At 71.7% G+C, this 55746-nt stretch carries 53 protein-coding genes and 2 tRNA genes (1 of these 55 only partly in view); 34 read left to right on the forward strand and 21 right to left on the reverse strand.

The window, feature by feature from the left end; all coding sequences use genetic code 11:
• Positions 1 to 327: 327 nt before the first annotated feature.
• The 5 genes from ACSQ2D_RS10360 to ACSQ2D_RS10380 form a co-directional block, all read right to left on the reverse strand.
• Positions 328 to 675 carry a YtxH domain-containing protein gene (locus tag ACSQ2D_RS10360; protein WP_435985867.1) on the reverse strand — a complete coding sequence of 116 codons (348 nt, stop codon included), beginning with the start codon at positions 673 to 675 and terminating at the stop codon, positions 328 to 330.
• Between the two features lie 153 nt (positions 676 to 828).
• Positions 829 to 1569, reverse strand: coding sequence for a GAF and ANTAR domain-containing protein (locus tag ACSQ2D_RS10365; RefSeq protein WP_435985868.1), 741 nt, complete (start codon positions 1567 to 1569; stop codon positions 829 to 831).
• A gap of 76 nt (positions 1570 to 1645) precedes the next feature.
• On the reverse strand, positions 1646 to 2374 hold the full coding sequence (locus tag ACSQ2D_RS10370; protein ID WP_435985869.1) for a glycosyltransferase: 729 nt from the start codon (positions 2372 to 2374) through the stop codon (positions 1646 to 1648).
• Positions 2371 to 3723 carry a PIG-L family deacetylase gene (locus ACSQ2D_RS10375; RefSeq protein ID WP_435985870.1) on the reverse strand — a complete coding sequence of 451 codons (1353 nt, stop codon included), beginning with the start codon at positions 3721 to 3723 and terminating at the stop codon, positions 2371 to 2373. The genes ACSQ2D_RS10370 and ACSQ2D_RS10375 overlap by 4 nt, the downstream gene beginning before the upstream one ends.
• A complete protein-coding gene (locus tag ACSQ2D_RS10380) occupies positions 3717 to 4802 on the reverse strand; it encodes an acyl-CoA dehydrogenase (protein ID WP_435985871.1) in 1086 nt (361 codons plus the stop codon). Before ACSQ2D_RS10380 ends, ACSQ2D_RS10375 begins: the two co-directional genes overlap by 7 nt.
• Positions 4803 to 5240: 438 nt before the next feature.
• On the opposite strand from ACSQ2D_RS10380, the gene ACSQ2D_RS10385 reads away from it, so the two are divergent.
• The 3 genes from ACSQ2D_RS10385 to ACSQ2D_RS10395 all read left to right on the forward strand — a co-directional run bounded on the left by ACSQ2D_RS10385 (position 5241) and on the right by ACSQ2D_RS10395 (position 7644).
• A complete protein-coding gene (locus ACSQ2D_RS10385) occupies positions 5241 to 5783 on the forward strand; it encodes a hypothetical protein (RefSeq protein ID WP_435985872.1) in 543 nt (180 codons plus the stop codon).
• A gap of 239 nt (positions 5784 to 6022) precedes the next feature.
• On the forward strand, positions 6023 to 6766 hold the full coding sequence (locus ACSQ2D_RS10390; RefSeq protein ID WP_435985873.1) for a histidine phosphatase family protein: 744 nt from the start codon (positions 6023 to 6025) through the stop codon (positions 6764 to 6766).
• Positions 6763 to 7644 carry an NAD(P)H-hydrate dehydratase gene (locus tag ACSQ2D_RS10395; RefSeq protein ID WP_435985874.1) on the forward strand — a complete coding sequence of 294 codons (882 nt, stop codon included), beginning with the start codon at positions 6763 to 6765 and terminating at the stop codon, positions 7642 to 7644. The genes ACSQ2D_RS10390 and ACSQ2D_RS10395 overlap by 4 nt, the downstream gene beginning before the upstream one ends.
• A gap of 80 nt (positions 7645 to 7724) precedes the next feature.
• Here the strand turns inward: ACSQ2D_RS10395 and ACSQ2D_RS10400 are convergent, their stop codons facing one another.
• Entirely contained in the window at positions 7725 to 8468 is a 744-nt protein-coding gene (locus ACSQ2D_RS10400) for a GAF and ANTAR domain-containing protein (RefSeq protein ID WP_435985875.1), read from the reverse strand.
• Between the two features lie 291 nt (positions 8469 to 8759).
• Here ACSQ2D_RS10400 and ACSQ2D_RS10405 point away from each other — a divergent pair, with 291 nt between their 5' ends.
• The 5 genes from ACSQ2D_RS10405 to ACSQ2D_RS10425 all read left to right on the forward strand — a co-directional run bounded on the left by ACSQ2D_RS10405 (position 8760) and on the right by ACSQ2D_RS10425 (position 13581).
• Positions 8760 to 9461: a GAF domain-containing protein gene (locus ACSQ2D_RS10405; RefSeq protein WP_435985876.1), complete on the forward strand. Its 702-nt coding sequence runs from the start codon at positions 8760 to 8762 to the stop codon at positions 9459 to 9461.
• A gap of 131 nt (positions 9462 to 9592) precedes the next feature.
• Positions 9593 to 12007: a molybdopterin oxidoreductase family protein gene (locus ACSQ2D_RS10410; RefSeq protein ID WP_435985877.1), complete on the forward strand. Its 2415-nt coding sequence runs from the start codon at positions 9593 to 9595 to the stop codon at positions 12005 to 12007.
• Positions 12004 to 12486: a hypothetical protein gene (locus ACSQ2D_RS10415; RefSeq protein ID WP_435985878.1), complete on the forward strand. Its 483-nt coding sequence runs from the start codon at positions 12004 to 12006 to the stop codon at positions 12484 to 12486. The genes ACSQ2D_RS10410 and ACSQ2D_RS10415 overlap by 4 nt, the downstream gene beginning before the upstream one ends.
• The gene (locus ACSQ2D_RS10420; protein WP_435985879.1) at positions 12483 to 13178 is read left to right on the forward strand and encodes a hypothetical protein; all 696 of its coding nucleotides are present in this window, start codon (positions 12483 to 12485) and stop codon (positions 13176 to 13178) included. The genes ACSQ2D_RS10415 and ACSQ2D_RS10420 overlap by 4 nt, the downstream gene beginning before the upstream one ends.
• A gap of 94 nt (positions 13179 to 13272) precedes the next feature.
• The gene (locus ACSQ2D_RS10425) at positions 13273 to 13581 is read left to right on the forward strand and encodes a hypothetical protein (RefSeq protein ID WP_435985880.1); all 309 of its coding nucleotides are present in this window, start codon (positions 13273 to 13275) and stop codon (positions 13579 to 13581) included.
• 216 nt (positions 13582 to 13797) lie between these two features.
• Here ACSQ2D_RS10425 and ACSQ2D_RS10430 read toward each other — a convergent pair whose 3' ends face one another.
• Positions 13798 to 14295 (reverse strand): hemerythrin domain-containing protein, encoded by a 498-nt coding sequence (locus ACSQ2D_RS10430; protein ID WP_435985881.1) that lies wholly within the window; start codon positions 14293 to 14295, stop codon positions 13798 to 13800.
• A gap of 314 nt (positions 14296 to 14609) precedes the next feature.
• Here ACSQ2D_RS10430 and ACSQ2D_RS10435 point away from each other — a divergent pair, with 314 nt between their 5' ends.
• The 7 genes from ACSQ2D_RS10435 to ACSQ2D_RS10465 all read left to right on the forward strand — a co-directional run bounded on the left by ACSQ2D_RS10435 (position 14610) and on the right by ACSQ2D_RS10465 (position 18915).
• Complete coding sequence (locus ACSQ2D_RS10435) at positions 14610 to 14906, forward strand: hypothetical protein (protein WP_435985882.1); 297 nt, start codon at positions 14610 to 14612, stop codon at positions 14904 to 14906.
• Between the two features lie 82 nt (positions 14907 to 14988).
• The gene (locus ACSQ2D_RS10440; RefSeq protein ID WP_435985883.1) at positions 14989 to 15660 is read left to right on the forward strand and encodes a DUF6766 family protein; all 672 of its coding nucleotides are present in this window, start codon (positions 14989 to 14991) and stop codon (positions 15658 to 15660) included.
• A gap of 184 nt (positions 15661 to 15844) precedes the next feature.
• Complete coding sequence (locus ACSQ2D_RS10445; protein WP_435985884.1) at positions 15845 to 16666, forward strand: hypothetical protein; 822 nt, start codon at positions 15845 to 15847, stop codon at positions 16664 to 16666.
• Positions 16666 to 17169 (forward strand): phage holin family protein, encoded by a 504-nt coding sequence (locus ACSQ2D_RS10450; RefSeq protein WP_435985885.1) that lies wholly within the window; start codon positions 16666 to 16668, stop codon positions 17167 to 17169. Before ACSQ2D_RS10445 ends, ACSQ2D_RS10450 begins: the two co-directional genes overlap by 1 nt.
• Before the next feature lie 17 nt (positions 17170 to 17186).
• Positions 17187 to 17804 carry a DUF3618 domain-containing protein gene (locus ACSQ2D_RS10455; RefSeq protein ID WP_435985886.1) on the forward strand — a complete coding sequence of 206 codons (618 nt, stop codon included), beginning with the start codon at positions 17187 to 17189 and terminating at the stop codon, positions 17802 to 17804.
• 177 nt (positions 17805 to 17981) lie between these two features.
• Positions 17982 to 18452: a DUF1801 domain-containing protein gene (locus ACSQ2D_RS10460; RefSeq protein WP_435985887.1), complete on the forward strand. Its 471-nt coding sequence runs from the start codon at positions 17982 to 17984 to the stop codon at positions 18450 to 18452.
• 112 nt (positions 18453 to 18564) lie between these two features.
• Complete coding sequence (locus ACSQ2D_RS10465; RefSeq protein ID WP_435985888.1) at positions 18565 to 18915, forward strand: hypothetical protein; 351 nt, start codon at positions 18565 to 18567, stop codon at positions 18913 to 18915.
• 43 nt (positions 18916 to 18958) lie between these two features.
• Here ACSQ2D_RS10465 and ACSQ2D_RS10470 read toward each other — a convergent pair whose 3' ends face one another.
• A complete protein-coding gene (locus ACSQ2D_RS10470; RefSeq protein ID WP_435985889.1) occupies positions 18959 to 20416 on the reverse strand; it encodes a DUF2252 domain-containing protein in 1458 nt (485 codons plus the stop codon).
• Positions 20417 to 20565: 149 nt separating this feature from the next.
• Here ACSQ2D_RS10470 and ACSQ2D_RS10475 point away from each other — a divergent pair, with 149 nt between their 5' ends.
• Positions 20566 to 21261 (forward strand): 4'-phosphopantetheinyl transferase family protein, encoded by a 696-nt coding sequence (locus tag ACSQ2D_RS10475; RefSeq protein ID WP_435985890.1) that lies wholly within the window; start codon positions 20566 to 20568, stop codon positions 21259 to 21261.
• A gap of 4 nt (positions 21262 to 21265) precedes the next feature.
• Here ACSQ2D_RS10475 and ACSQ2D_RS10480 read toward each other — a convergent pair whose 3' ends face one another.
• The gene (locus ACSQ2D_RS10480; RefSeq protein ID WP_435985891.1) at positions 21266 to 22627 is read right to left on the reverse strand and encodes a M1 family metallopeptidase; all 1362 of its coding nucleotides are present in this window, start codon (positions 22625 to 22627) and stop codon (positions 21266 to 21268) included.
• Positions 22624 to 26628 (reverse strand): Pls/PosA family non-ribosomal peptide synthetase, encoded by a 4005-nt coding sequence (locus ACSQ2D_RS10485; RefSeq protein WP_435985892.1) that lies wholly within the window; start codon positions 26626 to 26628, stop codon positions 22624 to 22626. Before ACSQ2D_RS10485 ends, ACSQ2D_RS10480 begins: the two co-directional genes overlap by 4 nt.
• Positions 26629 to 26829: 201 nt before the next feature.
• Between ACSQ2D_RS10485 and ACSQ2D_RS10490 the strand changes: the two genes are divergently transcribed.
• From ACSQ2D_RS10490 to ACSQ2D_RS10505, 4 genes are all read left to right on the forward strand, one after another.
• Positions 26830 to 27966: an aminopeptidase P family protein gene (locus tag ACSQ2D_RS10490; RefSeq protein WP_435985893.1), complete on the forward strand. Its 1137-nt coding sequence runs from the start codon at positions 26830 to 26832 to the stop codon at positions 27964 to 27966.
• A gap of 200 nt (positions 27967 to 28166) precedes the next feature.
• Positions 28167 to 29630 (forward strand): APC family permease, encoded by a 1464-nt coding sequence (locus ACSQ2D_RS10495; RefSeq protein ID WP_435985894.1) that lies wholly within the window; start codon positions 28167 to 28169, stop codon positions 29628 to 29630.
• Positions 29627 to 30070: a hypothetical protein gene (locus ACSQ2D_RS10500; protein ID WP_435985895.1), complete on the forward strand. Its 444-nt coding sequence runs from the start codon at positions 29627 to 29629 to the stop codon at positions 30068 to 30070. Before ACSQ2D_RS10495 ends, ACSQ2D_RS10500 begins: the two co-directional genes overlap by 4 nt.
• Before the next feature lie 6 nt (positions 30071 to 30076).
• Complete coding sequence (locus ACSQ2D_RS10505) at positions 30077 to 31414, forward strand: dipeptidase (RefSeq protein ID WP_435985896.1); 1338 nt, start codon at positions 30077 to 30079, stop codon at positions 31412 to 31414.
• Between the two features lie 23 nt (positions 31415 to 31437).
• Here the strand turns inward: ACSQ2D_RS10505 and ACSQ2D_RS10510 are convergent, their stop codons facing one another.
• Positions 31438 to 32991 (reverse strand): MFS transporter, encoded by a 1554-nt coding sequence (locus tag ACSQ2D_RS10510; protein WP_435985897.1) that lies wholly within the window; start codon positions 32989 to 32991, stop codon positions 31438 to 31440.
• 124 nt (positions 32992 to 33115) lie between these two features.
• Here ACSQ2D_RS10510 and ACSQ2D_RS10515 point away from each other — a divergent pair, with 124 nt between their 5' ends.
• On the forward strand, positions 33116 to 34504 hold the full coding sequence (locus tag ACSQ2D_RS10515) for a threonine/serine ThrE exporter family protein (RefSeq protein ID WP_435985898.1): 1389 nt from the start codon (positions 33116 to 33118) through the stop codon (positions 34502 to 34504).
• 25 nt (positions 34505 to 34529) lie between these two features.
• Here the strand turns inward: ACSQ2D_RS10515 and ACSQ2D_RS10520 are convergent, their stop codons facing one another.
• From ACSQ2D_RS10520 to ACSQ2D_RS10555, 8 genes are all read right to left on the reverse strand, one after another.
• Positions 34530 to 35825: a cation:proton antiporter gene (locus tag ACSQ2D_RS10520; RefSeq protein ID WP_435985899.1), complete on the reverse strand. Its 1296-nt coding sequence runs from the start codon at positions 35823 to 35825 to the stop codon at positions 34530 to 34532.
• Between the two features lie 17 nt (positions 35826 to 35842).
• Complete coding sequence (locus ACSQ2D_RS10525; RefSeq protein WP_435985900.1) at positions 35843 to 37204, reverse strand: M20/M25/M40 family metallo-hydrolase; 1362 nt, start codon at positions 37202 to 37204, stop codon at positions 35843 to 35845.
• A 42-nt stretch (positions 37205 to 37246) separates the two neighbouring features.
• On the reverse strand, positions 37247 to 38602 hold the full coding sequence (locus ACSQ2D_RS10530) for an anaerobic C4-dicarboxylate transporter family protein (protein WP_435985901.1): 1356 nt from the start codon (positions 38600 to 38602) through the stop codon (positions 37247 to 37249).
• 32 nt (positions 38603 to 38634) lie between these two features.
• Positions 38635 to 39057: a hypothetical protein gene (locus ACSQ2D_RS10535; protein ID WP_435985902.1), complete on the reverse strand. Its 423-nt coding sequence runs from the start codon at positions 39055 to 39057 to the stop codon at positions 38635 to 38637.
• 5 nt (positions 39058 to 39062) lie between these two features.
• Complete coding sequence (locus ACSQ2D_RS10540; RefSeq protein WP_435985903.1) at positions 39063 to 40199, reverse strand: M20/M25/M40 family metallo-hydrolase; 1137 nt, start codon at positions 40197 to 40199, stop codon at positions 39063 to 39065.
• The gene (locus ACSQ2D_RS10545; protein ID WP_435985904.1) at positions 40196 to 40576 is read right to left on the reverse strand and encodes an SHOCT domain-containing protein; all 381 of its coding nucleotides are present in this window, start codon (positions 40574 to 40576) and stop codon (positions 40196 to 40198) included. Before ACSQ2D_RS10545 ends, ACSQ2D_RS10540 begins: the two co-directional genes overlap by 4 nt.
• A gap of 127 nt (positions 40577 to 40703) precedes the next feature.
• Complete coding sequence (locus ACSQ2D_RS10550; protein ID WP_435985905.1) at positions 40704 to 40931, reverse strand: hypothetical protein; 228 nt, start codon at positions 40929 to 40931, stop codon at positions 40704 to 40706.
• A 115-nt stretch (positions 40932 to 41046) separates the two neighbouring features.
• Positions 41047 to 43665 carry a LuxR C-terminal-related transcriptional regulator gene (locus tag ACSQ2D_RS10555; protein ID WP_435985906.1) on the reverse strand — a complete coding sequence of 873 codons (2619 nt, stop codon included), beginning with the start codon at positions 43663 to 43665 and terminating at the stop codon, positions 41047 to 41049.
• A gap of 125 nt (positions 43666 to 43790) precedes the next feature.
• On the opposite strand from ACSQ2D_RS10555, the gene ACSQ2D_RS10560 reads away from it, so the two are divergent.
• From ACSQ2D_RS10560 to ACSQ2D_RS10570, 3 genes are all read left to right on the forward strand, one after another.
• Positions 43791 to 44018, forward strand: coding sequence for a hypothetical protein (locus ACSQ2D_RS10560; protein WP_435985907.1), 228 nt, complete (start codon positions 43791 to 43793; stop codon positions 44016 to 44018).
• A gap of 129 nt (positions 44019 to 44147) precedes the next feature.
• Positions 44148 to 44609, forward strand: coding sequence for a DUF6325 family protein (locus ACSQ2D_RS10565; RefSeq protein ID WP_435985908.1), 462 nt, complete (start codon positions 44148 to 44150; stop codon positions 44607 to 44609).
• A 78-nt stretch (positions 44610 to 44687) separates the two neighbouring features.
• Positions 44688 to 44978, forward strand: coding sequence for an SHOCT domain-containing protein (locus tag ACSQ2D_RS10570; protein WP_435985909.1), 291 nt, complete (start codon positions 44688 to 44690; stop codon positions 44976 to 44978).
• A gap of 182 nt (positions 44979 to 45160) precedes the next feature.
• Here the strand turns inward: ACSQ2D_RS10570 and ACSQ2D_RS10575 are convergent, their stop codons facing one another.
• On the reverse strand, positions 45161 to 45991 hold the full coding sequence (locus ACSQ2D_RS10575) for a class II glutamine amidotransferase (RefSeq protein ID WP_435985910.1): 831 nt from the start codon (positions 45989 to 45991) through the stop codon (positions 45161 to 45163).
• A gap of 171 nt (positions 45992 to 46162) precedes the next feature.
• Between ACSQ2D_RS10575 and ACSQ2D_RS10580 the strand changes: the two genes are divergently transcribed.
• The 3 genes from ACSQ2D_RS10580 to ligD all read left to right on the forward strand — a co-directional run bounded on the left by ACSQ2D_RS10580 (position 46163) and on the right by ligD (position 47806).
• Positions 46163 to 46489, forward strand: a complete 327-nt coding sequence (locus tag ACSQ2D_RS10580; protein ID WP_435985911.1) for a putative quinol monooxygenase — start codon at positions 46163 to 46165, stop codon at positions 46487 to 46489.
• Between the two features lie 107 nt (positions 46490 to 46596).
• A tRNA-Gly gene (locus tag ACSQ2D_RS10585) sits at positions 46597 to 46669 on the forward strand.
• A 156-nt stretch (positions 46670 to 46825) separates the two neighbouring features.
• Positions 46826 to 47806 (forward strand): non-homologous end-joining DNA ligase, encoded by a 981-nt coding sequence (gene ligD / locus ACSQ2D_RS10590; RefSeq protein WP_435985912.1) that lies wholly within the window; start codon positions 46826 to 46828, stop codon positions 47804 to 47806.
• A 13-nt stretch (positions 47807 to 47819) separates the two neighbouring features.
• Here the strand turns inward: ligD and ACSQ2D_RS10595 are convergent, their stop codons facing one another.
• Complete coding sequence (locus ACSQ2D_RS10595; protein ID WP_435985913.1) at positions 47820 to 50417, reverse strand: CHAT domain-containing protein; 2598 nt, start codon at positions 50415 to 50417, stop codon at positions 47820 to 47822.
• 261 nt (positions 50418 to 50678) lie between these two features.
• Here ACSQ2D_RS10595 and ACSQ2D_RS10600 point away from each other — a divergent pair, with 261 nt between their 5' ends.
• The 7 genes from ACSQ2D_RS10600 to ACSQ2D_RS10630 form a co-directional block, all read left to right on the forward strand.
• Positions 50679 to 51161, forward strand: a complete 483-nt coding sequence (locus ACSQ2D_RS10600) for a glutathione peroxidase (RefSeq protein ID WP_435985914.1) — start codon at positions 50679 to 50681, stop codon at positions 51159 to 51161.
• Between the two features lie 16 nt (positions 51162 to 51177).
• Positions 51178 to 52242: a chorismate-binding protein gene (locus tag ACSQ2D_RS10605; protein ID WP_435985915.1), complete on the forward strand. Its 1065-nt coding sequence runs from the start codon at positions 51178 to 51180 to the stop codon at positions 52240 to 52242.
• A 52-nt stretch (positions 52243 to 52294) separates the two neighbouring features.
• Positions 52295 to 53140: an aminotransferase class IV gene (locus ACSQ2D_RS10610; protein WP_435985916.1), complete on the forward strand. Its 846-nt coding sequence runs from the start codon at positions 52295 to 52297 to the stop codon at positions 53138 to 53140.
• Positions 53137 to 53616, forward strand: a complete 480-nt coding sequence (locus ACSQ2D_RS10615) for a TIGR02611 family protein (RefSeq protein WP_435985917.1) — start codon at positions 53137 to 53139, stop codon at positions 53614 to 53616. The genes ACSQ2D_RS10610 and ACSQ2D_RS10615 overlap by 4 nt, the downstream gene beginning before the upstream one ends.
• Positions 53617 to 53741: 125 nt before the next feature.
• Positions 53742 to 53815, forward strand: a tRNA-Val gene (locus tag ACSQ2D_RS10620).
• Positions 53816 to 53889: 74 nt separating this feature from the next.
• Complete coding sequence (locus tag ACSQ2D_RS10625) at positions 53890 to 55515, forward strand: SulP family inorganic anion transporter (protein ID WP_435985918.1); 1626 nt, start codon at positions 53890 to 53892, stop codon at positions 55513 to 55515.
• A gap of 90 nt (positions 55516 to 55605) precedes the next feature.
• Positions 55606 to 55746, forward strand: partial view of a hypothetical protein gene (locus ACSQ2D_RS10630; protein ID WP_435985919.1) — the start only. The gene runs 210 nt beyond the window's last position; 141 of the gene's 351 nt are visible here — the first part of the coding sequence; its start codon is at positions 55606 to 55608; the stop codon falls past the right edge of the window.

Raw genomic sequence — 55746 nt, forward strand, 5'->3', positions numbered from 1 at the left:
CCGATGGTTCACGCGCTGGCTGGCGTCCTGGCTCCAACGGAACGAGCCTGGCTCGAGCGAGGTCCGCCGCTTGCTGTTGTGGAGGGGCTTTGCGGGACGGCGACCACACTGGTCAGCCGCCGTCCCGCACCCTCCCCATCGCGTCTGCGCCCGGGTGTTCCAGGCGACGTCACTGCTCTGGTGGAGCGCTCACGCACTCAGCCTCGAGTATCACGTCGTCACCTACTACATCCACGCCTGTCGGGTTCTGTTACGCCGAAGCGCAGGGGCGACACGTCGCTCGCAGAGTCGGGGCCGGAGTCCGGCGCCCGACCGGGTGGCAGACGATCAGGGCAGCGGGCCCTTGGGCCCGTGGTCCTTCTGGAACTGCACGGCCTGCTCGACACGGTCCTCCGCGTTCTCCGGGCGCGAGTCCGCGGGGTCGGCGTCGGTGGAACCCGAAACCGCCGAGGTGACCTTGTCGGTCGCCGTCCGGGCGGCATCGGCCACCTTGTCCGCCACGACCGGCGCCTGCTCGCGCACGAGCTGGGCACCCTGGTGCGCCTTCGCCTGCACGCGGGGGTCGTCCTTCAGCTGTCCGATGGCGCGCATGAACTGCTCGTACGGCTCCCGACCGGCCCGCGAGCCGAGCAGGAATCCGACCGCGCCGGCGGTGACGATGAGCAGTCTCTTCATGAGGGGCCTCCGTGTCTCAGGGGTCGGCTGCCCTGGGCCGGGCGCCGACGATCTTCTTCAGCCATACCCACCACCGCCCCGTTCAGCATCAACGCCAGGACGGGTCGGCCCCGACCGTTCGCCACGGCGGTCGTCCGGCTTCGTGCGTGAAGGTCACACGTCGGGCAGGGCTCCGGTCGCGAGGAGGTCGGCCGCCACCTGCACGAGCTTGCGGTTGGTGTGCTGGCTCGCCTCGCGGAGCATCTGGAAGGCCTCGTCGCGCAGGATGCGGTGCCGCTCGACGAGGATGCCGATCGCGGCGCCGATGGTCCGGCTGTGCTCCAGGGCCGACTGCAGCTGGACGGAGCGGTCGTCGCTGCGGGCCGCCTCGACCGCGATGGCGGCGTGCTCGGCGACGAGAGTCGCCCGCGCGACCGACGCCTCGTCGAACGAGTGGGGCCGGGCGCTGTAGAGGGTGAGCACGCCGAGGGTGGCGCCGTGGAGGCGCAGCGGGACCGACAGCACCGCGCGGATGGGTGTGCGTGCGACGAGCTGCGTGGCGTATGCCGTGAACCTGCACTCGTGCGCGAGGTCGTCGCACCGCACGACGTCTCCGGCCTCGAAGGCGGCGAGACCGGGACTGTGCCCCGCCTCGGCCGCGACCTCGGCCACCGTCTCCATGAGCGCCTCGTCGGTCGAGTCGGCCAGTCGGGCCCGTGTGCGCGTGAAGTGCTCCGCGACGGCGACGGCGGCCCAGTCGCAGGGCACGAGGTCGACCGAACCCGCGGCGATCTCGTGGAGGGTGGGCAGCACTCCGGGTGTCTCGGCCAGGGTGCGGGCCAGGGTCGTGAGGACGGTTGCGGCGCCCAGACCGGACGTGGCGCCCACCGTGGTGTCGGGGCGGTTCGTGGTCATAGGTGCATGATGGCACTGCGGCGGCCCGCTGGGGGGTCACGGAGCCCACGGGGCCGGGCTCTTGCCGCGGCGTTCCTCAGCCCGTGAGCGAACCCTGGGCGGTCAGGGCCCCGAGGTAGTCGGCGAAGCCACCGGGCGTGCGTCCCCGGGTGCGTCCCGAGGTGCGCACGTGCACGGACGAGGTGGCCAGACAGCTGGCGCCGGAGGCCCGGACGCGTTCGACGAGGCCCACGTCCTCATGGACCGCGAGCGGCTCGAAGCCCCCGGTCGCCCGGTAGGTCGAGAGCCGGACGCCGAGGTTGGCTCCGTGGACGTGCGGGTGACCGTCGCGCAGCTGGTGCAGGGCGTGCCAGCGGGCGAGGGCGTCGGGGCCGAGCTCGTCGTCGGGCTGCACGGTGCCGGTGACGAGGTCGAGTCCGGTGTCGGCGAGCATGACCTGGCGCACGAGCCAGTCGGTCGGTACCGCGCAGTCCGCATCCGTGCCGGCCAGCCAGTGACGACCGGTGTCCGGTTCGGCGACGTGAGCCGTGGCGACGGCCACGCCGTGGGCACGAGCCGCACCGACGCACCGGCGGTCGACCTCGACGACGGTGACGTCGCGGTGCCGAGCGGCGACCTCGCGCGAGCGGTCGACGCAGGCGTCGAGCACGAGGACGACGCGTGCCCGGACGTCGGGCCGGGACCGGTGCAGCTCGGCAACGGCGTCGTCGAGGGAGCCGAGTGCACGAGGCAGGAGCGCCTCCTCGTCGTTGGCCGGGACGACGACGTGCACGTGGGTCACCGGACGGGGGAGGCGAGCCGTCACGGCGACTCCGCCCGGTGCGCCGAGGACGTCGACAGCACGTCGAGCCGGAAGTCGCCCTCGATGTGGGTGGCGACGACGGGCAGGGCGGACGTGCCGGTCCACAGCTCGTGGACCCGAGGGCCGTCGAGGGGCCAGCCCCGCACCGGGTGTCGCCAGTGGCACAGCACGACCGCGCCGTCGTCCGTGAGGGAGGCGTCGACGCGCGTGACGAGCCGCCGCAGTCGCGCGGGGCTGAGGAAGTATCCGATCTCCGAGACGACGACGAGGTCGAAGGGTCCGTCGGGCCAGTCCTCGGGGACGCTGCCGTGCAGGACCTCCACGTTGCCGACCCCCTGCAGCGAGGACCGCGCGGTCTCGACAGCCGCTTCGCTCTCGTCGACGACGACGAGCTGGTCACACCGTGTCGCGAGGTCCTCCGCCAGGGCCCCGACGGACCCGCCGACCTCCAGCGCGCAGCCGTACCGCTCGTGGGGGAGGGCCGCCAGGGTGACCGCCCGCTTGCGCTGCTCGTACCAGCTCGTCCGGACCTGCCACGGGTCGCTGGACGAGGCGTGGAGCTCGTCGAGGCTGTCGTCGGCGGGCACGTCCAGCCGGAGGAAGACCTCGAAGGGGCGCGCGAAGTGGGCGAGCATGTCCCCGTGGAGCACGGCCTCGTCTCCGGGCTGCTCTGAGACCGGAGCGACCTGCGTGCGGTGCAGTGCCACGGCCTCCTGCTTCGCGGCCAGCACGTCGGGGTCGAGCGCGAGCGCGTGGAGGTCGGCCCACGGGGCCTGCTCCGGCTCGCACCAGTGCCACAGCCACACGGGGTACTCCCACAGCTCCGCGTCCGTACGCCGGCACGCCACGCCCGCAGCACGACCGGCCGCGTCGTGGTCGGCGTGGCCGTCGTGCCGCCACGGCGCGACGACGACGGTGTCGGCGCCGCGCTCGCCGACGACGTCGACGAGGCCCGTGACGGTCTCGTCGGCGTGGACGGCGAGGTGGCCGTCGGGGAGACCGAGCCGCTCGATCGTCGCGGACGGTGCGAGTCGGGCCAGCGCCGCGCGGGACTCCTCGACCCTGAGTCCGGCAAGGTCGTGGCTCGACAGGGTGGGGGAGCCGGGATGCGACGCCTCGCCGTCGGTGAGCAGCACGACCGTCACCTCGAGCCCGGCTCGAGCGGCGAGAGCGATGAGTCCGCCGGCGGCGAGCGTCTCGTCGTCGGGGTGGGCGGCGACGACGACGAGTCGACGGCGCCCCGACAGGAGCGCGTCGGCCGACCTGAGGTCGCCCCACTCGGGTCGCTCGCTCCACTCGGTCTCTGCCGTGCCCGACTCGGTATGCGTGAAGGCCCGCGCGCCGGTCACCACGGTCCGCCGCCGGTGTCGCCGTCGCCGTGGATGTCGCCCCCGGCGTCGTGGACGTGACCGCCGAGGACGTGGCGACCGAGGGCGGCCTCGTCGCGCTCCGCGTGCTCCTGCCTCAGGTAGAGCTGCAGGTCGGCGACCCGCGCTGCGTGGTCGTCCTCGAGCGCCAGGGGTGCCGGTCCGGTCGCATGGCCGACGCGCTCGACGACGGACTCGGCGACCCGGGACACGACGTGCCGCACGCGCAGGGCGAGCAGTGCGCCGTCCTCGCCCGCCGCCCGGCCGTCGTCGACCCGGTAAGCCGCGTCGGCGAGGCAGGTCCGGGCCGCCCAGAGCCCGGCGTCGACGGCCCCCACGTGCATCTGCGCGATCTGGTCGGGCTCGCGTCCCCGGCGCAGCAGGCGGCGGGCCACTCCCACCGCACCGCCGTACCAGACGGCCGCCACGCCCATGCCGCCCCAGGCGAAACCGGGGCGCTCGAGGTACCAGCCCGTCGGCCCGACGGGGACCGCCTCGGCGCCGTCGAAGTCGACCGGACCGCTGGGCACGGCGGTCAGACCCCGGGCGAACCACGCCGAGGGCTGGACGGTCACGCGGTTCGAGGGGCCCAGGCGGACGGCATACAGCCGTCTGGTGGTGTCGCTGTCCCAAGCGGTGACGAGGGCGTGTGACAGTGATCCGGCGAGCGAGCACCACGGCTTGGTCCCGTGGAGCCGGACGGTGCCGGGCGCGTCGCCGGAGGCGTCGCGGGCCTCGAGCCGGACACCGGGGCCCTCGGCGGCGAAGACACCCCACGACGCATCGTCGGGCACGGGCGCGGGGACGGTGTGCCCGGCCGAGTGGGCCTCCGCGAGGATCGCCAGCGCGTCGAGGTGCGGCTCGAGCGTGCGGGCCGCCGTCAGGTCGACCGCCGCGACGGACGCCAGCGAGTCCCACAGGGTGCGTGTCGAGCCCGAGCCGGGCAGCGGGAAGGCGTCGGGCCAGGCCCGCACGAGCTCCGTCGTCGCCACCGGGTCGCGCCCCTCCCGGAGGCGACCACGGAGGTCGTCGACGAGGACCTCGAGGCGAGACGGCGACGTCACGCCGTCCCCGAGGCGCACCGCCCCGGTCACAGGAGGGGTCCGGGCGGCGTGGCGGAAGGCTCTGCGCGGTGGCTCACCGGCTGCACATACCCAGCAGCGGGGCGCCCCCTCGGAGGGGCCCACCGAGGTCGCACGGGGCGGAGGCAATCACCGCGTGAGGCCGCGGTGCCTGCAGCGGCCGGAGCACGAGACCGGAGATGTGCGACTGAGCCCGCCCGGGGTGGGTAGGCCGTGACCAGCGGCGTCGCTCCTCCGATCCTCCCCTGTGGTCTGGGGGGCGGCGCCGTCGGGGTGCGGGGCGCGTTCTCGCCGGGGACGCGTTCTCGCCGGGGACGGGTACCCGCCGACGTGAACCCGGACGCGTCCGTAGGCCCTGAGCGGGTACGGCACAGTCTCACCGGCATCGCGCCGCACGGCGCACGACCACCAGGACTCAGCATGACGGCATACAGCACCATCATCCGCGCCACCCACGTCGTCACGAACGCAGCGTGGTTCGGCGGCTCCCTGGCGGGGGCCATCGCGCTCGACCCGGCTTCCCGCAGGGCTGACGCCGCCCGCCAGCGTGCCCAGGTCGCCGACGAGGGGTGGCGGCGGTGGGGGCCGGTGCAGGGCGCCGCCATCGGTCTGCACCTGCTGAGCGGGATCGCCATCCTCGCCGACAACCGCCACCGCGTCGTCGCGCACCCCCCGACGGCGGTCGCCGTCGTCCTCAAGACCGCGCTGACGGGGACCGCCATCCTCGTCAGTGCCGAGGCCTACCGATCCGGCGCCGAGCTCGAGGAGGCGCTCGAGGGCTCCGAGACGGATCCGGCTGCGCAGGACCGGGCGCGCAGGCTCGCCAGGCGGATGAGATGGCTGCAGTGGGCCACGCCGGCGGCCACGGCAGTCCTGCTGACGCTCGACGCCTATCTCGGCGAGCAGCAGCGCGGCGTGGCCGGTCTGCTCGACCGACCGTCCTCTGCAGGGCGCACGTCCTGAGCCCCGCGTTCAGCTTCGCGTGCGAGCCCCGCTGCTGGACAGGGTGCTACGCAGGCGGTCTGTCCACCCACCGGTGAGTACGCCGGCGCGGTCGTCGGGGTGTTTTGCGGTCGCGGCCACGGGTACCTGTCGGGCATGCAGAGCCATCTCACGCCCTCCGGCCCCCAGAGTCCCCGGCGACGCGTCCCGGGCGAGCCGAGATGCTGAACGGAGCCGGCGGGCCCGGTCGTCTGCCGACGATGGACACGCTCGTCCTGGTCCGCCACGGCGAAAGCGTCGGCAACGTCGCGGATGCCCGAGCCCGCAGTGCCGGCGCCGGCCGTCTCGACCTCGACACCCGCGACCCCGACACCCCTCTGTCCGAGCGGGGCGAGCGGCAGGCGACGGTGCTGGCCCAGCACGTCGCGACAGCCGAGGCGCGCCGCCCCGACGTCGTGCTCAGCTCGCCGTACCTGCGGGCGGCGAGCACGGCACGCGTCGTCGCGGCGGCGGTCGGGCTGGAGCCCGTCTGGGACGAGCGGCTGCGTGAGCGTGACCTCGGCGTCTTCGACGGACTGACCGGTTCGGGCATCCGGGCCAGCCATCCCGACGAGGCCGAGCGAAGGTCACGGCTGGGGAAGTTCTACTACCGTCCGCCCGGCGGGGAGAGCTGGACCGACGTCGCGCTGCGGGTGCGCCATCTGCTCCTCGACCTCGCCCTGACGCACGCGGGCCGCAACGTCTGGGTCTTCACCCACCAGGCCGTCATCATGAGCTTCCGGCTCGTGCTCGATGGTCTCGACGAGACGACCCTGCTCGACCTGGACCGGACCCAGCCGCTCGCCAACTGCTCGCTGACGCGGTACCGAGGCACCCCGGGAGGAGCGTTGGAGCTCGAGTCCTTCGCCGACACCCGCCATCTGGAGGAGGCTGCCGTCGAGGAGACCAACGAGGCATCGGCGACCGAACCCATGGCTCCGCACGAGGGAAGGACGCCACGGTGACCGAGGAGCGTCCCGTGCACGTGGACGACGGCCTCCTGCGGGGGTGGCGACTGCCAGAGCCCGGAGGCGACAAGTCCGACCGTGGCACGGTGCTGGTCGTGGGCGGGTCCCGGCAGACGCCGGGCGCGGTCCTCCTCGCGGCCGAGGCTGCGCTGCGGGTGGGGGCCGGCAAGGTGCAGGTGGCCACGGCCGCCGACACCGCTGCAGCCGTGGGTGCCGCGCTGCCCGAGGCGTTCGTCGAGGGACTGCCCGTCCTGCATGACGGCGATCTGGCCGTCGCGGGTGCCGACCGTGTGCTCGAGCTCGCGTCCGGTGCAGACGTGGTCCTCTTCGGTCCAGGCCTCGGTCACCCGCAGAGCGCGAATCTCCTTGCTGCGCAGATCGTTCCGCACCTCGACTCTCAGCTGGTGCTTGATGCCCTCGGGACGGCATACCTCACGGGTCGTCTCGACGGAGTACGCCATCTGACCGGGCGCGTCCTGCTCACCCCCAACGTGACGGAGCTGGCAGCGCTCCTGGAGATGGAGGAGGACGACGTCTCGGAGGACGAGCTCGACGCGGTCCGCACGGTCGCTGACACCACCGACGCCGTCGTCCTCGGTGGGGGAGAGGTCTCGTACGTCGTCCGTCCGGACGCCGAGTCGTGGTCCTGCGACTCCGGGCCCTCGACCCTCGCGACGGCCGGGTCAGGGGACGTCAAGGCCGGAGCGGCTGCCGGGCTGCTCGCCAGGGGAGCAGCACCCGAGCAGGCGGCGGTCTGGACCGCCTGGCTGCACGCCCGCGCGGGGGAGCTCCTGCTGGACCTGCAGCCCGGGTTCCTCGCCCGAGACGTGGTCCGCGCCGTGCCGAGGGTGCTCCACCGCTTCGAGTCCGCCTAGCGCCTGGAGGCCGACCGGGTCGTGCCGGCTCGCTCGCTGTCACGAACGCCGGTGGTATGCCGTGTGGCCCGCTCCCACTGCTACGGGTGGCCGTGGGGGGTGACGTCCAGTGCCCCGGTGTCGATGACGTCGAGGGCGACGTCATGCAGCTTGCGGTTGGTGTTCTGGCTGGCGATGCGCAGCAGGTCGAACGCCTGGTCACGGGTGAGCTTGTGCTGGGCGACGAGCACGCCCACGGCGGTGCCGATGTCGCGGTTGGAGCTCAAGGCGCGTTCGAGGTTGTCGACCCGGTCGCGCAGGTGGGCGGCCTGGACGGCCTGCGCGGCGTGCGTCGTGAGCAGCAGACCCTCGGCGAGGTCGTCGTCGTCGAACGCGCCGGGCTCGTCCGCGTAGAAGTTGAGTCCCGCCACGAGGTCGGTCCACTCGAGGTTCATCCTGAAGGACAGCATGCTGCGCAGACCCAGCTCCGACGCCACGCGGCGACCGTACTCGGGCCACCGCTCGTCGGACGCCAGGTCCTGCGGCTGGTAGATGGTGTGCTCGACGATGGCGTCGACGCACGGTCCGGATCCGAGCTCGTACTGCATCGCGTCCGCCCGCCGGGCCACGTCGTCCGACGCAGCAGCGGTGACGAAACGGTTGTGGCTCAGGGTCGTGATGCTCGCGGCTCGCGCCCGCGGCACGCGCTCGACGGCAAGACGCGTCACGGCACCGAAGGCGTTCCTCGCGTCGCCTCGGCCGAGCTCTCGGCCGAGGCGGTCGAAGTCCTCGGCCACGCCGCGCAGGCGGTCGGGGACGCTGAGGTCGCTCGTCGTGTCACTCATCGGGTGGGCTCCCGTCAGTCCCGAAGCGTGTGTGGCGCCGTCGAGAGGGGTCGAGGGCGGCGACCTCGTCTTCCGAGTCACCGCCAGGTGGTCGTCATCATCGTGGAGCCCTTCCTGCCGGCTCGGGTGTTCCGTACCCATCTGCACGCCGCCCACGTCCGTGGGCATCGACGAACCCGAGGTCCCTCCGTGTTTGGTCCCGGCTCGTCCGGGCACGTGAGGGTTGAGTGGCGCGAGGCCGCTCGGTCCGTCCGTGGTGGGCGGCCGCACCAGGACGTCGATGGAGAGACGGTGGAACCGATACCCGAGACCCACGAGGCGCTCGTCGAGCTCGAGCGCTACGGCGACATGGACCTGCGCCAGGACCTGGAAGAGCTCACGACCACGGCCCGCGAGAGCGTGCCCGGGCTCGTGGGCGTGAGCCTGGCCCTGCTGACGGACGACCTCGTCCTGACCTACGTCGCCTCCGACTACCGCATCGCCACCCTCGACGGAGTGCAGTACGTGGACGACGGTCCGTGTGTCGAGGCGATCCGCGAGGACAACATCATCCTCACTGACACCGCCGGACTCCTCGACGAGTCGACGTGGTTGCTCTTCGCGCAGGCGACGGCCGCCGCGGGGATCCGGAGCACACTGTCGATGCCCTTCCGGCGCAGCGGCGTCGTGACCGGGGGAGTCAACCTCTACGGGTCCGAGCCGGGGACCTTCCACGGCAAGACCGAGGTGCTGGCCGAGCTCTTCGGTGCCTGGGCGCCGGGTGCCGTGACCAACGCGGACCTGTCGTTCGAGTCCCGTCTGGAAGCCGTCAAGAGCCCTGAGCGTCTGCGGGGGCAGGCCTTCGTCGACCACGCCGTGGGGCTGCTCATGAGCGCTCGAGGCCTGAGTCCGGACGATGCCGAGAGACGGCTCCAGGCCGCCGCGGCCCGCGCCGGCGTGGCGGTGTTCGTCCTGGCGCGCGCGCTGGTGGAAGTCTTGTCGCCCGAGGAATGACGGCCGTCGCAGGTCGTCGCCCGCTCGGCACCTCCGACTCAGGCATCGCGTGCTGGGTAAGGGACCGCCGAAGGGCCAACGGTCCTGAACCGCTCGCCGCTCGCCGACGGCCTGTTGACGAGGAGACGCCTGTGACGACCGAGGACCGCATTGTCGACGTCTGGGGTGACCGGACGCCCTACTCGCGCGGTGGCGCCTGGCCGGTCAGGGTCGACGCGCACCTCGCGTCAGGAGTCGGCCCCGGCGACGTCGACCGCTGGGTGCAGACGGCATCCACGCTGCACTCGAACGGGGACGCCTTCGACGTCGCCGTCCGCGATGGTCGGATGGTCGGCGTCCGCGGCCGCGCGGACGACCGTGTCAACCGGGGACGGCTGGGTCCCAAGGACCTCTACGGCTGGCAGGCGATCCAGTCACCCGACCGGCTCACCCGTCCTCTGGTCCGTCGGGACGGCCGACTCGTCGAGTGCTCCTGGGACGAGGCGATGGACGCCGTCGTCGGTCGGACGCAGCAGCTGCTCGACGAACAGGGACCCAGCGCCATCGGCTTCTACACGACCGGCCAGCTCTTCCTCGAGGAGTACTACACGCTGGCGCTCGTGGCCCACGGTGGCATCCGCACCAACCACGTCGACGGCAACACGCGCCTCTGCACCGCGACGGCGGCCGAGGCCCTCAAGGAGACCTTCGGCAGCGACGGACAGCCGGGCTCCTACACGGACGTCGACCATGCGGACGTCATCGCCCTCTTCGGCCACAACGTCGCCGAGACCCAGACCGTGCTGTGGATGCGGATCCTCGACCGGCTGGCCGGCGACGACCCGCCCGCGGTGATCTGTGTCGACCCGCGAACGACCCCCGTGGCAGGAGCCGCGACCGTCCATCTCGCCCCACGCCCGGGCACCAACGTCGCGCTCATGAACGCCCTGCTCCACCAGGTCATCGCCGACGGCCACGTCGACGAGGAGTGGCTGAGCGCCCACACCGTCGGCTACGCCGATCTCGAGCAGACCGTCGCCCGCTACACGCCGGAGGTCGTCAGCACGATCTGCGACGTGCCGGCGGCAGACATCCGCACCGCCGCCCGCCTCATCGGGGAAGCCGAGGCGCTCCTCTCGACCGTGCTGCAGGGCTTCTACCAGTCGCACCAGGCGACCGCCGCGGCGGTGCAGGTCAACAACCTCCACCTGCTGCGAGGCATGATCGGCCGACCCGGGTGCGGGATCCTGCAGTTGAACGGCCAACCGACCGCGCAGAACACCCGAGAGTGCGGCGCCGACGGTGACATGGCCGGCTTCCGCAACTGGAGCAACCAGTCCCACGTCGAGGACCTGGCCCGGGTGTGGAACGTCGAGTCCAAGCAGATCCCGCACGCGACGCCGCCCACGCACGCGATGCAGATCATGCGCTACGTCGAGGACGGCTCCATCCGGATGCTCTGGGTCTCGGGCACCAACCCCGTCGTCTCGATGCCGGAGCTGGCCCGCATGCGCTCCGTCCTCTCCCAGGAGCGGCTCTTCCTCGTCGTCCAGGACATCTTCCTCACGGAGACCGCGCAGCTCGCCGACGTGGTCCTGCCGGCCGCAGCCTGGGGCGAGAAGACCGGCGCCTTCACGAATGCCGACCGCACGGTGCACCTGTCGGAGAAGGCCGTCGACCCTCCCGGAGAGGCTCGGTCCGACCTCGACATCTTCGTCGACTTCGCGCGCCGGATGGGCCTGCAGGACAAGGACGGCCAGCCGCTCGTCTCGTGGTCGACGCCCGAGGAGGCGTTCGACGCCTGGCGAGAGTGCAGCCGTGGGCGACCCTGCGACTACAGCGGTCTGAGCTACGAGAAGCTCCGGGGAGGCAGCGGCATCCAGTGGCCCTGCACCGACGAGGCGCCGGACGGGACGGAACGGTTGTATGCCGGTGGTGCCTTCTGGGCGTCACCGGACGACTGTGAGACCTACGGCCGCGACCTCGAGACCGGCGCGCCCGTCGAGGAGCAGGAGTACCGCGCGCTCAACCCGTTCGGTCGGGCGGTCATCAAGGCCTCCGACTACCGACCGCCGCACGAGATGCCCGACGAGCAGCACCCGCTCCAGCTCATCACCGGGCGGACGGTCTACCACTTCCACACCCGCACCCGCACCGGGCGCGTGCCCGAGCTGCAGTCCGCGGCGCCCGATGTCTGGGTCGAGGTCTCGGTGTCCGACGCCGAGACTTTCGGGCTGCGGGAGGGCGACCTGGCGGAGGTCGCGACGCCGCGGGGCGAGGTGCGCGCACGGGTGCGCGTGAGCGGCATACGCCCCGGAGTGGTGTTCCTGCCGTTCCACTACGGCTACTGGGACACGGCGGAGGGGTGGCGACCCGAGGAGCACGGGCGTGCCGCCAACGAGCTGACAGCGACGGACTGGGACCCAGCCTCGAAGCAGCCCATCTTCAAGACCGCCGCCTGCACCGTGCGCAAGGTCGCTGACGGCGACGGCACGCCGTCGCCGGCCCCGGACAACACGGCCTCAGCGCCCGTGCGGGTGGCCTCGGCGGAAGGAGCGCAGCGATGAGGATCGGAACCGTCCTGCGGGACCTCCACCACGACGAGAACGAGCTCGCGCGGACCCTTCTCCGGCTGTCCGACGAGCACCGCGCCGATCACGAGGTGCACCGAATGGGCCGACACCTCGCGGAGTGGTCAACCCGCCACGTGCGCGAGATCGCCTCCATGGCAACCGCTTTCGGCGAGGATCTTGACCCCGTGCCTGACGGGACGCCGACGCTCGTCGACGACGCACGGCAGTGGATGTCCGAGCGCCGAGGACGTTCCGCCGAGACAGAGCTCGCGATGGTCCGCGATCTGCGCGACGTCTACCTCCGCGCCTCCGGGGTGCTGACCGACTGGGAGATGGTGGGGCAGGCCGCGCAGGCCATCGTCCATGACGAGCTGCTGGAGCTCGCGACGCGATGCCAGTCGGAGACGAAACGCCAAGCCACGTGGGCGAATGCCAAGATCAAGGAGTCCTCGACCCAGGCGCTGGTCGTATGAGCACGAGCACCTCGACGTCTCACGGCGTCGATGCCCACGGCGTCGAGACGCGTGTCGTGGTGCGACCGATCGGCAACCCCCTTCCGCTCGGGTTCCTCGCGCTCATGGTCGCCACCACGTCAACGGCGATGCTGCAGCTCGGCGTCCTCGCGCCCGCTCAGGGGCACGTCGTCGCGCTCTCGCTGCTCGTGCTCACCACGCCGCTCCAGACCATCGTCTGCGTCCTGGGCTTCATGGCGCGAGACCCGGTCGCAGGCACGGGCATGGGCATCCTGGCGGGGACCTGGGCGACCGTGGGACTCACGATGCTCGGCTCTTCACCGGGCACCACCTCACCGGCGCTCGGAGTGCTGCTCCTGTGCTCGGCCGTGGCGATGGTCGTCCCCACGGCAGCAGCGACGGGCAAGCTGGCCGCCATGGCCGTCATGGGCCTCAGTGCCGTCCGGTTCGCCGTGACCGGCGTCGGACAGCTGACCGGCTCAGCATCGTGGCTCACCGCCGCGGGCTGGGTCGGTCTGGCGCTCGCCCTCGTCGCGGGGTATGCCGCCATCGCCTTCGAGCTCGAGGACGTGCGGCACACGACGGTGATGCCTCTCGGACGACGCGGGGCGGGAGCAGACACCATGACGGCCACGCGGCGCGACCAGCTCGCCTCGCTCAGCCATGAAGCCGGCGTCCGCAAACAGCTCTGAAGGGCGCGGATGGCGGAGACCGGTTGCCGTCCCGCGACGTCTACTGACGCCCCAGCGTCTCCTCGCGGCGTGGGGAGTCGGGAGGCGTGGCCCGTTGCTCGGGCCCTGGCTCGTGCTGCGGGTCCGGCCGGCCGTCTGGGACCGCAGCACGTCGGCTGCGCAGCTCGGCGAGCAAGGAACGTTCACGTCGACGCAGGGCAGCCTCACGACTGACCTGCCCGGGAAGGGGGCGTGGCCCCGCATGATGGGCCTGCTCGCGCAGCCGGTCCTCGACGCGGGTGAGCTCGGCGAGCAGCTCCCGGATGCTGAGCTCGGTGACGGGGCGGTGCTCATCAGCAGTCACGAACCCGGATTACCCGATCACATCGACGTCAAACGGCCTCTGGCCGTGAGGACCGTCTGAGGTCTGTCCGGGTTGGGCCGTGCGGCGCAGCGTCAGGCGGAGTGACCGCAGGTGGGACACGTGCAGTCGTCACATGAGCACGAGTCACACGTGCAGCGGTCCGGGCAGTTGTCGCAGTCACAGGGACTGTCCGGACCGGTCTCGACCGGTACCGGGGGAATCTGGCCGCTCATGGAGCCTCCTTCACAGGTGTTCGGCGACGCTCGCTCTGGCAGGTCACGAGACGACCGCGTCGACGGCCTTCTTCATCGCGCTGGGCTGCTCGGGTCGGCGCGGCGCCTTCTCCCTGGCCTCGATCAGCTCCTGACCAAGCTCCTGGAGCTGCTTGCGACCGAGGCCGTCGCGGACCTTGGGGAACCAGTCCTGCTCCTCCTCGGCCATGTGGTGCTCGACGTTCTCGATGAGCACGGTGGTCTTGGCGTCGAAGCGCTCGTCGGTGGCATCCATCGCGGCGAGCTCCATGGCGAGCACGTCGGCGACGTGGTGCTCCTCGTAGGACTCGAGCACGTCGTCCTCGAGGTCGGGCAGCAGGGCCCGCACGCGGGGGTACATGACCTCGTTCTCGATGTAGGTGTGCACGGTCAGCAGCTCGAGGATCGTGTCGACGATCTTCTGCTTCTGGACGGGGGTCTGGTCGGGCTTGCGGAAGGCGCGGAACTGCTCGCGCACGTCCTTGTGGTCCTGCTTGAGCATGACGATGGCATCGGTGGACACGGGCACTCCTTCGAGCAGTGCAGGCGGGCGGCGACGGCCACGATGCCGTCCAGCAGTCCCGTACCCAAAGGAGATTCGCCCAACCAACCGCCGCCGGCTGGCCACCCTCTGGTCCTCCCGTCGGCGGTCGCTGAGGCTGGGAGAACGCTGAAAACGTGGTGTGTGTGCGGCTCTTGCACCTTCTCAGACCATAGGGTCGCGCCATGACTCGTCGTCGAGTGCTTCCTGCGTTCGTGGTGTGCGCCTGCTGGGCTCTGGCTGGCTGCTCGGGCGATGCGTCGCCCGGGGCGACAGCCGCCGGCGAGACCGCCACGATGTTCAGCGCAGCCGTCGGAGCACAGCCCGACACGGCCTGTGCCCTCCTGGCTCCGGAGACCCGTCAGGAGCTCGAGGACTCCTCCGGTCCGTGTCCCCAAGGCATCGCCGACGCCGACTTGCCCGACGCCGGGCGGGTGATCACGGTGGAGGTGTACGGCCAGGACGCCATGGTCCGGCTGGAGCACGACACGATGTTCCTGGCGCTGTTCGGCTCCGGCTGGCGTGTCACTGCTGCCGGTTGCACGCCTCAGGAACAGGACCGCCCCTTCTCCTGTGGCCTGAAGGGAGCCTGATCATGCGCGTTGCCTTCGTGGGCATCCTGCTGTTCATCGCCTTCGTGCTGGCCGCCTGCATCTTCGTCGGGATGGTGCAGCGATGAGGCGCCTTCGTGAGCAGGGACTGACCTTGGCGTTCACGGCCCTGCTGGTGGCGGCACTCGTCGGGCAGGCGCTGACGGGACTGGCGTCCTACAACCGGCAGGCGGCCGACGCCGGCTTGCCGTCGATGGGGCTGCTCCGGTACGTGACGTCCTCGCAGTTCGCGGTCGACGTGGCCGAGAACTGGCAGTCCGAGTACCTGCAGTTCCTCCTGTTCATCCTGCTCACCGTCTGGCTGGCCCAGAAGGGGTCCCCCGAGTCGAAGCCGCTCGAATCGCTGGGCCGGGAGTCCGACAAGGACCAGAAGGTCGGCCGCTACGCCCAGGAGGACTCGCCGGCGTGGGCGAAGGTCGGCGGGTGGCGCCTGCGACTGTTCTCGCGATCGCTGGGCCTGACCATGGGGGCCATCTTCCTGCTCTCGTGGCTCGCACAGTTCATCGCCGGACGCTCGGCGTACAACGCCGACCAGATCCAGGACCTCAAGGCGCCCCTCGGCTGGACCGAGTACGCGGCCGCCCCTGACTTCTGGAACCGCACCTTCCAGAACTGGCAGTCCGAGTTCCTGGCCGTCGCAAGCATGGTGGTGCTGAGCATCTACCTCCGGGAAAGGGGTTCACCCGAGTCCAAGCCCGTCGGGCAGCCGCACTCCTCAACCGGTGTCGAAGGCTGAGCCGAGATCGGCAACAGCGGTAGACGGTGCTGATACATACCCGGTCCCGGCAACACTCGATCGGCCGAACGAATCGGCTTGAGTTGCAGAGCGTTTGGGTATTTCCCCTGTGCAACAACCGCGCGGTGTGGAGGCTCGAGAAGCTGGCCGTTCCCGCCGCGCGGCCAGCGAAGGGAAACACCCCATGACCGAACGACCGTATGACACGCCCACACCAGTCGAGGTCGCCGGGAGCTCCACTCCGGTCTCCAGCGCCGCACGCACCACCCCGGACGTGGTGACGCCTCAGGGCGGCACGGACAGCACCAACAGCACGAACAGCACGAAGGCGGTCGTCGGCGACGAGGCCAAGTCCGTCGCTTCCGACGCGGCCCAGAGCGGGCGCCAGGTGGCCGAGACGACTGCGTCCGGCGTCAAGGACGTCACGTCCGAGGTCACCACGCAGCTGCGTCAGCTCTTCGACCAGGTCCGCTCCGAGCTCGACGGGCAGGCCTCGTCCCAGGGCGAGCGGGCGGCGAGCGGGCTCCGTTCGATCGCCGACGAGCTGAGGCAGATGGCGTCGAGCACCGAGACGAAGGGCATCGCGGGAGAGGTCGCTGAGCAGGCTTCTGACCGCGCCCGGTCCGCGGCGGACTGGCTGTCCGACCGCCAGCCCGGCGAGATGGTCGACGAGCTGCGCTCGTTCGCCCGACGTCGTCCCGGCACCTTCCTGCTCGGCGCTGCTGTGCTCGGCGTCGTGGCTGGGCGGATGACGCGCGGGCTCGCCGCGGGGTCAGGCACCTCCGACTCCGGGCGGTCCGGGCCTGTCCCGACCGCGACGGACGACCGATCGGGCTCGGGCGTCGGGGCCATGATGCCGACCGCCCCTGGGGGGACAGCCTCGGAGGACGCGCCGTACTCCGTCGGGGTCCGTGACAGCGAGACCCATGCCGTCACGGCGCCGTTCGGCACGGCGCAGGCCGACGCCGTCGACCTGGGCGCCGAGGGTCACGGCGGAGCTCGCTGATGAGCACCTGGCCCGACGCGCCCGGAACGCACGCACCCGACGCGACGGGCGCCCACGCACCCGACGCGACGGCATACGCCGACACCTTCAGTGCCAGCGAGGGAGCCCAGGACAAGGCCGATCGCGCATCGCTCGGCGAGCTCGTCAGTGACATCAGCGAGGGGCTCTCGACCTTGCTGCGTCAGGAGGTCGAGCTCGCCAAGGCGGAGGCCCGCGAGTCCGCGACACGGGCGGGCAAGGCCGCCGGACAGTTCGGTGCCGCCGCCCTCGCGGGGTGGATGACGCTCCTGTTCCTCTCGCTCGGCGTCTGGGAGTGGCTCTCCAACGCCATGGAGAGCAGAGGGTGGGCGGCGATCGTCGTCATGGCCGTGTGGGGGATCGCCGCCGCGGTCCTCGCGATGCTCGGCCGACGAACCACGAGACAGATCCAGGGAATGCCGCGCACGACGGAGACCGCCAAGCGGGTCCCGGGTGCGCTGATGGGAAATGAGGACGCGCGATGACCATGAACGATCCGACCGTGAACACATCCACCTACACGACGTCGAACGACCCGGACGTGATCCGCGCGAACATCGAGCGGACCCGCGAGGGGCTGAGCCGCGACGTCAACGCGTTGGGCGAGTCGGTGAGTCCCAGCCACGTGGCGCACCGTCAGGCCGCCAAGGTCAAGGACCGCGCGGCAGCCGTCCGCGACCACGTCATGGGCACGGCCTCCGATGCCGGCGACAAGACCTCGCAGATCGCCCACGGGGCCGGGGACTCCGCCGCCCAGGCAGGTGACTCGCTGAAGCGTCGGGCCCGCGGAAACCCCTTGGCAGCAGGGATGATCGCCCTCGGCGCCGGATGGCTCCTCGGCTCGCTCCTGCCCGCCTCGGAGAAGGAGCGGGAGGTCTCGCAGGACCTCAAGGACCGCGCCGCACCCATCCTCGACGAGGTGCAGAGCGTCGCCAAGGACGTGGCGAGCGAGTCCGCCGACCACCTGAAGCAGCCCGCCCAGGAGGCCGCTCAAGCCGTCGGCGACGCGGCTCGGAGCGCGGCCGCCGATGTGAAGCAGGACGGACAGCAGGCGGTCGACGACGTGCGCAGCAGTGCGGCCGACTCCGCCGACACCGTGCGGGAGCGCACTCAGGACTGAGCACGATCGCAGGAGCCCGAAGGACCGGTGGTGTGAGCCGCCGGTCCTTCGGCTGTGCCAGGTTCCAGCGGGCCGTCACTCCTGGGGTGTGAGGCCGCCTCCTCGGAGCCCTTCGTACGGGCACTCGGGTGGTCTACCGTCGTCAGGAAACGAGTCCGACGAGAGGACGGCCGAGGAATGAGCGCCGCGGCGAAAGCCGACAAGAGTCGTGAAGGACGTTTCTCTGCGGAGGAGCGAGCCGCGATGAAGGACCGCGCGGCGGAGCTGAAGGCCGAGAGCCGCCGCGCCAGCGCTGAGGACAAGGCGGCGGCCGATGCAGCGGCTGCCGTGGCGAAGATCGCCGAGATGCCGCAGCCCGACCGCGCCACGGCTGAACGTCTCCATGCGATCGTGACCGAGGCCGCGCCAGAGCTCCTGCCGAAGCTCTACTACGGACAGCCGGGCTGGGCGAGAGCCGGAGGGAAGGTCATCGTCTTCTTCCGGAGCGGTCTCATGGACAAGGCGCGCTACTCGACACTGGGATTCAGCGTCCACGCCACCCTCGATGAAGAGGGCGGACTCTGGCCGACGTCGTACGCCCTGGCAGAGCTGAGCGACGAGAGTGCGAAGACCATCGCGACGCTCGTCGAGAGGGCCGTCCGGAGCTGAGCCGACCGCTCGCACCGTCGTCGACCTCGGGTGTCGCGTCGGGCGGTCCTGCGACGTGGCGGGCTGGACAAGATCGTTCGCGCAGGTCGTTGAAACCTGTATACATGGCTTCATGTCCGCTGACGAATCCTGGTCGTTCGACCCGAGGCTGGACCCCTGTCGCGATGCCGTCTGGGAGCTGCGCATCGAGGGCCGAGCCCAGGCATACCTCCTCACCCGCGTGACCTGTGACCGCTCCTCCCGGTTCCGTGGTGACGTCGAGGAGCGGCTGTCGTGCAAGGTGTGCTGGCTCGACGGCCGACAGGACCGGTCGGAGGAGGACTACGGGCCCGAGTGGTTCACCGTGGCCGAGCTGGAGCGGGGCCGGTTCGAGAGCGGGAGCCGCCCCGGAGTCGTCTTCGACGCCGAGCCGGTGACGGGCCGTGGCCGGGACGAGGTGTGGCAGCGGTTCGGTCCGCCGTGACACCGACCTGACACCGACCTGACCAGCCGACGCGCCGTGGCCGCTACATCCCCGTCTGGGCCTCGAGGCGCCCGGACCTGACGGCCGCGACGAGTGCCTCGTAGTCGCGCTCGTTCTGGTCGGCGTAGGACGACGAGAAGTCGGCGATCGCCCGGTCGAAGGTGTCGCTCGTGCCGAGGTAGGAGGCGATGGCGATGCGGTCACCTGATCGCGCGTGCGCGCGGGCCAGGGTCGCCCCGCAGATCCGGGCGTAGGCGGCCATGACGCCGGCGGGCATGGTGTCGACGTCGGCCGAGCCCTTCCAGTCGCGCAGCTGTCGCAGGTAGAAGTCGCGCACCTGACCGTCGAGCCCGGTGACGCGCTGCCACCCGAGGAAGATGTCACTGGACGCCTGCATGAGCCGCTGTCCCGCGACGACGCGCTGGCCGTGGTTGACGTACCGGCTGCGGCCGACGAACCGCTCGAGGACGGACTCCTCGGCCTGCTTGGCCTGGAGGAAGAGCGGGTCCTGTCCGTCCCTGCCGAGCAGGAGGATGATCCAGGCCCGGGTGCCGACGCTCCCGACCCCGACGACCTTGCGGGCGGCGTGGACGTAGTGGAAGGACTCGAGCAGCTCGCGCCGGTCCGTCTCGAGGGTGCGCCGGTAGGACCGGATCAGGCTGCGGAGCTGGCTCTCGATGTCGTCACGACTCGAGTCGGCCGGGGCCAGGTCCTCGATCGGCACGACCAGGGGGGCGTCGGAGATGATGCGACGCTCGCCGTCGACGTCATGGGTCAGCTTGGTGAAGGCCTGCATGCTGTCGCGGGTGCGTGCCTTGGCGACGTTGGCCTCCGCCTTGGCCTTCTGCTTCTTCGTGACGCTGGACTTGAGGACCTCGAACAGCTTCTCGACCTCGATGCGGGCGTACCAGACGTCGAGGTTGCGGGCCTCGGCGAACTGCTGCATCCGACTCCGGTACTCCGCGACGCAGGACCTCACGACCATCCTGCGGTCCGCGGACGAGAACCCTCTGTCGCGGCCGGCGATCTCGAAGCTCGCCGCGAGACGCTTGACGTCCCACTCCCAGGGCCCGGGGAGCGTCTCGTCGAAGTCGTTCATGTCGAAGAGGAGCCGGCGCTCGGGTGAGGCGAAGACGCCGAAGTTCGACAGGTGCGCGTCGCCGCAGATCTGTGAGGTGAATCCCGAGCGCGGGGTGGCGGCGAGGTCGCTGGCCATGATGAGGGCCGCGCCGCGGTAGAACGTGAACGGTGAGACGAGCATGCGTCCGTATCGCAGGGGGACGAGCTCGGGCACCCTGCTCGTCGCCTGCTCCTCGAGCAGCGCGATCGGGTCGGGCCGGTTGGTCGTCGGCTCCCACGAGCCGTGGCTGCTCCTCGGCGTCTCGTTGCGGGCGCCCTTGCCCCTCGCCACCCGCTCGTCCGGGCTCAGGTGGGTCACCTTCCCGGCGGTCCCCGGCTCGCGCGCCCCCGACGTCGTCGCTGACTGGCTGTCGCTGCTCACGGTCTCTCCTTCAGGCGCGTCGTGACGGGGCGCGAGGTGCGCCCTCCTCGACGCTGGCACCGCACGCCGGGCCGCGCATCACCTCGTCAGGGCGATGTCCCGGCGGACCGTGCCTTGCGCATCCGGGCCTGGGCGTCGATCCTTGGCGCGTGGACGGCGCCGAGGGTCGGACGAGCCCGACCGCGGCGACCGTCGACGTGTGGGTGCGCGAGACGACGACCCACGGGTTCCCGGGCACGTCCGCACCTGCCGACGCAGGACTCGACGAGCACGAGCGAGAGCGGTGGGTGCGCTTCGCGGACCGCCGCGACGCCGCGGCATACCTCGCGCTCCACGCGCTCGCGCGTCGGGAGGTCGGCCGGCTCGTGGGCCGGCCACCCGAGTCGCTGCGCTTCGACCGCACGTGCCCCGACTGCGCTCGGCAGCACGGCGTCCCACGCCTGCTCGACGATCCCGGGATCCACCTGTCGCTCAGTCGCACCCGCGGCCTCGTCGCGCTCGCGCTCAGCCGGTCGGGACCGGTCGGCGTCGACATCGAGGTCGTCCACGCCGTGCAGTTCCGCGGCTACGCGGACGTGGCGCTGCACGCCGACGAGCGGGGCCACGGCTCGAGTGGACTCACGGACGCGGCGGCGTGGGTGCGCAAGGAGGCCGCCCTCAAGGCGCTCGGCGTGGGCCTGCGCGTCGACCCGACGACCTTCGTGACGCCCGTGTCAGGCGTCCCGACCGACGTCGTCCCCGGTATGCCGTCGGTGACGGTCGTCGACCTCGACGTGCCGAGGGCGTATGCCGCCGCCGTCGCTCTCGAGTCCGCCGGGGGAGCGCTGACGGTACGCGCCCACTGAACCGTCAGGCGCCCCCGACGAAGCGGGGCAGGGGAGTGGCCCACAGCCAGCGCTCGAGCAGCTCGCGTGCACGCCGCGCGCCGGCGTCACCGTCCACGGGGGTCGTCTCCCGCACGAACGTCTCGACGTGGGTGACGAACTCCTCGGTCGTCACGGACCCGTGCCGGTGGGACGCGACCCAGTCGCGCACGAGGTCGAAGAAGGTCACGTCGCCGAGCTGCACCCGCAGGGCGTGCAGGGTCAGGGCGCCCCGCTTGTAGACGCGGTCGTCGAACATGAGGTCGGGCCCGGGATCGGCGATCACGACGTCCTGGGCCAGGTGCGAGAGCCTGGACCAGTGGGTCGCGGCGTTGACCCGGACCGGGACGCCGTCGGCGTGCTCGGCCCAGAGCCACTCCGCGTAGCACGCGAAGCCCTCGTTGAGCCAGATGTCGGACCACGTCGAGGGGGTCAGGCTGTTGCCGAACCACTGGTGGGCGAGCTCGTGCGCGACGAGCCGCTCGTGGCGGCGACGGCCGTCGAGCCAGTTCGGCCCGAACGTCGCCATGGCCTGCGCCTCGAGCGGGATCTCGAGGTCGTCGGCGGTGACGACGACGGTGTAGTCGTCGAAGGGGTAGGGGCCGAAGAGTGTCTCGTAGAGGCTCGTCATGGCGGGGAGCCGCTCGAGGTCGTGCATGACGTCGCGCTCGCGGGTCGCCGGCAGCACGACGACGATCGGCACGTCCGCCGGTGCCAGAGCGCGTCGCACGTAGCGGCCGACGTGGACCGAGGCGAGGTAGGTCGCCATCGGGACGTCCTGCTCGAAGACCCGACGCGTCCGGCTGCCACGCGCCCGGGCGGCCACGAGGGCACCGGTCGCCACGACGTCGTAGGGGGTGTCGCACTCGAACGCCAGGCGGTACGTCGCCTTCGACCGCGGATGGTCGTTGCACGGGAACCACGTCGCGGCTCCGTTGGGCTGCGCGGCCACGAGCACGCCCTCGGTGAGCTCCTCCCAGCCGACGTCGCCCCAGCGCGTCGCCACGGGACCGGGGGTGCCGGCATACGTGATCGCGACCTGCGTGCGTTCGCCGCGCGACAGCGGCACCGACGGGGTGACGACCACCCGGGGGCCACGGTGGACCCACTTGGCGGCGCGACCGCCGACCGACACCTTGAGGACGCGCAGGCCCACGAGGTCGACGACGAGCCGCCGCACGTCGTGGAGCGCCGTGACGTCGAGGACCGCCCGACCGGCGAGGCGGTTGGTCGACACCTTGTAGTCGAGGTCGAGGTCGTAGTGGGTGACCTCGTAGGCCGGGTCGCCGCGGTCGGGCGTGTAGGCGTCGGTGAGGGCAGGGACCTGGTGGGCGAGCCCGCCCGTCATCGGACGCCGCTCGCGACGTCTCCGGACGACTCGACGGGCGCTTGTCCGGAGGCGTGGGCCACCGGGTCGGACCCGCTCCACGGCGCGATGGGGTTGCCCGTCCACCGGGTCCCGCGGGGCACCGCCTCGCCCCGGAGCACGAGCGAGCCCGGGCCGACCGTCGCGGCGACCCCGATGCTCGCCGCGGGCAGGATCACGCCGTTGGGGCCGAGGGTGGCTCCGTCCTCGAGGGTCACCGTGTCCATGCTCATGATTCGATCATGGAACAGGTGGGTCTGGAGGACGCAGCCCCGGTTGACGGTCACGCCGTCGCCGAGGGTCACGAGGTCGGCCTCGGGCAGCCAGTAGGTCTCACACCACACCCCATGCCCGATTCTGGCCCCGAGGCTTCGCAGCCAGACGTTGATGGCAGGAGTTCCCGTCGCCGTCCACGCGAACCACGGCCCGGCGACCATCTCGACGAACGTGTCGACCACCTCGTTGCGCCAGACGAAGGAGCTCCACAGCGGGTGCTCGACCGCACCGATGCGCCCGACGACGACCCACTTCGCGAGGGTCGTCACGGCAGCGGCGACGGCCCCGGCGGCCGCGAGGACCACACCACCCAGGACGGCCGCCCCGGCGAGGCCGACGAGGTCGATGAGCCACTCGAGCGACACGAGGACGCCGACGCCGATCGCGACCGTCACCATGACGGGCACGATCCGGCACAGCTCGACGAGGCCACGCACCACCTTGAGCCGCAGCGGGGGAGCGAACGTCCGCTCGTCATCGGAGCCCTGCGGTGGCCGGCGCAGCCGCACCGGTGGGCTGCCGAGCCAGCTCGACCCGGCCTTCGACTTCTGCGGTGCGGCCGAGAGCACCGCGACGAGGCCGTGCTTGGGCACGCGTCGACCCGGGGCCGTCATCCCGCTGTTGCCGAGGAAGGCGCGCTTGCCGATCTTGGCGGGGGCGATGTGCACCCACCCGTGGGCCAGCTCGTAGCCGGCGACCATCGTGTCGTCGGCGAGGAAGGCCCCGTCGGCGACGGACGTCATCGACGGCAGCAGGAGCACCGTCGAGGCCTCCACGTCGCGGCCGACCCGGGCCCCCAGCGCGCGCAGCCACATCGGGGTCAGGAGACTCGCGTAGACCGGGAAGAGCAGGGTCCGTGCCTGGTCGAGCAGCCGCTCGGTCGCCCACACCTGCCAGCCGACCCTGCCGCGCACCGGGTGGTAGCCCTCGCGCAGCCCGATCGCCAGCAGGCGCACCAGCACGATCGTGATGGCGGCCAGCGAGGCGAGACCGAGCACCGTCAGGACGGGCACCGCCGCGTATGCCGTCACGACCGCCTCGCGCGACCCCGTGGCCCGGGCGACCGCGCCGCCGACGACGAGTGCGCCGGGGACGAGGGCGAGGAAGGGCAGGACCGACAGGAGGATGCCGGACAGCCCGTAGACCGCGAGCCACGCCGGTGCGTTCGGGGGACGGGTCGAGGGCCAGCCCGAGCGGCTCGGGTCGGAGACCCGCTGGGCGGGGGAGCCGGCGACGACCCGACCGGGCCGCACGGACCGGAGGACGGTCGAGCCGGCCTCGACGACGACGCCGCGACCGATGTGCACGTCGGGACCGATGGTGCTCCGGGCCCCGATGACGGCCTCCCGTCCGATGTGGACGAGGCCGACGTGGACGACGTCGCCGTCGATCCAGTAGCCGGAGAGGTCGACCTCGGGCTCGATGCTGGCACCGGAGCCGATCGTCAGCATCCCCGTGACCGGCGGCACGGAGTGCAGGTCGACGCCGACCCCGACGGAGGCGCCGAGCATCCGGGCGTAGTAGATGATCCACGGCGCACCGGCCATCGTGATGGCACCCATGGCGTCGGCAAAGCGTTCGGCGGCCCAGAGCCGCATCTGCACGCTCCCGCCGCGGGGGTAGCTGCCGGGTCGCACGCCCGCGAGCAGGAGCCGGGCGGCCAACGCGGACAGGCCCATCCGGCCGAGCGGCGTGATGAAGAGGAGCCAGCCGACCCCGAGCGCCCACCACGACACGGGCTGGGACCAGTCGGCCAGACCGGCGAGGCGCAGCAGCTCGGTGAGGGTCACGAGGCCCACGAGCCACTGGAGCCCCTTGACCGTGAGCAGGACCATCGACACGGCCGTCTGCACGAGCTGGGTGCGCCGCGGGATGCGGCGCACCGTGCGCTCGGTCCGCGACCCGTCGGCGGTGTCCATCGTCTCGAGCAGGTCGGCCTGCGCGCCGAGGCGGGGATGGGCCTGGACGTCGGCCACGGTGACCGTGGGGTAGCGCTCACGCAGCAGCGACACCAGCCGGGCCGACGACAGGCTGCCGCCGCCGTGGTCGAAGAAGTCGGCCTCGACCGAGCGCACCTCGGTGCCGAGGACCGCGGTCCAGTGACCGGCGAGCCAGGCGGCCGTGCCGGAGAGGTCGGTCGGCTCGTCGTCGTCGGTGGCGCCGGACAGCGGCCACGGCAGGGCCGCACGGTCGACCTTGCCCGACGTGCGGGTCGGCAGCGCCTCGATGACGGCGAGCACCGGCACGAGGGCGGCCGGCAGCTCCTCGTGGAGCCGCGCGAGGGCCGCGGTGCGGTCGAAGGCGGTGCCCGGCGCCGAAGGGTCGGCTTCGCCATCGGCCTCGGGCACGACGTAGCCGACGAGCACCTGGCTCCCCGCACTCGTCGTCTTGACCGCCGCGGCCGCTCCGGCGACCCCGGGGAGGGACTGCAGCGCGGCGTCGACCTCGCCGAGCTCGATCCGGCGACCGCCGAGCTTCACCTGCTCGTCGGCGCGGCCGACGAACACGAGGCCCTCCGGGTCGTTGACGACGAGGTCTCCCGAGCGGTATGCCCGGTCCCAGCCGAGGGTCGGCATGGGGGCGTACTTCTCGGCGTCCTTGGCGGGGTCGAGATAGCGGGCGAGCCCGACCCCGCCGATGATGAGCTGGCCCGTCTCGCCCCGGGGGACCGGTCGGTCGTCGGGGCCGACGACGGCGAGGTCCCAGCCGTCGAGGGGCAGGCCGATCCGGATCGGGGTCGTCCCGTCGAGCCGGGCGCCGCACGCGACGACCGTCGCCTCGGTCGGACCGTACGTGTTCCAGACCTCGCGGTCGGGAGCGACGAGCCGCTCGGCGAGCTCGGGCGGGCACGCCTCGCCCCCGAAGACGAGCAGTCGCACCGGCTCGAGGGCCTCGGCCGGCCACAGCGCGGCCAGCGTCGGGACCGTGGAGACGACCGTGACGTCCTGGGCCACGAGCCACGGTCCGAGATCCATGCCGGTGCGCACGAGGCTCCGCGGCGCCGGGACGAGGCAGGCACCGTGTCCCCACGCGAGCCACATCTCCTCGCACGAGGCGTCGAACGCGACCGAGAGGCCGGCGAGCACCCGGTCGCCAGGGCCGATCGGACTGTCCTGCAAGAACATCCGTGCCTCTGCGTCGACGAAGGCTGCCGCGGACCGGTGGGAGACGGCCACGCCCTTGGGCACGCCGGTCGACCCGGACGTGAAGATGACCCAGGCGTCGTCGTCCACCCGCACGTCCGGCAGGGCGGCCCGCGCGTGGCGACCCTCCCGGGCGGGGCGCGGCGTGGGACGTCGTGTGGGCCTCACGAACGAGGAACCGGACGGCACCATGACCTGGCGACGGGTCCCGACGACCGCAGCGACCGCGGCCTCGGAGAAGACGAGGTCGGCCCGCTCCTGCGGGTCGTCGACGTCCACGGGGACGTACGCCGCCCCGGCGTGGAGCACGCCGAGGACGGCGACGTAGAGGTCGGTGGTCCCCGAGGGCACGCGCACGCCCACCCGGTCGCCACGGCGTACGCCCACGGCGACGAGCTCTGCGGCGAGCCGTCTCGCCTGCTCGGTCAGCTCGGCGTACGTCAGGACGGTGACCGTGTCGTCGAGGGCCGGCGCATCGGGGTGGCGCGACGTGACGTCGGCGAGGACGTCGACGAGCGTCCGCGGCTCGGCGGCGCGCTCACCGGCCAGCAGGGGGTCCACCACGCGTACTCCTCGTCAGGGCCGACGCGGACGCGTCGACCACCATGCCGAACCTAACGCTGCCGGGTGAACGAATGGTGCTGGTTCGACGACGTCGGCCGTGTCCTCCGATGGCTCGCATCGGCCCGGATGTCATACCGATCGTGTGAGCAACCCCGCGGAGGGGCAGACCTAGCATGGGGCGCGACCCCAAGGGAGACCGCCATGAGCCCCGTCGACGTGCAGCCACCATCGCCGTTCACCGTGGACGACTACCTCGCGCGCGGAAGACGCGTCGTCGCAGCCGCTTCCGAGGCCGGCCTCGCGGGAGTGCTCGTGACCCCCGGACCCGACCTCGTCTGGCTCACCGGCTACCAGCCCACGGCGATCACCGAGAGGCTGACGGTGCTCGTGCTCGCGCCCGACGAGGAGCCGACGCTGCTGGTGCCGGCCCTCGAGCGGCCCGACGCCGAGGCGGCCGTGGGGGTGCGCGGCATGAGGGTCCTCGACTGGGCCGACGCCACCGACCCCTACCGGGCTGCCGCTCCGCTGCTGCGACCCGAAGGCACGTACGGCATCTCCGACTCGGCGTGGGCCCTGCACCTGCTCGGCCTGCAGGGAGCGCTGCCCCGCACTGCCTACCGGTCACTCACCGAAGGCCTGCCGATGATGCGGGCGGTCAAGGGACCCGACGAGCTGGCGCGGCTGGCGGCCGCTGGCGCTGCGGCCGACGCGGCATACGGCGAGATCGTCAAGGTCCGCTTCGCCGGACGCCGTGAGACCGAGGTGGCAGCGGACCTCGCCGGGCTGCTGCGTCACTTCGGGCACGAGCAGGTCGACTTCACGGTGGTGGGTTCCGGCCCGAACGGCGCCAACCCGCACCACGAGGCCGGTGACCGGGTGATCCAGGAGGGTGACGCGGTCGTCCTGGACTTCGGCGGCCTGATGTTCGGCTACGGGTCCGACACCACCCGCACGGTGTGCGTGGGGGACCCGACCCAGCAGATCCGTGACGTCCACGAGATCGTGCGGCTCGCGCAGGAGGCGGGTGTCGCCGCCGCCCGGACGGGTGCGACGTGCCAGGACGTCGACCGCGCGGCGCGAGCCGTCATCACGGACGCCGGCCACGGCGAGGAGTTCATCCACCGGACGGGGCACGGCATCGGCGTGACGACCCACGAGCCGCCGTACATGGTCGAGGGCGAGGAACAGCCCCTCGTCCCGGGGATGTGCTTCTCGGTCGAGCCCGGAATCTACCTTCCCGGACGGTTCGGCGTGCGCATCGAGGACATCGTCACCGTGACCGACGACGGCCCGGTGCGGCTCAACACCACCGACCACGGGCTCGCCGTCGTCGAGTGAGTCCTGTCCGGTATCACCCCGAAGGGGTGACGCCCCTGGATGAGAGGCGCAGGAATCTTGAGGAACGCGCAGGGATCTCAGGAGCGGACGGTGGTCGGCATGCAAGCAGGCGTGAGGGCATACGAGCAGCACAGGCGGTCGACGCGCGGGCGCGGTTCCGCCGCAGGCCCGTTCACCACGACGGTGGCGGGGAGGCCGGCATGAGCGCCATGGACGCATCGGCCGACGAGCCGGTCGCGGCCACGCGAAGGCGCACCAAGGCGCCCCCCGCGGCCTACATCTCGTGGATCGCCCTGGCCATGATGACGACCAGCTCCGTGGCCAGCCTCCGGGCCGCCCCCACCATGGCGGTGTACGGCCTGGCCTGCGTCTTCCTCTACATCGTCCCGGCGATCGTCTTCCTCATCCCGACCTCCCTGGTCTCGGCGGAGCTCGCCTCCGGCTGGGACGGCGGCGTCTACAACTGGGTGTCCCGCGGCATCTCCAAGCCGATGGGCTTCCTCGCCGTGTGGTGCCAGTTCGCCATGACGATCTTCTACTACCCCAGCCTGCTGGGTTTCGTCGCGAGCACACTCGCCTACGTCATCAACCCGGCTCTCGCGTCCAACGGGGTGTGGACGGCCCTCGTCATCGTCGTCGTGTACTGGTCAGGCGTCTGGGTCTCCTCCCGAGGAGCGAAGGGCGTATCGGGGCTGGCGAGTGCGGGGCTCATCATCGGCACCCTGATCCCCGGCGTCGTCCTCGTCTTCCTGGGCGCCGTCTTCCTGGGTCAGGGCAACCCCTCGGCCGCCCCGATGACGGCGGACAACCTGCTGCCCGTCTGGGCGGGTCTGTCGAGCCTCGTGCTCATCGTCAACAACTTCCTGTCGTACTCCGGCATGGAGATGAACGCGGTGCACGTCGGCTCGTTGAAGAACCCCGCCAAGGAGTTCCCGAAGTCGATGTTCCTCGCGATGGGGCTGGTGCTGACGATCTTCATCCTCCCGGCCCTCGCGATCAGCTGGATCGTGCCGGCCGAGGAGCTGTCGCTCACGGCCGGGGTCATGCAGGCATTCGACGCGGTCTTCGCCAACTTCGGCGCGCAGTGGCTGACCCCGATCGTCGGCATCATGCTGGTGACCGCGTCGCTCGGCGGCATGCTCACCTGGCTCGCCGGCCCGTCGAAGGGACTGCTGCTCATCTCGCGCCAGGAGGGCTACCTGCCACCGGTGCTGCAGAAGCTCAACAAGAACGGCGTCCAGCAGAACATCCTCGTCGCCCAGGGCGTCATCACGACGGTCATCGGACTCGGCTACGCGCTGATCCCGAACGTGTCGAGCGCCTACTGGATCTTCTCCGTCATCACGACGCAGGTCTACCTCATCATGTACCTGCTGATGTTCGTGGCCGCGGTGCGCCTGCGGCGCAACGACCCGGACCACGCTCGCGGCTACCGGGCGCCGATGCTCGGGGCGCTCTGCGGCATCGGTTTCGCCGCCTCGCTCGCGGCCCTGCTCATCGGGTTCGTCCCGCCGTCCCAGTTCGGATCGGGCAGTCCCGCAACGTATCTCGTGATCGTCGCGGCCGGCGCGCTCGGCCTCGGACTGCTCGTCCCGTTCCTCTTCTACAAGCTGCGCAAGCCGTCGTGGAAGCAGCCTGAGACGTCAGAGGTGGCCGCGTCATGAACATCACGGAGAACGAGACGTACCAGCGGAACCGGACGACGTACATCGTGGCGGGCATCGCGGTCGTGGCCCTGACGGTCATCGCCCTGTTGACCTTCCACTCGGGCAAGGCGTCCCAGCAGGCCGACCAGAAGGCCACCGCGCTCGTCGCGGCCCTCACGGCCGCCGGTGCGCGTGCGCCGAGCAAGGAGCAGGTCGTGCGGCTCCTCGGGGACGACGGTGGCGCGGTCTGCGACGACCCGAACGGCTCCCTGCGCAAGGGCATCCTCCTCGGCCAGCTCATGAACGGCGCCGCCGGGCCGGGGATGCGACCGGTCATCGCGGACAACCGGGTGGTCAAGGGACAGCTCCTCGTCCTGAAGATCTACTGCCCCGACGAGGTGCCCAGCTTCCAGGAGTTCGTCGACAGCCTCGACCTCGCCGACACGGTGAAGGGCTGATGGGTCGTGGAGCTGCGTGAGCGTGTCGCCGACCTGATGGGTCAGGCCCGGTCCGACCTCGCCGAGCTGGTCGCGATCCCGTCGGTCGCCGACCCGCGGCAGTACCCGCCGGAGGAGTGTTCCCGCGCCGCCCGGTGGGTCCTCGACGCCTTCGCGGCGGTCGGCTTCGTCGACGCGCACCTGGCCGAGACCGCGGACGGGAGCCAGGCGGTCGTGGGGTCACGACCCTGCGGAGACCCCGACGCCGTCACGGTCCTGCTGTACGCCCACTACGACGTGCAGCCACCGCTGGACGACGACGCGTGGCGCACCCCGCCGTTCGAGCTGACCGAGGTCGACGGCCGGTGGTACGGCCGCGGGACGGCCGACTGCAAGGGCAACATCGTCATGCACCTCACCGCCCTCCGGGCGCTCGGTGATGACGTGCCGGTGAACCTCAAGCTCGTCGTCGAGGGCTCGGAGGAGCAGGGGACCGGCGGCCTCGAGGACTTCGTGCCGAAGCACGCGGACCTGCTGCGCGCCGACGCCGTCCTCGTCTGTGACACGGGCAACGCAGCCGTCGGACGACCTGCTGCCACCGTGAGCCTGCGCGGCATGGTCAACGTCGTCGTCACCGTCGACGCCCTTGCCTCGGAGATCCACTCCGGCATGTTCGGCGGAGCCGCGCCCGACGCTCTCGCCGCGCTCGTCGCGATGCTCGCCAGCCTGCGTGACGCCGAGGGCAACACGACGGTCTCCGGTCTCGAGAACAGCCAGGAGTGGTCGGGGGCCACCTACCCCGAGGACCAGTTCCGCAGCGACGCCGGCGTCGTCGACGGCGCGTCGCTCCTGGGCGACGGCAGCGTGTCCGACATGCTCTGGGCGCGGCCGTCGCTGACGGTGCTCGGCATCGACTGCCCGCCCGTCGTCGGGTCCGCGGCCGCCATCGTGCCCCGGGCGCGCGCCCGCCTCAACCTGCGCATCCCTCCGGGAACGGATCCGGCCGTGGCCGAGAAGGCGCTGACGGACCACCTCGTCGCTGCTGCTCCCTGGGGCGTGCACGTGACCGTCGAGACGGAGGCGACGGGCTCGCCCTTCTCGGCCCGGACCGACGGGCCCGGCTACCGCGCCATCGCATCGGCGATGGAGGAGGCCTTCGGTACACCGATGGTGAGCCTGGGCCAGGGCGGCTCGATCCCGCTGTGCAACGTCTTCGCCGAGACCTACCCGGATGCCGAGCTGATCCTCATGGGGGTCGAGGAGCCACTGGCCCTCATCCACGCCCCGAACGAGAGCGTGCACCCGCAGGAGATCGCGGACATGGCCCTGGCCGAGGCCCTCTTCCTCCAGCGCCTGACGCGCTGACCCGGGCGCGACGAGGTGCGCCGTCAGGCGCGCTTCGTCTGTGTTCCCGACGCCACGGCACCGGTCGCCGTGGTGCGCAGTGTCATGGCGGTGGACGCGGCGGCGGCCGCCGAGTCCTGGATCGTGCCCTTGGCGGCCTGGTGGCGGCCCATGAGGACGGCCATCAGCACACCCAGGAAGCTGAAGCCGGCCATCACCCACGAGGCGGTCGCGAGGCCCGAGGCCAGGGCATCCCCCGGTGGCCGTCCCTCCGCGGTTCGGTCGGCGATGACGGCTCCGTAGATCGTCGCGGCCAGCGCGGTGGCGACCGCCGCCCCGACGTAGCGCGCCATGTTCGAGACGCCTGAGGCGGACCCGACCTGCTTCTCCGGGACGCACGCGGTGGATGCCGACGACGCCGGCCCGTTGGACAGGCCCATCCCCACCGCGACGGCGAGCAGCGGCAGGAGGAAGGCTCGGTAGGCCCAGTCGGCGTCGGCGAAGCCGAGGGCCGCGAAACCGACGGCCGTCAGGACGAACCCGATGGCGACCACCTGGCGACCTCCGAGGCGCGCGGTGAGGCGCGGCACGGCAGCGGCGATGGCGACCAGACCCACCGTCGCCGGCAGCGTCGCCAGGCCGGCCTGGAGCGTCGTGAAGCCCAGGGCGGCCGGGTCCTGGAAGTAGAGGCTGAGGAGGTACATCAGCGCGTTGATGGTGCCCGCCCCGATGAGGATGGCGATCGTCGACCCGACGAGGACGCGGTTGCGGAGCAGCCCGAGGTCCAGCATCGGGACGGCCACGCGTCGCTCCACGGCGACGAACGCAAACCCCGAGGCGACACCGATGGCGACACAGGCGAGCGTCGCGACCGACCCCCACCCCCAGTCACCGCCCTTGCTCAGGGCGAGGATGAGCGGCGCAAGGGTCAGTGCGATGAGCAGCGAACCGGCGTAGTCGATCGACCGGGACCGTGTCGTGTCACGCGACTCCGAGACCTTGCGGGCCGTGATGAGGATGCAGACGACAGCGATCACGGCGTCGACCCAGAAGAGTCCCTGCCAGCCCATCACCGAGACGAGCACGCCACCCATGAGTGGGCCGGCCGCGGCGCCCACGGCCGCCGCGGCGCCCCAGAGAGAGACGGCACGCAGCTGCGCCTGACCGTCGTTCGCGACGGACAGCAGGCTGAGACCGCAGGCGAGGATGGTGGCACCCGCAGCGCCCTGGACGACGCGGCCGGCGATGACGGCGCCTCCGGACGACGAGAGCGCGATGAGGATGCACGACACGACGAAGAGCATCAGGCCGAGCTGGAAGACGCGCTTGCGGCCGAAGACGTCGCCGAGCGAGCCGGACGTCACGATGACGGCGGCACCGACGAGCGAGTAGCCGGTGACCGCCCACTGCAGCGTCGTCACGTCCATGCCCGTGTCGGCGCTGATGGCCGGCAGGAGGATGCTGACCGCGGAGGTGTTGGCGTTCACCACGAAGGTCGACAGGCAGGTGGCGGCCAGCACCCCGCCCGCACGCGCTGCGGTCTCTGCTGCCGCCTGTCCGGAACTCCCGGACCCGGCAGACGAACTCGTTCCGGTCATGGTTGCGCTCCCTCCGCCACGCACACGCGCCTCTCGCGCCCCTCGAATCTAGGACGCCCGTTCGCCGTGAGAGTCACCCGTGGAGGATGACTCTGGCGACCGCCGCGGCTGCCACGCTGGTGACGTGTCCAGCGATGCGGACCCCGCAGCCGCGGGGCTAGTCACACCGGGCGCACGCCTGCGGTCGGTGAGCCGCCGCTGGTGGTCGCGCGTCGCGGAGATCGCACAGGGTCACCTCGCACCGCTCGGTCCTGCGGCGGACCCCGAGCCCGAGGACTTCGACGCGCCACCCCCCGAGGCCGTCCTCGACCTGCTCCGGCATCTCGGCGTCGTCATGTCCCGTGCCGGCGACGCGACAGAGCGCGTGACCCAGATCCTCGAACAGGTGGCCGCGGTGTACGCCGCCACGGGTGTGACCTTCTTCGTCGTGCCCACCGGGGTGTTCGTCCGCATCGACACGGGTGGCTCGAGCCGGATGGACTTCGAGGCCGGCAGCAGCGTGCCCCTGCGGCTCGACCAGGTCGACGCGCTCTACCGGCTCATCGACGACATCCGCCACGGCTCCGTGGACGCCGGTGTCGCGCGCGAGCGCCTCGACGCGCTGGTGGCCTCTCGACCGCGTTTCGGAGGTGGCGTCTCGGTCCTCGCCAGCGGCGTCCTCACGGTCGGCCTCGGCCTCATGCTCAACCCCACGGCCAGCGCCCTTCCGGCGTTCCTCGTCATCGGCTTCCTCGTCGGTGGGCTGCGGTGGTGGGCCGACCGCGAGCCCATGCTCTCGCTCGTCCTCCCCGTCGTGACGGCGACGGTGGTCACGGCCATCGTCTTCCAGTGGGTGGCCCCGGCGCTCGACTCGCCGCCGCTGGAGATCGTCATCCCCGCGCTCGTGACCTTCCTGCCCGGTGCCGCCCTCACGATGGCGACCGTGGAGCTGTCGACCGGAGACATGCTGGCGGGCTCCGCCCGGCTGGTCTACGGGCTCGAGCGCCTGCTCGTGCTGACCTTCGGCATCGCGATGGGGGCCGAGCTGGCCGGTCTGCCGCCGGCCGTCGGCCACGGGCCCGAGGCCCTCGGACCGTGGGCGCCCTGGGTGGGTGTGCTCGTCTTCGGGGTCGGACAGTTCGTCGCCTCGTCCGCGCCGCCTCGCACCCTCGGATGGCTGCTCGTCGTGCTCTACGTCGCCTACGGGGTCCAGGCGCTGTCTGGGCGTGCCCTCGGGACCCTCGGCGCGAGCTTCCTGGCCGCGGCCGTCGTGCTGCCCGTGTGCTACGCGATCCAGAGCCGCCGCAGCGGTCCTCCCGTGCCGGTGACCTTCCTGCCCACGTTCTGGATGCTCGTGCCGGGAGCGCTCGGCCTCCAGGGGGTGGCTCGCATCGTCGGGGTCGACCAGGCCGCCGGTCTCGGCGACTTCGTCAACGCCCTGATGAGCATCGTGGCCATCGCCGTCGGGGTGGTCGTCGGCTCCGGCCTCTCGGAGCGCATCGGCCGCGCCACGTCGACCTGGCGCGGGATCTAGCCGGCACGTCCCGTGACACGGAGCGTCACCGTGGTGGCGTGGATGCTCCGTCCGGCGGCCCGTACGTGGTGTGCCCGCCCACCGACCGGCGTACCGCCAGCGGCTCTGCCGCAGGCTGGGTCTCGACCGCCGGACGGGTGCGCTGTGCCCAGTCCCCGTACCGCTGCGCCCAGGGGCCTGCGGACAGGCCGTGCAGCACGACGCTGAGGAGCACGGTCGTGGCGACGGCACCGATGAGGGTCTGGACGTCGGGGTCGGCGGCGCCGAGGGTCTCGTACGTGATGAGCGCGAAGACGACGGAGGCGAGCCCGCGCGGACCGAACCAGCCCACGAAGAGCACGGTGCGTCGTCGCAGCCCCGTGCCCACGAGACACAGGGCGACGGGAAGCATCCGCAGTGCGGTGAGGGAGAGCGCCGCGTAGAGCAGGCTCTGCCACCGCACCATCCAGTCGAGGTGGTGGGCGACGGTGATCCCGAAGAGTAGCCACACGGCGAACCCGAGGAGCGCGGAGAGTCGGTCGGTCAGCTCCAGGCCGGCGTGCGTGTGCCGCGAGTCCGTCTGGGCGGCTGCGTATGCCGTCCCGGCCACGAAGGCTGCGACGAAACCGTTGCCGCCGGCCTCGACGGCGCCGTAGTACGCGAGGACGGGCACCGAGAGCGTCGCGACGGGCAGCAGCGCCGACTCCGCCCATCCGGCCCGGCGCGAGCGCTCGATGAGCCGGCCGGACGCATACCCCGCCAGGATGCCGAGCACAGCCCCGATCGCGAGCTCGCGCAGGGCGTCGACGAGGGCGGCCTCGGGGGCCGCTCCGGCGGCGGCCGCGACGGCGAAGAGCACCACCGGGGTGGCCATCCCGTCGTTGAGCCCGCTCTCCACGTTGAGGATGCGCCGCACCCGCACCGGCACGACCGGGTTGAGCACGGTGGCCGCGCCGAGTCCGGCGTCGGTGGGAGCCAGGGTCGCCGCGAGGAGCAGCGCCAGCCAGACGCTGGAGCCGGGGAAGATCCAGCGAGCCAGCAGGTAGCCGGCCCCGATCGTGAGGGGGAGACCGACGAGGAGCAGCCGGCCGGTGAAGACGGAGTCACCGCGCACCTCACGGGGCTGCAGCTGTGCCGCGTCGTGGAAGAGCGTCAGCGCCAGCGTCACCTCGGCGATGGTGCGACTCGTCTCGGCGTCGGCCCCGCCCGTGAGGACGAGGCCGACGCCGATGCCGGAGGCGACGAAGACGATGGGGCCGGTCAGGTGCGCCCGACCGACGCGGGCCGACTGGGTCACGAAGACGACGACCAGCAGGGCGAAGACCGCGACGACCCCCGTCATGCGCCGGCCGCCGTGGCCTACCCGGACCCGGACCCGGCGCCCTCTGCGAGGCGCTGGAGCAGCAGGGCCTGGGCCACGATCATCTTCTCGATCTCGCTGGGGTCGACGCTCTCGTCCGACGCGTGGATCCGCGCGGCCGCCACGTCCTCCGGTCCCCACAGCACGAACTCCGCGCCGGGAGCGGCCGTCTCGAGCGTGCGGAGCAACGGGATGGACCCGCCACATCCCGCTTCGCCGGCAGGGCGGCCGAACGCCTCGGCCAAGGCGTCACGCGCCGCGGCATACCCCGGCCCGTCCGTCTTGCAGAGGAAGGGAGGAGCGGCCTTGGTGCGCTGCACCTCGACCTTGGCGCCCCAGGGGGCGTGCGTCTCGAGGTGCGCCACGAGGGCGTCGAGCTCGGCCTCCGGCTCGGACCCCGGCACGATGCGCATCGAGATCTTGGCCCGGGCCTCGGGGATCAGCACGTTGGAGGAGGTCGCGATGTTCGTCATGTCGACACCGATCGCGTTGACGGACGGGCGAGCCCACAGCCGGCCCCCGACGGGCCCGCTGCCTGTCAGCTCGACTCCCTCGAGCACGTCGGCGCTCGACCGCAGGTCGTCCTCGGTGAGGTCGGCCCCGTCCCAGACCGTCTCCGAGACGCCGTCGATCGCGACGTTCCCCTCGTCGTCGTGCAGCGTCGAGAGGAGCCGGGCGAGCGCCATCATGGCGTCGGGGGCCGGCCCACCGAACACCCCGGAGTGCAGAGGGTGTTCGAGGGTGCGCACCGTGACGACGCAGGCGACGTCTCCGCGCAGCGCCGTGGTCAGGGCCGGCTCGCCGACACGGAGGTTGCCCATGTCGCAGATGACGAAGAGGTCGCAGGCGAAGAGCTCCGGGTGGGCCTCGACGAAGGCCTCGAGGTTGCTCTCCGTCTCCTCCATGCCCTCGAGGATCAGCTTGACCGTGCACGGTGGCTTCCCGTCGAAGACCCGCAGCGTGCCGAGGTGGCTGACGAGCCCGCTGATGTCGTCGGCGGCACCCCGGCCGTAGATGCGTCCGTCGTCCTTGTGGGTCGCGGTCCACGGGTCGCTCGTCCACCCCTGCTCGGGCGGGGCGGGCTGGACGTCGTAGTGGGCGTAGAGCACCACGACCGGCGAGCCCTCCGGCCCCTCGATCTCGGCATAGATCGGCGGGTACCCCGATGGCACCTCCATGAGCTCGGCGTTGGTGAAGCCGACGTCACGGAACATCTGCAACGTGGTGGCCCCCATCTGCTCCATGGGCTCCGAGGGATACCCGGGGAAGGCGATCGACGGGATCGCCACCAGCTTCTCGAGGTCCTCGATGACCCCGGGCATGAGCGCCCGGGCCCTGTCGGCAATCTCGTTGGCCTGCATGGTCTCTCCTTCGTGGTGGTCAGTGGGCGCCGTCAGGCCGGGTCAGAAGAAGACCCCGCCGATCAGCGCGCCGACGGCGATGGTGACCACGGACATGACGAGCATCGGGACGAAGAAGCTGTGGTCGAGCAGCTTCGTGCCGAGCTTGGTCGTGCCCGTGAGGTCGAAGTTGGCTGCGGCGATCTGCGTGCCGTTCGCGGGCAGGGTGTAGACGCCGCTCAGGGCGCCGGCCCACATGCCGGTCACAACACCCACCGGCAGGCCCGCTGCTAGGCCGATGGGGACGATGGTCCGGGTCGCCGTCGACTGGCTCGTCGTCAGTGCAGCGACGAGGAAGACGGCGAGGGCGAAGATGAACTGCCAGCTCGTGACCCAGCCGCCGATGGTGCTGACGATGTAGTCCTCGTGGGCCGAGATGAAGGTGGCGGTGAGCCAGGCGATCCCGAACAGGGCGATCGCCGAGATCATGCCGGCCTTGAACACCGACTGGTCGGGGACCGTCTTCACCTCGGGGCGTCCGAGGAAGAGGATCGCGACGCCCACCACGAACATCACCATGACGATGGTCGTCGTCATGTCGATGGGGACGGCTGCCTCGCCCTCGGCGGCGAAGGCCGGCCGCAGCTGCGGGAAGAGGCCGAAGACGACGATGAGGATGACGCCGGCGAGGAACGCGAGCGCGGAGTTGCGACCCTCCTTGGTGTAGGTCAGCCTCGAGGAGGCCGACTCACCCTCGACGGCCTGCTGGGGTGCGACGAGCTCACCGGAGGCGATCTTCGCCTGGACCTCCGGGTCGTCGTCGAGGTTCTTCCACATGCGGTTCACGACGAGCGAGGTGACGACGATGCCGATGACGCACGACGGGATGGTGATCGCGAGGATCTGGGTCAGCCCGAGGTTGTAGGGCGCCACCTCCGTGAGCGTCAGCATCGCCGCCATGGCCGCCGAGACGGGTGACGCGGCCAGGGCCATGCCCGACTGGACCACGGTCACCGTCAGTGGTCGCGCGGGTCGGATGTGGTTCTTGTAGGACACGTCGTAGATGACCGGCAGCAGCGGGTAGATGATGTTGCTCGTGCCGGCGCCGATGGAGAAGAGGAAGGCCGTCAGCGGGGCGATGAGGGTGATCTGCTTGGGTCGCTTCTCGATGACTCCGGCCGCGACGTAGACCATCCAGTCGATGCCGCCGGCGGCCTGCATCATCGCGGCGGAGGTGACCACGGCGAGGATGATCGCGAGGGCCGCTGCGGGCGGCTCGCCGGGCGGCTCGCGGAAGACGAAGACGAGCACGAAGGTGCCGAGGCCGCCCCAGAGGCCGACCCCCACGCCACCTGCGCGGGTTCCCATGACGATCGCCCCGAGCACCACGAGTGCTTCGAGCACGAAGCTGACGCTCATGTCGTTTCCTTCCTAGCGAGCTGCCCGGCCGGTCAGCCGGTCGGGCACTGGGTGGCGAGGGACTCGTTGAGTGCCGCGTAGGCCGAGCTCACGTCCTTGAGCGACGACGTGAGCTGCGGTGCGGCGGCGGTGAACGCATCGTTGCCGGCGGCGGCGAGCGCCTGCCGGAAGGAGTCGAGGTTCGCGCGCAGCGTGGAGACGGCGGAGTCGAACCGTCCCTCGGTCACGGCCTGGAACTGGTCGAGCCTCGCCAGGGCGGCATCGACCTTCGCGGTGAGGGCGTCGATCTTGGCACCGTCGGGTTTGAGGGCGCGCATCTCCTCGACGGCCGTCGTGAGGTTCTTGGCGTTGCTGCACAGGTCCTGGGTCGCCGGGGCGGTGGCGCACCCTCCCAGGACGAGGGTCGTCGACACGGCGACGGTTGCCGCCGTCCGGCTGAGGGTCCGGTGTCTCATGGCGCTCACTCCTGCGCTGGTTGGGTGACGATCGCGACGAGGATCTGGCACGCCAGCACCATGTCGTCGATGGCGATGTGCTCGCTCGTGGCGTGCTCGTCGACCATTCCGGTCGGCAGCGCCACACAAGGGATCCCCTTGGCGTTGAAGTAGTTTCCGTCGGTGCCGCCCCCGGACTTGCGGGGGGAGACCTCCAGCCCGAGCGAGCGGATCGCGGCGGCGGCCTCCCGGTAGGGGAGGGCGTCCTCTGCGATCCGGTAGGTCTTGTAGATCTCCTCGGCGTCGAAGTCCACGGTGGCGCCAGCCTCGTCGGCCGCGCGCTCGCACGCGGTGCGCATCGCCGCCAGCTGTCCGTCGAGCTTGGCCTGGTCGTGGCTGCGAGCCATCCCCTCGAGCACGACGGTGTCGGGGATGATGTTGCGCGCCTCCCCGCCCTGGATGGTGCCGATGTTGGCGACGGTCTCCTCGTCGATGCGCCCGAGGGGCATCGACGCGATGGCCTCCGCGGCCACGCGCACGGCACTGATGCCCTTCTCGGGCTCGACGCCGGCGTGCGCCTTGCGTCCGTGGAAGCCGATCGTCAGGTAGACCGAGGTCGGGGACCAGTACGTCACCGACCCCATGACGCCGGCGGTGTCGAGGACGAAACCGTGGGTCGCGTCGAGTCGGCTCACGTCAAGATGACGTGAGCCGACCAGACCGCGCTCCTCGCCGACGGTCGACACGAACTCGATCGTCGGGAAGGACCAGTCGCGGTTGGCCTGCAGCAGCCTCAGCAGCTCCAGGCAACCGGCGATACCGGACTTGTCGTCGGCCCCCAGGATCGTCGAGCCGTCGGTCCGGATCACCCCGTCGTCACCGATGACGGGGACGATCCCGCGGTCGGTGCCGGCCGTGTCCATGTGCGTCGACACGAGGATGGTCCCGGGGCGGGTGCCCGGGTAGACGGCGACGATGTTGCCGATGTCGTCCTTGGTGGTCGTGCAGCCCAGCTCCCGGTAGCGGGCCTCGAGGACCGTGCCGATGGACTCCTCGTGTCCGGTCGGGCTGTCCACCGCGACCAGGCCGAGGAACGTGGCGAGCAGACGGTCGCGGTCGACGGACCCGGTGGGACGCACGGCCCCCGGGGCCGTCGGGGTCATGACAGGGCCCGCGTCTTGATCTGTGCGAACTCCTCCGGCGTGATCGCACCGGAGTCGAGCAGGGACTTGGCCTGTGTCAGCTCCTCGACGGACGACGTCCTGGGCGCCGCGACCGTGCGGATGTAGTCCTCCTGCGCGGCCATCTGCTCGGAGTTGCGCTTCATGGTGCGCTCCGCCATGCCCCGACCGCGGACGATGACGTAGACCAGCGCCGAGATCAGCGGGAAGAGGATGAGCACGACGATCCACAGCGCCTTCGCGAAGCCGCCGAGGGACTCGTCCCGGAAGAGGTCCCCGAAGATCTGGAAGAGCATCATGAGGTACGCGACGAAGAAGAAGGACCAGACGAGCAGCCAGAAGAAGCTCCAGAAGTCCATGGTGATGACCGCCCTTTCCGTGCCGCCGGGTGCGGCGGCGTCCGTGTGGATTGACCTGATGTCGAGCCCTACGTTCATCCTCCGGACCGGGGCCAGCATCGCTCTCCGAGAACGAGATGGGAGCGGGTCAGCGGACCGTTCCCGGGGGGTCGTATGCGCCCGGCTCGTCGACGAGCCGCGTGGAGGTGACCTCGAGCCCGAGCGCGGTGAGCGCACTGAGCACGCCCACGAGCTCCTGGCTGTCATGGACGTGGACGCTCAGCGTGGTGCTCGTCCCGTCGCTGTCCGACCAGACGGCATACGGCCACACGTCGCGCTCGTCGACGTCACCGGCCACGACAACGACAGCACGCATGTCGTCCGCCTCTCCCGTGTCAGTCACCTCTCCGTCGCAGCATGTCGCGGCGTGGGCCGACGCGCGTCATCCGCTGAGGTGGAGATGGGTGCCGGGAGCGCCGGGTCGGGCCGGCCTAGTAGAGGTCGAGGTCGGCGGCGCGACGGATCGCTGCGCGGCGGCTGCCGACGCCGAGCTTCTGGTAGATGTGCGCGATGTGCGTCTTCGTCGTGTGCAGCGAGATGAACTCGGCCTCGGCGATCTCGGCGTTGGTGAGGTTGGTGGCGAGGTACTGGAGGATGACCCGCTCGCGGTCCGTCAGGCGCTCACCCCACCCGGGAACGCTGTGCTCGTGCTCCCTCGCCAGGCGCGCCAGCACCTGCGTCAGGGCCGCCGGGTGGCTCGTCCCGTGGCGCAGATGGGCCTTGAGCAGGCCTGCCATCCGCTTGCCCCCGGCGAGGAAGGGCCCGTACAGCTGGTCGGGCTCGGCCGCCGCGAGTGCGAGCTCGAGCGATGCGTGGGCGTCCGGCCGGCCCAGGGCGGAACGGGCCTCGGCCTCGATGCAGTGGGAGAGGCACGTGACCTGCACGAACTGACTGCTGATCGGCATCCGGTCGAGCTCCGCGAGCGCGGCGGCGGGATCTCCGGCCCGCAGCAGGACCCGCGCACGGTGCGCGGAGGCGAGGCGGTACTCCGGCTCCGGTGCGGCGGACGACGCCAGAGCGACCGCCTCGCGCGTCCTGCCCTCGGCGACGAGGGCCAGTCCCTCGAGCCCGGCGAGCATCGAGGGCCACCACGGCGGGACCGAGGCCGACCTGCTCATGGCGCCGATCTGCGAGATGCTGGCGCGAGCGGCCTTGACGTCGCCCAGGGACAGGCAGGTCTTCGCATGGAAGTTCAGCGCGAGACCGCGCAGCTCCGCGTCGAAGGGGAGCACCATCGACAGGCTGCGCTCGAGCTGGGCCCGCGCCTGCGTCAGGTTGCCCCTCCAGTAGTCCAGCCAGCCGAGGTAGGCGACGGCCGGGGCCAAGGTCACGAGCCCGACCCACCCGCGCTCGGCGGCGCGGGCGAGCACGTCGACGGCGAGGTCGTGCACCTCGGTCAGCCGACCCTCGGAGATCGCGGGGATGCACGACTCGGCCAGCGCGGTCAGCTCGAGGGCCACCAGGCCGGTGTCGTGCGCGGTGGCGGCGGACGCGCGCAGCATCTCGAGGGGGAGCTCGAGATGGCTCGCGAGGCGCGCCTCGCCCATGCCGACGAAGACCTGCACCGACGCCCGGATCGCCGGGTCCGGCACCCGGTCCGCCCGAGCCATCTGCTCCAGGAGGGCCTGGCCGGTCTCGACGGCGGCACCCAGCCCCTGGTCGTAGCCGGTGAGGAAGAGCTCGACGATGGCGGTGCGCTCGTCGAAGCCGTCGTCGGCCGGCCCGGGCGAGCTCGCCGCCCTCCGGGCCGCGGCGACCTCGCCGCGGGCGGCGTCGAGCCTGCCACCGCGGACGAGGACCAGTGCCTTGGCCAGGTGCGCGTCCCGGTGGTCGGCAAGGGCGTGCGGCAGGTGGTCGATCGCGTGCATCACCGCGTCGACCCGTCCCTCGAGGAAGAGCGAGAGCCAGTGCTCCGAGAAGATCTGCGCGGCCGTCTCGCCGTCACCGGCGGCCACGGCGTGCCGGATCGCCGTCGGCGCGTCGACGGACACCCACCAGGCGGCGGCAGCGGCGTGCAGCTCGGCGGCGCGGTCGGGCCGGTCGGTCGCGAGGCGGCGCTGGACGTGGGTGGCGAAGAGCGGGTGCCAGCTGAACCAGGGCTCGTCGGTGGACGCGGTGCCGCGCGAGAGGAAGATGCCCTCGGCGAGACACTGTTCGAGGAGCATCTCCGCAGTGGTCGTCCCCCGGATGCTGTCGATGAGCGACGGGCAGACCTGCTCGTCGAGACAGCTGTCGAGGACGAAGTCCTTCAGCTCGTCCGGCAGCGAGGCCAGGACCTCCGTCGCCAGGTAGTCGGCCAAGGCCTGGTCGCGGCGCAGCTCGGACGGCACGTTGCGGGGCCGGTCGATCTGGCGAGCCGCCAGGATCGCCATCCGTACCCCGGCCGGCCATCCACCCGTGGCCTCGTGGATCGACTCGACGATCTCGGTGTCGAGGTCCAGGCCGGCCGTCTTGACGGCCAGGGCGGTCTCGTCGCAGCTGAAGGCGAGCTCGTCGTGGGCGAGGTAGGAGAGGCGGTCGTCGAGCCGGAGCCGCTGCAGGCGCAGGGGCGGGACCACCCGCGCGCCGATGACGACGCGCATGTTGGCGGGCGCCCACCGGAGCAGGTGGTCGACCACGGCGGCCGACGCCTTGGACCCGATGAGGTGCTGCGCGTCGTCGAGAGCCAGGGTGAGGGGCTCGGCCGTGTCGTAGAGCGCCTCGAGCAGCGCGTCGACGAGGGTGAGCGGCTCGGCGCGCAGGGACGAGGTGCGCAGGGGGGTGATCGCGGCGGTGAGCTCGTCGATCCCGGCGAGCGTGGCGGCGGACAGCAGGTCGGACACGAGGCGGACGGGGTCACGGTCCGAGTCGTCGATGGTCAGCCACAGCCCTGCGCCGCGGAGCTGTTGCCGGCCGACGGTCGCGGTGAGCAGGGTCGACTTGCCGAACCCGGCCATCCCGGCAAGCACCGCCACCGGTCTTCGGTCCAGCAGGGGGACGAGGCGCGGGCGGTCGATGACCCCTGCGGAGGGCAGGGGCAGCGTCATCCGCGCCTGACGTGGACCGGGCATGAGGGGTTCCCTGTCTCCGAGAGGTCATCCCCGTTGGTGGATGCGGGGGATGACTGACCCCTTGAGAGTAGCCATGAGGGGAGCCCACGAGCAGCATTTCGGGTCTTCGGGGATGTGAGGTCACCATGCAGGTCTACGAGATCGTCGTCGACGGAGAGCTGTCCGCGGACGTCGTCGACTCGCTCGGTCCCATCCCGCGGCGGGACGTCGGCGGCGCCACCGTGCTCAGCATCGCCATGGACGAGCCCGACGCCCTGGCGCGCGTGCTGGCCCTCCTCGAGACCTTGGGCATCGGCGTGACCGCGGTGCACCAGGTGGGCAGCGCCGGGCTCGGCCACGACGCTCCCGGCTAGTGCTGCCCGTCTGGGCAGGGCGGGCAAGGAACGGCTGGGACCGGGCAACTCATCCTCCCGGAGCGATGCAGCGGCATGGTCGCGCGACGAGTCTCGGTGTGTCAGTGGACAGTCGCCAAGGAGGAAGACATGAGTGTCAACGTCGACGTCGGACCGATCGACTACCTCGCGCTGGAGTTTCCCGGTGCCCGGCTCACGGGTGAGGGGATGGCGGAGCTGATCAGGCTCGTCGACGCCGGCGTCATCCGGGTCCTGGACATGAGGGGCATCGTCCGCGATGCCGACGGGACCGTGACCGCGGTCGCCATCACGGACCTCGACGGGGACGGCACGCTCGACCTCGCGATCTTCGAGGGCATCGAGTCCGACCTGCTCGACGAGGAGGACCTCGCAGCCGCAGCAGACCTCGTGCAGCCCGGCAACGCGGTGGCCGTCCTCGTCTACGAGAACACGTGGGCCGGTCCCTTCGTCTCCGCCATGCGACGTGCCGGGGCCGAGGTGGTCGCCAGCGTCCGCATCCCCGCGGACGCCGTCATCGCCCGGCTCGAGGCGCTCGAGGCCGCCGACAGCGACTCCGAGCAGGCGGAGTAGCGCAACCGCAGCCGCACCGTCGGGCGACCCGACGCGTGCACGCCAGGACGAACCACAGACGAGAAGGAGGAGAACACGATGGGACTACTACGTGGGATGGCCCGCACAGCCGTCGTCGCCGGCACGGCGACGGCGGTGTCCAACCGGGTGTCACGACGTCAGGCCGGACGATGGGCTGCCCAGGAGGAGCAGCAGCAGCAGGAGCAGGCGCCGCCGCAGTATGCCGCCCCCCCACCTCCGCCTCCGCCTGCGGCCCCCGACCCCGACGCCGACCTCGCCCGTCTGCAGCAGCTCGGCGAGCTGCGTGCCTCGGGGGTGCTCACCGAGCAGGAGTTCCAGGCCCAGAAGTCCCGGATCCTCGGTCTCTGACCGCTCGGCGACCGCTCGGCCTTGACGGGGCGGACCGTCCCGTGGCCCGACCGCGTACTCCCTCAGGGGGTGCGCGGTCCGGCTGTGCGCGGTCCGGGTGTTCGCGGTGGTCGACGCCGGGGCGGCGAACGATGTGGCGGCGGACGATGTGGTGGCGGACGATGTGGTGGCGGACGATGTCGTCAGGCCACGTGGGACGGCCGGACCGGCTCGAAGGGCCGGATCTCGTCGTCTCCGGGCTGGATGATGCCGCAGGACGACTCCGGCACCTCACGCCAGGCGCCCGGCAGGTCACGGAGCGGCTCGGACACGACGAACCGTGTCTCGTCGCCGAGCGTCCTCAGCATCTCCACCTCCGGGTGGAGGTCCCGCAGCTGGGCGACGTTCGTGGAGTGGAAGAGGGTCCGGCTCTGGTGCTGCGACGAGTAGCGGAAGGCCCAGACGCGCTCACCGTCGCTCGTGGCCATCGTGGCCTGGACGGGGTTGCTCATGCCGCGGCGCTCGGCGAGGTCCTCGACGAAGCCGACGGCTCGGGCGACCGCACCGATCGGGTCGTCCTGCAGGCCGAAGGTCAGCGCGAGGAAGAAGAGCGCCTCGGAGTCGGTCGAGCCCTCGACGTCGGGGTAGAGCGAGGGGTCGACCGCGAACATCAGGTCGCGCTTGAGCTCGTGGAAGCCGAAGACGGCGCCGTTGTGCATCCACAGCCACGTGTCGTGGCGGAACGGGTGACAGTTGCTCCGTTGCACCGGGGTCCCGGTGGAGGCCCGCACGTGCGCGAACATCAGGCGCGTGCGTACCTGCGCGGTGAGCTCGCGGAGGTTCTCGTCGTTCCACGCCGGGTCGACGCTCTTGAAGACCGCGGGCCTGGGGCCGTCGCCGTACCAGCCGATCCCGAACCCGTCGCCGTTCGTCGTCGTGGCGCCCATCCGCGAGTGCAGGCTCTGCTCGATGAGCGAGTGCTCCGGTTTGAAGAGCAGGTCCTCGGCGAGGATCGGGTCACCTGAGTACACCATCCAGCGGCACATACCTCCATGGAACGCGCGCACCCCCGCCACAGGCATCACTCCCCGGGGATGACGGCCTCCGAGAGGGGACGATGGTGGCATCGCCCGCGGGGGTACGCACTCGTCGGACCGTCGCAGCGCCACCTCCCCAGCACCCGCGAGAACCAGGAGTGACCAGCCTTGATCTTCATCACCGCGAAGTTCCCCGTGAAGCCCGAGCACGCCGACGACTGGCCCGAGATCTCCCGGGCCTTCACCGAGGCCACCCGCGCCGAGGACGGGTGCCTGTGGTTCGACTGGTCGCGCAGCCTCGACGACCCGACGGAGTACGTCCTCGTCGAGGCCTTCCGTGACGACGCCGCCGGCGGCGCCCACGTGCAGAGTGACCACTTCCGCGAGGCCACCTCGAGCCTGCCCGCCTACCTCTCCGCCACACCGAGGATCGTCAACGCGACCGTCGACGGGACGCAGTGGTCAGAGCTCGGCGAGATGGCTGTCGACAAGTAGCCGAACGGCCACTCCGAGAGCGGGTTTCGGCGCATTTCGCCAACCGGCCGACCGTCCGCTATGGTCTACCTCGCACCCACGGAGCCCCGGCTCCGAGGGCCTGGCAGGCGGACGTAGCTCAGTTGGTAGAGCGCAACCTTGCCAAGGTTGAGGTCGCCGGTTCGAGCCCGGTCGTCCGCTCCGCTGGAAGGGCCCGTCGACTCACGTCGACGGGCCCTTCCGCTCGTCCGAGGGCGTATGCCGTCCGGCCGGCTCACGCGCGGCCTCGCCGGTCCGCGCCCCGGCCGAGCCCCCGACCGAGCCCGTCCGGACCTCCCGGTCCGTAGGCTGTCGCCCATGGCTGCGTCGAGCAAGGCCCCCGCCGTGGAGATCGAGGTCGGCGACCACACCGTGCGCCTGTCGAGCCCCGACCGCGTCTACTTCTCCGAGCGCGGCGAGACCAAGCGCGACCTCGTCGACTACTACCTCTCCGTCGGGCCGGGCATCGTCAACGCGCTGCGTGAGCGGCCGTGCATGCTGCACCGCTTCCCCAAGGGCGTCGACGGGCCCAAGGTGCACCAGAAGCGGCTACCGGCCGGTGCCCCGCCGTGGGTCGAGACCGTCCGGCTGCACTTCCCGCGCTACGGCCTGCACGCCGACGAGCTCTGCGTCACCCGCCTCGCCGACGTCATCTGGGCGGTCCAGATGTCGACGGTCGAGTTCCACCCGTGGAACAGCCGTCGCGCCGACACCGAGAGCCCCGACGAGTGGCGCATCGACCTCGACCCGATGCCCGAGTGCGGGTTCGAGAAGGTGCGGCGTGCCGCGGCCACGACCCACGAGATCCTCGACGAGCTCGGCGCCGTCGGCTGGCCCAAGACCTCGGGCGGCTCCGGTCTGCACGTCTACGTCCGGATCGCGCCCGACTGGGGCTTCAAGGACGTGCGCCGCGGCGCGCTGGCCTTCGCCCGCGAGGTCGAGCGGCGGCTGCCCGACGACGTGACGACGACGTGGTGGCGCAAGGACCGCTCGCCGAAGGACCTCTTCGTCGACTACAACCAGAACGCCCGTGACCACACCATCGCCGCTGCCTACAGCGTCCGCGGCAACCCGCGAGGCACCGTCTCCGCACCTCTGGCGTGGGACGAGATCGCTGACGTCGAGCCGCAGGACTTCACCATCGCCACGATGCCCGAGCGCTTCGCCCGCCTCGGTGACCTGCACGCCGGCATCGACGACGCCGTCTTCGACTTCAGCACGCTCCTCGAGTGGGCCGACCGCGACGAGCGCGACGGCAAGGACGTGCCGCCCGAGCCCGACGACGACGCCTCCTCGTGACGGCGGCCGCGCCTCAGTCGCGGGAGATGACGTAGGGCGGAGGAGCGAGCGGGTCGCCCGCGGTGGGCCTCGGCTCGGTGAGGACGGAGCACGTGCCGTCCGTCGGACAGCCGACGAGGCGGTTGCTGCCGTCGGCGGTCACCGTGCTGAGCTCGAAGGTGCGCGGCACGGGACTCGTGCGGTAGCCGGCCTGCACGACGATCGACCCCGCGGGGACGCGCACGGCGAAGGCCGGCCGGCCCGTCGACGTGTCGACGAGGAGCACCTCGCTCGCCTCGGGTCCGGTCGGGGTGCTCCAGGCGATCGCGTAGCGCCCGTCGCCGGTCAGGCCCTGGACGTCCAGGCCACGGCAGTCGAGGTTCCGGGTCGCCTGCGACGGCGTGCCGACCTTGAGCACCGCGAAGCACCCACCGGCCGAGCTGCCCACGGCAGTGCGGGTCGTGTCGTTGAACACGACCATCTCGGTCTGCCGCCACTCAGCAGCGCGCTGGGTGGTCGTGTCCCACCGGAAGGTCGAGCCGTTGTCCGTGAAGAAGACGGCCGACCCGGCGAAGCCCACGACCTCGGCCTCGGGCCCGACGTCCGGCAGGGCCGCCACCTCGGTGCCCTCGACGTCACGGACGCTGAGGTGGCCGTCGCCCCGGTCGACGTAGGCGAAACGCGTGCCGCGGTTGGCCTCGACGCGACTGCGGAAGCCCCCGAGGTCCACGAGCGACTCGCCACCCGTGTCGGTCAGTGACATGCGGACGTTGCCTGCCTGCGACACCGTCACGACCCGGTTGCCGTTCGGCAGCCGCAGGACGTCGATGAGGTCACCCCAGGGGCCGATCTGGCTGCTCCCAGCCGCGCTGATGTAGTCGCCGCCGACGGCATACGGCAGGACGAGCTGTCCTGAGGGCGTGCCCGAGACGGGCAGGTCCACCGTGCGCATCGCGGCCGGGGTCGGGCCTGCTCCCGGTGTGGTCGCGGACGACGCCGTGGCGGATGGCGATGGGCTCGCCGAGGTCCCGGGGGTGTCGGTGATGCGCGTGCCGAGTCCCACCGCCACGGCCGTGACCACGGCGAAGCCGATCCCGGCGCCGATGACGAGGCGTCGGGCCCGCTGTCGTCCTGCGGCGTCGGCCGTCACGAGCAGGTCGACGACGTCCCGAACGTTCGCCGGTGGGGCAAGGGGACTGGTCGCCGGTGCGTTCGTCACCGTGGGCGCCGCCCCGGGCGGCGCCGCCTCCCCATCTGTCGCAGACTCGTTCGCCGGCACGTGCGCCGACGTCCCCGCCTCGACGCCACCTCCGCCGACGGCTCCGACGGCCGCCGCCCCACCGGGCCGGACGCGCTCGAGCAAGGCGGTGACGTCGGCGTAGTCCGGGCGCTCGGCGGCGAGCTGCTCGAGCATCGGCACGGCGGTCTGGGGAGCGTCGGAGGCGAGGGCGCCCTGCGCGACGTCGTAGAGCGACTGCCACCGGGTCTCGGGCGAGGTCGCCTGCACGGCCTGGGGGGCGAACGAGAAGGGCTGCCCCCCGCCCGACCGGAGCAGGACCGCCGTGCCCCACTCCGAGGCCTCGTCGGAGACGGCCATCGCCTTGCGCACCTCGCAGATCGCGGCGTCGATGGGCAGCCCACGGGTGAGGAAGGAGTAGAACTCGTGGCTGAAGACGAGCGCAGCCCGGTCGGAGATCTCGGTCTGCATCGCGACCACGGCGGGCAGCCCCTGGCGCACGAGGGCCTGGCCGACCCCCGAGAACGCGTCCCGCCCGGACGACCGGGCACCTTCGCACGCGTTGAGCACGGCCAGCTGCAGCTCGCGGGCGTCGTGGAGCAGGGTGCCGAGCCGGGCGCCGCTCACCCGGTGCGAGGTCCGGTCCTCGCGCTCGAGGACGAGCACCCCCTGCTCGGTCTCACGGTCCCAGCCCCCGTGCCCGATGAAGTGGAAGACGTGGAACGGCTCGAGCAGGGCGCGCTGGAGGGCCGGCAGCGTCGCCCGGTCGAGCACGACGAGCTCGAGCCGGCCGGCCGCGACGAGGTCGCTGGTCGTGGCCCGGAGCAGCTGCTCCTCGCGCTCGACGGCGAGCTCGGGCATGTCGCTCGGGCTCGAGATCATGACGAGGACGCGCAGCGGCGCCTGCACCGTCACGGGCGGGGGCGGGTCCAGCGCGTCGAGGAGCCGGACGACAGGGGTCCTGGTCGAGAGCGTGAGGAAGCGGCCGAGCCCGGCGGAGTAGAGGTACTCCCACGGCACCGCCTCGAGCTCGGGGACCGTCTCGAGCCGTAGGCGCACCCGCACGTCGCGGCCGTGCGCCCGGGCCTCGTCGAGTCGCCGGCGGAACGCCGCGCCGACGCTGCCGCTGAAGAGCGCGTCGCCGAGGCGTCCTCCGTAGTCCTTGACGTCGGTGACCCTGGCCGCGGCCGGCACGAGACGGCGCGTGGCCGCGCGGGGAGGTCCGACGGCGACCATGAAGGCAGCGAGCTCCGTCGGCGCGAACGGCAGGACGAACGGGGCGGTGACCGGGGCGTCCGCCGCGCTGTCGGAGGCGCCCAGGGTGTCCACGCGGACGGCGTACCCCTGCTCGGCGTGCTCGATGGTGACGTCGAAGTCGACGTAGTCCTCGGACATCGGGCACCTCCTCACCACGAGGGACGCAGGGCGACCGGAGAGGTTGCCCCCGTCACCAAGAGGGTCCCACCGTCAGGGCTGATACGGCAGCCCCGCGCGGCACGTGGCACCCATCCGTCGACGTCACGGCACCGAACCACCGACGCGACCCACCACGACGACGCGCCGCCCTGCCTTGCACGCCCCGGTCGACCGCCGATTCGTGGTTCGGGGGCTCCACGGGTGAGGATCGGGTGACGCGAGACCACCAGAGGAGACACCGTGACCGTCCTGCACGACTTCAAGGCCACCTCCATCGACGGCGGGGAGGTGTCGCTGGGTGAGTACGCCGGTGACGTCGTCCTCGTCGTCAACACCGCCAGCCAGTGCGGCTACACCCCGCAGCTCGGCGGGCTGGAGCAGCTCTACGAGACCTACCGTGCCCAGGGCCTGACGGTCCTCGGCTTCCCGTGCAACCAGTTCGGCGGCCAGGATCCCGGGAGCGACGAGGAGATCGGCGCCTTCTGCCAGAAGAACTACGGCGTCACCTTCCCGATGTTCTCGAAGGTCGACGTCAACGGTGCCGACGAGCACCCGGTCTACACGTGGCTCAAGTCCGAGAAGGGCGGCCTGCTGGGCAAGAAGATCAAGTGGAACTTCACGAAGTTCCTCGTCGCCCGCGACGGCACCGTCATCGGCCGCTACTCGCCGACGACCGACCCCGCCGACCTCGCCGGTGACATCGAGAGGGCCCTCTCGGCCTAGGCCCTACGATCTGCGGGTGGACCACGCCCGCTTCGCCGACCGGGACGCCCGCGGTGTCGTCGACATCCGCCACGGCCACGAAGCCCTCGACGCGATGACGCGCGGGGGCTTCTGGGCCGTCGTGGCCACCTTCGAGGGTGCCGTGACCGCCGTGCGCTTCGCCGAGGTCACCCCGAGGGCGTATGCCGCCGGGCCGGGTCGCGACCCGGCCCCCAATCCGGCCCCCGGTCCGTCGACCGCATGGCAGCCGCTCGACCGCCGCTGGCACACGTCGCTGGACCGGACGGCATACGTGGGCGCCGTGCGCGAGGTGCGCGAGCGCATCGCGGCCGGGACCGTCTACCAGGTCAACGTCTGCCGCGTGCTCAGCCACGCGTTACCGGCGGAGGCAGACCTCGACGGCCTCGATGCGCTTCTGCGACAAGGCAACCCGGCACCGCACGCCGCGCGCATCCGGTGCGATGCCGCCGGGCTCGACGTCGTCAGCGCCTCGCCGGAGCTCTTCCTCGGGCGGCGTGGGCGGCACCTCGTGACGCGCCCGATCAAGGGCACCGCCACGACCGCCGAGCAGATGCTGCCCAAGGACTACGCCGAGAACGTCATGATCGTGGACCTCATGCGCAACGACGTGTCGGGCGTGTGCGAGCCGGGCACCGTCTCGGTGGACGAGCTGTGCGCGATCGAGGCGCACCCCGGCCTCGTGCACCTCGTCTCCACGGTCAGCGGTCACCTGCGCGAGGGAGTCGGCTGGGCTGACGTCTTCGCGGCCGCCTACCCCCCGGGGTCGGTCTCCGGTGCGCCGAAGTCCAGCGCCCTGACGGCCATCCGCGACCTCGAGACGGTGCCCCGTGGACCGTACTGCGGAGCGGTCGGCTGGGTCGACGCCGACGCCGAGGAGGCCGACCTCGCCGTCGGCATCCGCACCTTCTGGGCCGAGCGGGACGACGCCGGCCGGCGGTGGTTGCGGTTCGGCACGGGCGCCGGCGTCACCTGGCACTCGGACCCCGAGGGGGAGTGGGCCGAGACCGAGCTCAAGGCGGCCCGCCTCATCGGGCTCGCCGCCGGCACTGTGACACCATGAGGGCTCCCGTCGGGCGCCTTCCGGGCGGCCGCCGAGCCACCAGGAAGGGACCATGAGCACGACCACGCGCGTCTGGGTCAACGGCGACCTCGTCGACCCGACCGGGCCCTCCGTCTCCGCCCTCGACCACTCGGTCACGGTCGGTGACGGCGTCTTCGAGACCGCCAAGATCGCCGCGGGGCAGCCCTTCGCCCTGACGCGGCACCACCGGCGCCTCGAGCGCTCGGCGGCCGGGCTCGGCCTGCCGCCCCTCGACCTCGCCTTCGTCGACAAGGGTGTCGCCGCGGTGCTCGACGGGCCGGCGATCGACTTCGGGCGGCTGCGCTACAGCGTCACCGGCGGGGTCGGCCCCCTCGGGTCCGACCGTGACGACTCCTCCCTGACCTACATCGTGCTCGCGGCGCCGCAGCCGCTCCCGCCCGAGAGCGGCAAGCTCACGGTCGTGCCGTGGACCCGCAACGAGCGCTCGGCCGTCGTCGGGCTCAAGACGACGTCGTACGCCGAGAACGTCGTCGCCCTGGCGCGTGCCAAGCAGGAGGGCGCGATCGAGGCCGTCTTCGGCAACACCCGCGGCGAGCTGTGCGAGTGCACCGGCAGCAACGTCTTCGTCGTCGTCGACGGCGTCGTGCTGACGCCTCCCGCCGGGTCCGGGCTGCTGCTCGGCATCACGCGCGAGCTGACGATCGAGTGGGGTCGGGCCGCCGGCATCGAGATCCGCGAGGAGGCACTGCCGCTCGACGTGCTCCAGAGCGCCGACGAGGTCTTCATCACGAGCTCGACCAAGGACGTCCTGCCCGTCCACGCCGTCGACGACCGGACGCTGTCCACGGTCCGGCCCGTCACGAGCGAGCTCCAGCGGGTCTTCCGCAGCAACGCCGAGCGGGACTGCGACCCATGACGGGCCAGGACCGCACACGCGACGAGGCCCGTCCGCCCGTCGACTACTCCGACCCCAACACCTCGCTCGATGCCGACGAGGACCGCTGGGCCTGGCGGGCACGCCTGCGCCGCAACCGTGTCACCCACGTCATGTGGCGCACCGCCGTCGGCGTCGTCGGCGCCGTGGTGACCGTGGGCGGCCTCATCATGGTCCCGGCGCCCGGTCCGGGCTGGCTCGTCGTCTTTGCGGGGCTGCTCATCCTGGCCAGCGAGTTCGAGTTCGCGCAGCGCTGGCTCGACTTCGCCCGGCGCCACGTCAGTCGCTGGAACGACTGGATCATGGCCCAGGCGATCTGGGTGCGTGGCGTCGTCGCCCTCGGCACCCTGCTCGTCGTGTGGGGAGTCGTCTGGGGCTACCTCGCTTGGGCGGGCATCCCGCAGTTCGTGCCCCAGTGGGCCGAGCAGCTCCTGACGCAGGTGCCCGGGGTCGACTGAGCGGCGGGCGACGTGTCGCCGTGACGGGACCCGAGGGGCGATTACCGCCCCCGCCTCCGCACCGGCTATTGTTTCCCTCCGTCACCCCGACGTCAGCCGGACACCATGTCGGCACAGGGGTGCCCGGACGTGTAGCTCAGCTGGTTAGAGCGCTCGCTTCACACGCGAGAGGTCAGGGGTTCGAGTCCCTTCACGTCCACCGATCGACGACGACCGGCTTTCGAGCCGGATCTGGCCGCTGACGCCGCGAGCCATCTGTGCGATGGTGGCGGCATGTCCCTGCTGACGGGGTACCGCCGCGAGTGGCTGCGTGGTGACCTCGTCGCAGGCGTGACGGTCACCGCGATCGCGATCCCCGAGTCGCTGGGCTACGCCAGCATCGCGGGGCTGCCGGTGCAGACCGGCCTCTACTGTGCCCTGCTCCCCGCGATCCTCTTCGCGCTCGTGGCCTCGACGAGGCAGCTCGTCGTCGGTGCGGACTCCGCGACCGCGGCGCTGGTGGCCGCCGGCGCCGGGGCCGTCGTCGCGGCAGGCTCGGCCGGGTACGCCGGCACCGTGGCGGTGCTCGGGCTGCTCACCGCCTGCATCCTGCTCCTCATGGGCGTCGCGCGCCTCGGCTTCCTGGCGGACCTGATCTCGCAGCCCGTGCTGGCGGGCTTCCTGAGCGGGGTCGGCGTCTCGCTCGTCATCGGCAAGCTCCCCGGGATGCTCGGCATCGAGGCGTCCGGCACGACGTGGGACAAGCTCGTCGCCACCGTGACGGACCTCGGTCACGTGAACGCGACCTCCGCCATGCTCTCCCTGGGCGTCGTCGTCTCGATGCTGGTCATGGAGCGGGTCCTGCCCAGGCTCCCCGCGGCGCTCCTGGCCGTCGTCGTCTTCAGCGTGCTCGGCGCCCTCGTCGGTGCCGGGGGCCGCGGGGTGTCGATGGTCGGCCAGGTCCCGGCGGGCCTGCCGAGCCTGACGCTCCCGAGCGTCTCGGTGGGGGAGGTCACCCGGCTCGCGGGCAGCGCGGCAGCCATTGCCGTGGTCATCCTGGCGCAGAGTGCTGCGGTGGCCCGCAGCTTCGCGACCAAGAACGGCTACCGGGACGACACCAACCAGGACCTCTACGCGCTCGCTGCGGCCAACACCGGCAGCGCCCTCACGGGCGGCTTCGCCATCAACGGCAGCCCGCCGCGGACGGCGGCGGGTGACGACGCAGGAAGTCGTAGCCAGCTCGTCAACGTCGTCATGGCCGTGGTCATCGGCCTCGTGCTGCTCTTCGCGACCGGTCTCTTCGAGTACCTGCCGTCCCCCGTGCTGGACGGAGTCGTGTTCTCCATCGGGATCGGCCTGGTCAAGGTCGCGCGGCTCCGGGCCATCAAGCGCACGAGGCTGTTCGAGTTCGGCGCCGCGATGCTGGCTCTGGTCGTCGTCGCCTTCGTCGGGGTGGAGCAGGGCATCCTGCTCGCGGTCCTCGTCTCCCTCGTCGACCGGCTTCGCCGCCAGTACCAGCCGCACGACCAGGTGCTGGTGGCGGACGGTGAGGTCGCGCCGCGCCTGCTCGGTCGCGTCCGGCCGGGGACGCCGGTGGACGGCCTGCTCGTCTACCGGTTCGGGACCGGCCTCTTCTTCGAGAACGCGGCCCACTTCGACCAGCGGGTCCGCGACCTCGTGTCCACGGCGACCGTCCCGGTCCGGTCCGTCGTCCTGGACACAGCGGCGATGGACGACATCGACTTCACCGGGACGGAGGTCCTGCGTCGTCAGGCCGAGGACTTCGCGGCCCGCGAGATCCGCGTGTTCGTCGCCGAGCTCTCGTCGGACGCCGAGGCGTGCGTGCGCCGGGCCGGACTGGACCAGGTGCTGACGATCGTCCCGCGTCTCGAGGAGGCGATCACCGCCGCCACCTCGTGACGGTCGACGACCACTTCCACTTCCACTTCCACTTCCACTTCCACGGCACGGTGACGGCGGCGGGGGCCTGCACGCACTAGCGTGGCGACCATGATCGCCGCTGTCTCGAGCCTGTTCATCTATCCCGACTCCGACGCCCCCGGGCAGGAGCTCGCGTCGTTCGAGGTCACCGAGACCGGTCCCGAGGGCAACCGCTCGAAGAAGCACGCCGTGCACCTCGTCTCCGTCGAC

Source organism: Terrabacter sp. LjRoot27 (assembly GCF_964254175.1).
Lineage (GTDB): Bacteria > Actinomycetota > Actinomycetes > Actinomycetales > Dermatophilaceae > Terrabacter.

What these genes read in the sequence shown, in the direction of transcription:
- ligD (WP_435985912.1), top strand. Translation starts at nt 46,826, where the DNA reads ATGGCTGCGTCGAGCAAGGCCCCCGCCGTGGAGATCGAGGTCGGCGAC.
- ACSQ2D_RS10625 (WP_435985918.1), top strand. Translation starts at nt 53,890, where the DNA reads ATGTCCCTGCTGACGGGGTACCGCCGCGAGTGGCTGCGTGGTGACCTC.
- ACSQ2D_RS10420 (WP_435985879.1), top strand. Translation starts at nt 12,483, where the DNA reads ATGAGCACGAGCACCTCGACGTCTCACGGCGTCGATGCCCACGGCGTC.
- ACSQ2D_RS10560 (WP_435985907.1), top strand. Translation starts at nt 43,791, where the DNA reads ATGCAGGTCTACGAGATCGTCGTCGACGGAGAGCTGTCCGCGGACGTC.
- ACSQ2D_RS10435 (WP_435985882.1), top strand. Translation starts at nt 14,610, where the DNA reads ATGTTCAGCGCAGCCGTCGGAGCACAGCCCGACACGGCCTGTGCCCTC.
- ACSQ2D_RS10400 (WP_435985875.1), bottom strand. Translation starts at nt 8,468, where the DNA reads ATGAGTGACACGACGAGCGACCTCAGCGTCCCCGACCGCCTGCGCGGC.
- ACSQ2D_RS10365 (WP_435985868.1), bottom strand. Translation starts at nt 1,569, where the DNA reads ATGACCACGAACCGCCCCGACACCACGGTGGGCGCCACGTCCGGTCTG.
- ACSQ2D_RS10360 (WP_435985867.1), bottom strand. Translation starts at nt 675, where the DNA reads ATGAAGAGACTGCTCATCGTCACCGCCGGCGCGGTCGGATTCCTGCTC.
- ACSQ2D_RS10510 (WP_435985897.1), bottom strand. Translation starts at nt 32,991, where the DNA reads ATGACCGGAACGAGTTCGTCTGCCGGGTCCGGGAGTTCCGGACAGGCG.
- ACSQ2D_RS10450 (WP_435985885.1), top strand. Translation starts at nt 16,666, where the DNA reads ATGAGCACCTGGCCCGACGCGCCCGGAACGCACGCACCCGACGCGACG.
- ACSQ2D_RS10595 (WP_435985913.1), bottom strand. Translation starts at nt 50,417, where the DNA reads ATGTCCGAGGACTACGTCGACTTCGACGTCACCATCGAGCACGCCGAG.
- ACSQ2D_RS10540 (WP_435985903.1), bottom strand. Translation starts at nt 40,199, where the DNA reads ATGACCCCGACGGCCCCGGGGGCCGTGCGTCCCACCGGGTCCGTCGAC.
- ACSQ2D_RS10480 (WP_435985891.1), bottom strand. Translation starts at nt 22,627, where the DNA reads ATGACGGGCGGGCTCGCCCACCAGGTCCCTGCCCTCACCGACGCCTAC.
- ACSQ2D_RS10490 (WP_435985893.1), top strand. Translation starts at nt 26,830, where the DNA reads ATGAGCCCCGTCGACGTGCAGCCACCATCGCCGTTCACCGTGGACGAC.
- ACSQ2D_RS10415 (WP_435985878.1), top strand. Translation starts at nt 12,004, where the DNA reads ATGAGGATCGGAACCGTCCTGCGGGACCTCCACCACGACGAGAACGAG.
- ACSQ2D_RS10565 (WP_435985908.1), top strand. Translation starts at nt 44,148, where the DNA reads ATGAGTGTCAACGTCGACGTCGGACCGATCGACTACCTCGCGCTGGAG.
- ACSQ2D_RS10525 (WP_435985900.1), bottom strand. Translation starts at nt 37,204, where the DNA reads ATGCAGGCCAACGAGATTGCCGACAGGGCCCGGGCGCTCATGCCCGGG.
- ACSQ2D_RS10570 (WP_435985909.1), top strand. Translation starts at nt 44,688, where the DNA reads ATGGGACTACTACGTGGGATGGCCCGCACAGCCGTCGTCGCCGGCACG.
- ACSQ2D_RS10545 (WP_435985904.1), bottom strand. Translation starts at nt 40,576, where the DNA reads ATGGACTTCTGGAGCTTCTTCTGGCTGCTCGTCTGGTCCTTCTTCTTC.
- ACSQ2D_RS10465 (WP_435985888.1), top strand. Translation starts at nt 18,565, where the DNA reads ATGTCCGCTGACGAATCCTGGTCGTTCGACCCGAGGCTGGACCCCTGT.
- ACSQ2D_RS10440 (WP_435985883.1), top strand. Translation starts at nt 14,989, where the DNA reads ATGAGGCGCCTTCGTGAGCAGGGACTGACCTTGGCGTTCACGGCCCTG.
- ACSQ2D_RS10530 (WP_435985901.1), bottom strand. Translation starts at nt 38,602, where the DNA reads ATGAGCGTCAGCTTCGTGCTCGAAGCACTCGTGGTGCTCGGGGCGATC.
- ACSQ2D_RS10520 (WP_435985899.1), bottom strand. Translation starts at nt 35,825, where the DNA reads ATGACGGGGGTCGTCGCGGTCTTCGCCCTGCTGGTCGTCGTCTTCGTG.
- ACSQ2D_RS10615 (WP_435985917.1), top strand. Translation starts at nt 53,137, where the DNA reads ATGACGGGCCAGGACCGCACACGCGACGAGGCCCGTCCGCCCGTCGAC.
- ACSQ2D_RS10555 (WP_435985906.1), bottom strand. Translation starts at nt 43,665, where the DNA reads ATGCCCGGTCCACGTCAGGCGCGGATGACGCTGCCCCTGCCCTCCGCA.
- ACSQ2D_RS10550 (WP_435985905.1), bottom strand. Translation starts at nt 40,931, where the DNA reads ATGCGTGCTGTCGTTGTCGTGGCCGGTGACGTCGACGAGCGCGACGTG.
- ACSQ2D_RS10390 (WP_435985873.1), top strand. Translation starts at nt 6,023, where the DNA reads ATGGACACGCTCGTCCTGGTCCGCCACGGCGAAAGCGTCGGCAACGTC.
- ACSQ2D_RS10610 (WP_435985916.1), top strand. Translation starts at nt 52,295, where the DNA reads ATGAGCACGACCACGCGCGTCTGGGTCAACGGCGACCTCGTCGACCCG.
- ACSQ2D_RS10535 (WP_435985902.1), bottom strand. Translation starts at nt 39,057, where the DNA reads ATGAGACACCGGACCCTCAGCCGGACGGCGGCAACCGTCGCCGTGTCG.
- ACSQ2D_RS10500 (WP_435985895.1), top strand. Translation starts at nt 29,627, where the DNA reads ATGAACATCACGGAGAACGAGACGTACCAGCGGAACCGGACGACGTAC.
- ACSQ2D_RS10495 (WP_435985894.1), top strand. Translation starts at nt 28,167, where the DNA reads ATGAGCGCCATGGACGCATCGGCCGACGAGCCGGTCGCGGCCACGCGA.
- ACSQ2D_RS10385 (WP_435985872.1), top strand. Translation starts at nt 5,241, where the DNA reads ATGACGGCATACAGCACCATCATCCGCGCCACCCACGTCGTCACGAAC.
- ACSQ2D_RS10460 (WP_435985887.1), top strand. Translation starts at nt 17,982, where the DNA reads ATGAGCGCCGCGGCGAAAGCCGACAAGAGTCGTGAAGGACGTTTCTCT.
- ACSQ2D_RS10445 (WP_435985884.1), top strand. Translation starts at nt 15,845, where the DNA reads ATGACCGAACGACCGTATGACACGCCCACACCAGTCGAGGTCGCCGGG.
- ACSQ2D_RS10575 (WP_435985910.1), bottom strand. Translation starts at nt 45,991, where the DNA reads ATGGTGTACTCAGGTGACCCGATCCTCGCCGAGGACCTGCTCTTCAAA.